Source organism: Streptomyces sp. NPDC014870 (genome assembly GCF_043081505.1).
Classification (GTDB): domain Bacteria; phylum Actinomycetota; class Actinomycetes; order Streptomycetales; family Streptomycetaceae; genus Streptomyces.
This window is the reverse complement of record NZ_JBIBWQ010000009.1, coordinates 113457-168182: the sequence shown is the minus strand read 5'-3', so window position 1 is coordinate 168182 and position 54726 is coordinate 113457. Positions and strand designations below refer to the sequence as shown.

General features: G+C 73.3%; 50 protein-coding genes and 1 pseudogene (1 of these 51 cut by a window edge). 31 read left to right on the top strand and 20 right to left on the bottom strand.

Annotation, left to right across the window (positions count from 1 at the left end):
• Positions 1–30: 30 nt before the first annotated feature.
• Both ACF09C_RS25490 and ACF09C_RS25485 read right to left on the bottom strand, forming a co-directional pair.
• Positions 31–621, bottom strand: coding sequence for a hypothetical protein (locus tag ACF09C_RS25490; RefSeq protein ID WP_392094610.1), 591 nt, complete (start codon positions 619–621; stop codon positions 31–33).
• Between the two features lie 58 nt (positions 622–679).
• The gene (locus ACF09C_RS25485) at positions 680–1375 is read right to left on the bottom strand and encodes a GDSL-type esterase/lipase family protein (RefSeq protein ID WP_392094608.1); all 696 of its coding nucleotides are present in this window, start codon (positions 1373–1375) and stop codon (positions 680–682) included.
• Positions 1376–1464: 89 nt separating this feature from the next.
• On the opposite strand from ACF09C_RS25485, the gene ACF09C_RS25480 reads away from it, so the two are divergent.
• Positions 1465–2451 carry a WD40 repeat domain-containing protein gene (locus tag ACF09C_RS25480; protein WP_392094606.1) on the top strand — a complete coding sequence of 329 codons (987 nt, stop codon included), beginning with the start codon at positions 1465–1467 and terminating at the stop codon, positions 2449–2451.
• Here the strand turns inward: ACF09C_RS25480 and ACF09C_RS25475 are convergent.
• Positions 2417–3241 carry a TetR/AcrR family transcriptional regulator gene (locus tag ACF09C_RS25475; RefSeq protein ID WP_392094604.1) on the bottom strand — a complete coding sequence of 275 codons (825 nt, stop codon included), beginning with the start codon at positions 3239–3241 and terminating at the stop codon, positions 2417–2419. The two genes, ACF09C_RS25480 and ACF09C_RS25475, sit on opposite strands and share 35 nt — an antisense overlap.
• Before the next feature lie 77 nt (positions 3242–3318).
• Here ACF09C_RS25475 and ACF09C_RS25470 point away from each other — a divergent pair, with 77 nt between their 5' ends.
• The 4 genes from ACF09C_RS25470 to ACF09C_RS25455 all read left to right on the top strand — a co-directional run bounded on the left by ACF09C_RS25470 (position 3319) and on the right by ACF09C_RS25455 (position 7491).
• Positions 3319–4323, top strand: a complete 1005-nt coding sequence (locus ACF09C_RS25470) for an ATP-binding cassette domain-containing protein (RefSeq protein WP_392094603.1) — start codon at positions 3319–3321, stop codon at positions 4321–4323.
• Positions 4320–5150 (top strand): ABC transporter permease, encoded by an 831-nt coding sequence (locus ACF09C_RS25465; RefSeq protein ID WP_392094601.1) that lies wholly within the window; start codon positions 4320–4322, stop codon positions 5148–5150. Before ACF09C_RS25470 ends, ACF09C_RS25465 begins: the two co-directional genes overlap by 4 nt.
• 144 nt (positions 5151–5294) lie before the next feature.
• Entirely contained in the window at positions 5295–5870 is a 576-nt protein-coding gene (locus ACF09C_RS25460; protein ID WP_392094600.1) for an IS607 family transposase, read from the top strand.
• Positions 5863–7491, top strand: a complete 1629-nt coding sequence (locus ACF09C_RS25455; protein WP_392094598.1) for an IS200/IS605 family accessory protein TnpB-related protein — start codon at positions 5863–5865, stop codon at positions 7489–7491. Before ACF09C_RS25460 ends, ACF09C_RS25455 begins: the two co-directional genes overlap by 8 nt.
• A gap of 6 nt (positions 7492–7497) precedes the next feature.
• Here the strand turns inward: ACF09C_RS25455 and serC are convergent, their stop codons facing one another.
• Positions 7498–8616 (bottom strand): phosphoserine transaminase, encoded by a 1119-nt coding sequence (gene serC, locus ACF09C_RS25450; protein ID WP_392094597.1) that lies wholly within the window; start codon positions 8614–8616, stop codon positions 7498–7500.
• A 50-nt stretch (positions 8617–8666) separates the two neighbouring features.
• Here serC and ACF09C_RS25445 point away from each other — a divergent pair, with 50 nt between their 5' ends.
• The 3 genes from ACF09C_RS25445 to ACF09C_RS25435 are packed head-to-tail and all read left to right on the top strand — an operon-like array spanning position 8667 to position 12687.
• Complete coding sequence (locus tag ACF09C_RS25445; protein WP_392094595.1) at positions 8667–11414, top strand: FAD-binding and (Fe-S)-binding domain-containing protein; 2748 nt, start codon at positions 8667–8669, stop codon at positions 11412–11414.
• Positions 11415–11423: 9 nt separating this feature from the next.
• Complete coding sequence (locus ACF09C_RS25440) at positions 11424–12167, top strand: TetR/AcrR family transcriptional regulator (RefSeq protein ID WP_392094593.1); 744 nt, start codon at positions 11424–11426, stop codon at positions 12165–12167.
• The gene (locus ACF09C_RS25435; RefSeq protein WP_392094591.1) at positions 12106–12687 is read left to right on the top strand and encodes a DUF2867 domain-containing protein; all 582 of its coding nucleotides are present in this window, start codon (positions 12106–12108) and stop codon (positions 12685–12687) included. Before ACF09C_RS25440 ends, ACF09C_RS25435 begins: the two co-directional genes overlap by 62 nt.
• Here ACF09C_RS25435 and ACF09C_RS25430 read toward each other — a convergent pair.
• Positions 12684–13685, bottom strand: a complete 1002-nt coding sequence (locus ACF09C_RS25430; RefSeq protein WP_392094589.1) for a GlxA family transcriptional regulator — start codon at positions 13683–13685, stop codon at positions 12684–12686. The genes ACF09C_RS25435 and ACF09C_RS25430 overlap by 4 nt on opposite strands.
• 115 nt (positions 13686–13800) lie before the next feature.
• On the opposite strand from ACF09C_RS25430, the gene ACF09C_RS25425 reads away from it, so the two are divergent.
• A complete protein-coding gene (locus tag ACF09C_RS25425) occupies positions 13801–14394 on the top strand; it encodes an MBL fold metallo-hydrolase (protein ID WP_392094587.1) in 594 nt (197 codons plus the stop codon).
• Positions 14395–14471: 77 nt separating this feature from the next.
• Here the strand turns inward: ACF09C_RS25425 and ACF09C_RS25420 are convergent, their stop codons facing one another.
• The gene (locus ACF09C_RS25420; RefSeq protein ID WP_392094585.1) at positions 14472–15347 is read right to left on the bottom strand and encodes a LysR family transcriptional regulator; all 876 of its coding nucleotides are present in this window, start codon (positions 15345–15347) and stop codon (positions 14472–14474) included.
• A 124-nt stretch (positions 15348–15471) separates the two neighbouring features.
• On the opposite strand from ACF09C_RS25420, the gene ACF09C_RS25415 reads away from it, so the two are divergent.
• From ACF09C_RS25415 to ACF09C_RS25375, 9 genes and pseudogenes are all read left to right on the top strand, one after another.
• Positions 15472–16503 carry a DMT family transporter gene (locus ACF09C_RS25415; RefSeq protein WP_392094583.1) on the top strand — a complete coding sequence of 344 codons (1032 nt, stop codon included), beginning with the start codon at positions 15472–15474 and terminating at the stop codon, positions 16501–16503.
• Between the two features lie 147 nt (positions 16504–16650).
• Positions 16651–17442, top strand: coding sequence for a TIGR03084 family metal-binding protein (locus tag ACF09C_RS25410; protein WP_392094581.1), 792 nt, complete (start codon positions 16651–16653; stop codon positions 17440–17442).
• Complete coding sequence (locus tag ACF09C_RS25405; protein ID WP_392094579.1) at positions 17439–19160, top strand: acyclic terpene utilization AtuA family protein; 1722 nt, start codon at positions 17439–17441, stop codon at positions 19158–19160. The genes ACF09C_RS25410 and ACF09C_RS25405 overlap by 4 nt, the downstream gene beginning before the upstream one ends.
• A 31-nt stretch (positions 19161–19191) precedes the next feature.
• Positions 19192–20790 (top strand): acyl-CoA carboxylase subunit beta, encoded by a 1599-nt coding sequence (locus tag ACF09C_RS25400; protein WP_392094577.1) that lies wholly within the window; start codon positions 19192–19194, stop codon positions 20788–20790.
• A gap of 7 nt (positions 20791–20797) precedes the next feature.
• Positions 20798–22726 (top strand): acetyl/propionyl/methylcrotonyl-CoA carboxylase subunit alpha, encoded by a 1929-nt coding sequence (locus ACF09C_RS25395; RefSeq protein ID WP_392094576.1) that lies wholly within the window; start codon positions 20798–20800, stop codon positions 22724–22726.
• Positions 22723–23859, top strand: coding sequence for an acyl-CoA dehydrogenase family protein (locus ACF09C_RS25390; protein ID WP_392094574.1), 1137 nt, complete (start codon positions 22723–22725; stop codon positions 23857–23859). Before ACF09C_RS25395 ends, ACF09C_RS25390 begins: the two co-directional genes overlap by 4 nt.
• A gap of 44 nt (positions 23860–23903) precedes the next feature.
• Entirely contained in the window at positions 23904–25481 is a 1578-nt protein-coding gene (locus ACF09C_RS25385; RefSeq protein WP_392094572.1) for a 4-coumarate--CoA ligase family protein, read from the top strand.
• A 26-nt stretch (positions 25482–25507) separates the two neighbouring features.
• Positions 25508–26215, top strand: coding sequence for an enoyl-CoA hydratase family protein (locus tag ACF09C_RS25380; RefSeq protein WP_392094570.1), 708 nt, complete (start codon positions 25508–25510; stop codon positions 26213–26215).
• Positions 26216–26373: 158 nt separating this feature from the next.
• Positions 26374–26976, top strand: a pseudogene (locus ACF09C_RS25375) (TetR/AcrR family transcriptional regulator); the annotation flags it as partial.
• Here ACF09C_RS25375 and ACF09C_RS25370 read toward each other — a convergent pair.
• Positions 26937–28628, bottom strand: coding sequence for an FAD-dependent monooxygenase (locus ACF09C_RS25370; RefSeq protein WP_392094569.1), 1692 nt, complete (start codon positions 28626–28628; stop codon positions 26937–26939). The pseudogene ACF09C_RS25375 and the gene ACF09C_RS25370 sit on opposite strands and share 40 nt — an antisense overlap.
• Before the next feature lie 277 nt (positions 28629–28905).
• On the opposite strand from ACF09C_RS25370, the gene ACF09C_RS25365 reads away from it, so the two are divergent.
• A complete protein-coding gene (locus ACF09C_RS25365; RefSeq protein ID WP_392094567.1) occupies positions 28906–29946 on the top strand; it encodes an isopenicillin N synthase family dioxygenase in 1041 nt (346 codons plus the stop codon).
• 107 nt (positions 29947–30053) lie between these two features.
• Here ACF09C_RS25365 and ACF09C_RS25360 read toward each other — a convergent pair whose 3' ends face one another.
• Positions 30054–31163, bottom strand: coding sequence for a citrate synthase 2 (locus ACF09C_RS25360; protein WP_384506863.1), 1110 nt, complete (start codon positions 31161–31163; stop codon positions 30054–30056).
• Between the two features lie 266 nt (positions 31164–31429).
• On the opposite strand from ACF09C_RS25360, the gene pdxH reads away from it, so the two are divergent.
• Positions 31430–32077: a pyridoxamine 5'-phosphate oxidase gene (gene pdxH / locus ACF09C_RS25355; protein WP_392094967.1), complete on the top strand. Its 648-nt coding sequence runs from the start codon at positions 31430–31432 to the stop codon at positions 32075–32077.
• Here the strand turns inward: pdxH and ACF09C_RS25350 are convergent.
• Positions 32069–32947: a winged helix-turn-helix transcriptional regulator gene (locus tag ACF09C_RS25350; protein ID WP_392094566.1), complete on the bottom strand. Its 879-nt coding sequence runs from the start codon at positions 32945–32947 to the stop codon at positions 32069–32071. The two genes, pdxH and ACF09C_RS25350, sit on opposite strands and share 9 nt — an antisense overlap.
• A 145-nt stretch (positions 32948–33092) precedes the next feature.
• Between ACF09C_RS25350 and ACF09C_RS25345 the strand changes: the two genes are divergently transcribed.
• The 3 genes from ACF09C_RS25345 to ACF09C_RS25335 are packed head-to-tail and all read left to right on the top strand — an operon-like array spanning position 33093 to position 35804.
• Positions 33093–33896: an ABC transporter permease gene (locus ACF09C_RS25345; RefSeq protein WP_392094564.1), complete on the top strand. Its 804-nt coding sequence runs from the start codon at positions 33093–33095 to the stop codon at positions 33894–33896.
• Position 33897: 1 nt separating this feature from the next.
• Positions 33898–34881: an ABC transporter ATP-binding protein gene (locus tag ACF09C_RS25340; protein ID WP_392094562.1), complete on the top strand. Its 984-nt coding sequence runs from the start codon at positions 33898–33900 to the stop codon at positions 34879–34881.
• Positions 34878–35804: an ABC transporter permease gene (locus tag ACF09C_RS25335; RefSeq protein ID WP_392094561.1), complete on the top strand. Its 927-nt coding sequence runs from the start codon at positions 34878–34880 to the stop codon at positions 35802–35804. Before ACF09C_RS25340 ends, ACF09C_RS25335 begins: the two co-directional genes overlap by 4 nt.
• 16 nt (positions 35805–35820) lie before the next feature.
• Here ACF09C_RS25335 and ACF09C_RS25330 read toward each other — a convergent pair whose 3' ends face one another.
• Positions 35821–36795 (bottom strand): esterase/lipase family protein, encoded by a 975-nt coding sequence (locus tag ACF09C_RS25330; RefSeq protein ID WP_392094559.1) that lies wholly within the window; start codon positions 36793–36795, stop codon positions 35821–35823.
• 459 nt (positions 36796–37254) lie between these two features.
• Between ACF09C_RS25330 and ACF09C_RS25325 the strand changes: the two genes are divergently transcribed.
• Positions 37255–38469 carry a helix-turn-helix domain-containing protein gene (locus ACF09C_RS25325; protein ID WP_392094558.1) on the top strand — a complete coding sequence of 405 codons (1215 nt, stop codon included), beginning with the start codon at positions 37255–37257 and terminating at the stop codon, positions 38467–38469.
• Between the two features lie 394 nt (positions 38470–38863).
• Positions 38864–40222, top strand: coding sequence for a PAS domain-containing protein (locus ACF09C_RS25320; protein WP_392094557.1), 1359 nt, complete (start codon positions 38864–38866; stop codon positions 40220–40222).
• 20 nt (positions 40223–40242) lie between these two features.
• On the opposite strand, the gene ACF09C_RS25315 is transcribed toward ACF09C_RS25320, so the two are convergent.
• Genes ACF09C_RS25315 through ACF09C_RS25300 form a run of 4 tightly spaced genes read right to left on the bottom strand, consistent with a single transcriptional unit; the run spans position 40243 to position 43800 of the window.
• Complete coding sequence (locus ACF09C_RS25315) at positions 40243–41445, bottom strand: ABC transporter permease (RefSeq protein WP_392094555.1); 1203 nt, start codon at positions 41443–41445, stop codon at positions 40243–40245.
• Positions 41442–42221, bottom strand: a complete 780-nt coding sequence (locus tag ACF09C_RS25310) for an ABC transporter ATP-binding protein (RefSeq protein WP_392094965.1) — start codon at positions 42219–42221, stop codon at positions 41442–41444. The genes ACF09C_RS25315 and ACF09C_RS25310 overlap by 4 nt, the downstream gene beginning before the upstream one ends.
• A 2-nt stretch (positions 42222–42223) precedes the next feature.
• Entirely contained in the window at positions 42224–43285 is a 1062-nt protein-coding gene (locus ACF09C_RS25305) for an efflux RND transporter periplasmic adaptor subunit (protein ID WP_392094553.1), read from the bottom strand.
• Positions 43282–43800, bottom strand: a complete 519-nt coding sequence (locus ACF09C_RS25300; RefSeq protein WP_392094551.1) for a hypothetical protein — start codon at positions 43798–43800, stop codon at positions 43282–43284. The genes ACF09C_RS25305 and ACF09C_RS25300 overlap by 4 nt, the downstream gene beginning before the upstream one ends.
• Before the next feature lie 88 nt (positions 43801–43888).
• Here ACF09C_RS25300 and ACF09C_RS25295 point away from each other — a divergent pair, with 88 nt between their 5' ends.
• A complete protein-coding gene (locus tag ACF09C_RS25295; RefSeq protein ID WP_392094550.1) occupies positions 43889–44548 on the top strand; it encodes a response regulator transcription factor in 660 nt (219 codons plus the stop codon).
• Positions 44545–45747, top strand: a complete 1203-nt coding sequence (locus tag ACF09C_RS25290; RefSeq protein WP_392094548.1) for a sensor histidine kinase — start codon at positions 44545–44547, stop codon at positions 45745–45747. Before ACF09C_RS25295 ends, ACF09C_RS25290 begins: the two co-directional genes overlap by 4 nt.
• Positions 45748–45792: 45 nt before the next feature.
• Here ACF09C_RS25290 and ACF09C_RS25285 read toward each other — a convergent pair whose 3' ends face one another.
• On the bottom strand, positions 45793–46560 hold the full coding sequence (locus tag ACF09C_RS25285; protein WP_362411667.1) for an SIS domain-containing protein: 768 nt from the start codon (positions 46558–46560) through the stop codon (positions 45793–45795).
• Positions 46561–46720: 160 nt separating this feature from the next.
• Between ACF09C_RS25285 and ACF09C_RS25280 the strand changes: the two genes are divergently transcribed.
• Together ACF09C_RS25280 and ACF09C_RS25275 are read left to right on the top strand one after the other, a co-directional pair.
• Positions 46721–47413: a metal-dependent transcriptional regulator gene (locus ACF09C_RS25280; protein WP_362411670.1), complete on the top strand. Its 693-nt coding sequence runs from the start codon at positions 46721–46723 to the stop codon at positions 47411–47413.
• Between the two features lie 526 nt (positions 47414–47939).
• Positions 47940–48800 (top strand): alpha/beta fold hydrolase, encoded by an 861-nt coding sequence (locus ACF09C_RS25275; RefSeq protein ID WP_392094546.1) that lies wholly within the window; start codon positions 47940–47942, stop codon positions 48798–48800.
• 22 nt (positions 48801–48822) lie between these two features.
• Here the strand turns inward: ACF09C_RS25275 and ACF09C_RS25270 are convergent, their stop codons facing one another.
• Positions 48823–50061, bottom strand: coding sequence for a serine hydrolase domain-containing protein (locus tag ACF09C_RS25270; protein ID WP_392094544.1), 1239 nt, complete (start codon positions 50059–50061; stop codon positions 48823–48825).
• Between the two features lie 333 nt (positions 50062–50394).
• On the opposite strand from ACF09C_RS25270, the gene ACF09C_RS25265 reads away from it, so the two are divergent.
• Positions 50395–50571, top strand: coding sequence for a hypothetical protein (locus tag ACF09C_RS25265; protein WP_362411679.1), 177 nt, complete (start codon positions 50395–50397; stop codon positions 50569–50571).
• 33 nt (positions 50572–50604) lie between these two features.
• Here the strand turns inward: ACF09C_RS25265 and ACF09C_RS25260 are convergent, their stop codons facing one another.
• The 4 genes from ACF09C_RS25260 to ACF09C_RS25245 all read right to left on the bottom strand — a co-directional run bounded on the left by ACF09C_RS25260 (position 50605) and on the right by ACF09C_RS25245 (position 54260).
• Positions 50605–51702: a sensor histidine kinase gene (locus tag ACF09C_RS25260; RefSeq protein WP_392094542.1), complete on the bottom strand. Its 1098-nt coding sequence runs from the start codon at positions 51700–51702 to the stop codon at positions 50605–50607.
• Entirely contained in the window at positions 51695–52447 is a 753-nt protein-coding gene (locus ACF09C_RS25255; protein WP_392094540.1) for a response regulator transcription factor, read from the bottom strand. Before ACF09C_RS25255 ends, ACF09C_RS25260 begins: the two co-directional genes overlap by 8 nt.
• A 58-nt stretch (positions 52448–52505) precedes the next feature.
• Positions 52506–53258 (bottom strand): VanZ family protein, encoded by a 753-nt coding sequence (locus tag ACF09C_RS25250; RefSeq protein WP_392094538.1) that lies wholly within the window; start codon positions 53256–53258, stop codon positions 52506–52508.
• A 117-nt stretch (positions 53259–53375) separates the two neighbouring features.
• Complete coding sequence (locus tag ACF09C_RS25245; RefSeq protein WP_392094536.1) at positions 53376–54260, bottom strand: arginase family protein; 885 nt, start codon at positions 54258–54260, stop codon at positions 53376–53378.
• An 87-nt stretch (positions 54261–54347) separates the two neighbouring features.
• On the opposite strand from ACF09C_RS25245, the gene ACF09C_RS25240 reads away from it, so the two are divergent.
• Positions 54348–54726: the 5' end (the start) of a hypothetical protein gene (locus ACF09C_RS25240; RefSeq protein ID WP_392094534.1), read on the top strand. The gene runs 845 nt beyond the window's last position; only the first 379 of its 1224 coding nucleotides appear in the window; it begins with the start codon at positions 54348–54350; its stop codon lies off the right edge, out of view.

Genomic DNA, 54726 nt, shown 5'->3' with positions numbered 1-54726 from the left:
GGAAGGGGGGCTGCCTGCGGGGGATGGGGGTCAGACCAGGGCGATCGCGACGAGGGCGAGCGCCGAGCCGCCGAAGACGATCGCGTGGCGGATGTTCTGCTGGATCCGGACCCAGCCGGGGAAGGCGTTCTCGGCGGCCTTGAGGAAGGCGGGGACGTCGATGCGGGCCAGCTCGGGGTCGCCCTTGCGCTCGAAGGCGGCGCGGACGGAGGAGACGGCGGTCAGGTTGCTGTAGAGGATCAGGCCGTTCATCACGATGACGAGCGACTGGAAGATCCAGGTGAGCGTCTGCCCCCACTCGTTGCCCGCGAAGTTGAGGACGGCGAGCGTGGTCATGACGGTCGCGACGGCGACCGGGGCCCAGGTCTCGTGGCCGCCGGCGTCGAACCTGAGGCCGTTCTCGGCGAGGACGCCGGGCCGCACGTCCTGGCGGGTGAGTTCGGCCTCCGCGGCGGTCGTGGCCGCCGGGCCGAAGCGGGCCCGGACGATCGGGATGCTGACGAAGGCGAGGGCGATGAGGATCTGCATGACAGCGGCGAGGTTGGCGTTCATCGGGGGTGTCTCCTGGGATTCGGTGTCGTCGTTCCTGACGAGGAAGACGATGCCGAACCGCGCTGACACCCCGCGGACCGTCGGCTGACAGCCTCGCGCGCGGCCTGTCAGCTCACCTGGCGCCCTGTCAGCGGGCCGCCGTACGGCCTCCGTACGGCGCTCCGAGCCCCCACGCCTGGTGCATCGCCGCGGCGAACGCGCCCGCGAGCCTGTGCTCGCCGGAGGGGCCGGGGTGGGTGCCGTCGTACGTGTCGGTGGCGAGGTCGTACGGCTCCGGTGGCGTCGCGAGCAGCAGCGGGGAGGCGGCCGTGTCCAGGTCGGCGACGGCCTTCGCGAGCAGCTCGTTGAAGCGCCCGCACTCGGCGGCGAAGGGCGCGTCGTAGCCGGCCCGCACGTTCGGGATGACCGGCATGATGACGGCCCTGACACGCGGGTTCGCGGCGCGGGCGGCGGCGACGAAGGCGCGTACGTTGTCGGCGGTCTGGGAGCTGTTGGTGTAGAAGCCGAGGTCGATCAGGCCGAGGGAGACCAGGAGCACGTCCGCCCCGGTCGCGGTGACCGTCTCGCCGATCAGCGGCGCCATGTGCAGCCACCCCTCGCCCCAGCCGGCCAGGTGGCGGCGGGCGGGCGCGGGGAAGGCGGGGTCGGCGTAGTCGTGCGAGACGGCGGCGTCGGCGCCGGAGTCGTACAGCTCGGTGCGCGGGCCGACGATCTCGTACCGCCCGGGCAGGGTGGCTTCGAGGTGCTGCCACATCCGGTAGCGCCAGGTGTGGTCGCCGGCCCGTCCGATGGTGCAGCTGTCGCCGACGAACATGAAACGCATGGTCACATCATCGCGGAGGCCGTCCGGCCGCTGCGACGTGATCCCGGCCACCTCCGCGTGCGGGGCGGGGGCGTGGCAGGCTGGTGGGCATGCGATCTTTCCCGGGTGTTGTCGGCGGCGCCGTGCTGGTCCTCGCCCTGGCGGTCGCCCCCGCCGGGGCGGCCGAGGGGGCGGCGGACCAGGACTTCACGATCAAGGACCCCCGGATCAAGGAGTCCAGCGGCATCGCCGCGAGCCGCGTCCACCCGGGCGTCTACTGGACGCACAACGACCAGGACGCCCCGCTGATCTACGGCGTCGACTCCCGGACCGGCGAGACCGTCGCGACGCTCACCATGAAGGGCGTCGGCACGCCCCGCGACATGGAGGCGATCTCCATCGGTCCGGACGGCGACATCTACGTCGGCGACATCGGGGACAACAAGGACGGCACCTGGGACCACGTCTGGATCTACCGCTTCCCCGAGCCCGAGCAGCTCAGGGACCAGACGGTCACGGCGAAGCAGTACGTCGTGAAGTACGCCGACGGCCCGCGCAACGCCGAGGCGCTGATGGTCCACCCGAAGACCGGCCGGGTCTACATCACCAGCAAGAACGAGAACACGGGCGGCCTCTACGCGGGCCCGGAGCGGCTCTCGGCCTCCGGTACGAACGTCTTCCGGCGCGTCGACGACGTGCCGTGGGTGACCGACGGCGCGTTCTCGCCGGAGGGCGACCGGCTGCTGCTGCGCGGCTACTTCAGCGCCAAGGAGTACGCCTGGAAGGACGGCCGCCTCGGCGACGACGGTACGAGCGTGGGGGCGCCGTTCCAGGGCCAGGCGGAGTCGGCGACGTACACGGTCGACGGCTCGGCGCTGATGTTCGGCTCGGAGGGCGAGAACAGCGGTGTCGTCCGGGTGGACCGGCCCGAGGCCCCGGCCCCCACCGGGAAGACGCCCGGCGCGGCGCCGCCGAAGGAATCGGGTGGCGTACCGGACACCCCCGAGGAGCGCGGCAACTTCACCGTCGGCGTGATCGTCCTCGGGGTCGCGACCGCCCTGGTCATCGGCGGGAAGCGGCTCCTGCGCCGCCGCTGACATCCTTGCCCCTGCTGCTCACGAGCGTCTCGAAGCCGTCCATCAGCCGGGCGAGGCCGAAGGCGAACTGGTCGACCTCGCGCGAGAAGGTGTCCTCCGCGAGCCCCGCCACCGCCGGGAACCGGCCCGTGGCCATGGCCCGTTCGAGGAACGGCGCCTGCGCCGCCCAGAAGTCCTCGTCGCTGACCCCGGTCTCCCTCGCCGCCTCGACGGCCTGCAGCTCCATGCGCGCGATCCCGGCGGCGAAGCCCTGGACGGTGACGATCACGGAGACGGTCTCCTGGTCGCTCAGCCCCATCCCGCTCGGCCCGGTCAGCCCGGCCAGGCACAGCTCGAAGCCGCGCAGGGTGTTCGGGCCGAGCAGTGAGCGGGCCTCGTTGACCTTGAGCAGCCAGGGGTGCGCCCGGTAGAGGGCCAGATGGCCGCGGGCCAGCCGCTCGACCGTGTCCCGCCAGTTCGCGGGCGGCTCCGGCTCGCCGGCCTCCAGGGATTCGCTGCCCCGGGACTCAGCGTCCCGGGACTCGCTCTCCAGGGACTCGCCCTGCACCCGGTCGAGCATCAGGTCGAGCAGCTCGGTCTTGCCGGGCACGTACCGGTACAGCGACATCGTTCCGACGCCGAGCTCCGCCGAGACCCGGCGCATCGACACGGCGTCCAGACCCTCCGCGTCCGCGAGGGCGACCGCCGCCCGGACGATCCGGTCGAGGGTGAGGCCCGGCTTGGGGCCGCGGCTGGGGCGTTCGCCCGTGCCCCACAGGAGATCGAGGCTGCTGGTCGTCGTGTCCTTCATGGCCCTCACCCTAAAACTGAGTACGGTGTACTCGATATGGGGTACGGTGTACTCAGTTTCGCTGAGTGGAGGCTCCCATGCATGAACACGCCGTCCTCGCCGAGGGCCTGCGCAAGAAGTACGGCGGCCGTGGCACCACCGCGTACGCCCTCGACGGCTTCGACCTCGCGGTCCGCCCCGGCACCGTGCACGGCCTGCTCGGCCCCAACGGCGCGGGCAAGACCACGGCCGTACGCGTCCTGGCCACGCTGCTCAAGGCGGACGGCGGCCGGGCCCGGGTCGCCGGGATCGACGTGGCCCGCTCCCCGCGCGCCGTCCGCGCCCGGATCGGCCTCGCCGGCCAGTACGCGGCCGTCGACGAGGGCCTCACCGGCCGTCAGAACCTCGAACTCTTCGGCCGGCTCTTCCACCTGGACGGCCGCCGCGCCCGCGCCCGCGCGGCCGAACTCCTCGACCGCTTCGACCTGGCCGACGCCGCCGACAAGGGCGCGGGCGACTACAGCGGCGGCATGCGCCGCCGGCTCGACCTCGCCGCCTCGATGATCCTCGCGCCCGACGTCCTCTTCCTCGACGAGCCCACCACCGGACTCGACCCGCGCGGCCGCGGCGAGGTCTGGGAGACGGTCCGCTCCCTGGTGGCCGGCGGCACCACGGTGCTGCTCACCACCCAGTACCTCGACGAGGCCGACCGGCTCGCCTCCCGGATCACCGTCATGGAGCGGGGCCGCGCCATCGCGGACGACACCCCCGAGGGGCTCAAGAACCGCATCGGGGGCGACCGTGTCGAGGTCGTGGTCACCGAACCCACCGACCTCGCCGCCGCCCGCGGGATCGTCGCCCGGGTCGCCGCCGGGGAGCCGGGCGTGGACGAGACCGAGCGCCGCGTCCACGCGCCGGTCGCGGACCGCGTCGCCGCGCTGACCGAGGTCGCCCGCGCCCTGCAGGACGAACGGATCCCCGTCCAGGACATCGGCCTGCGCCGCCCCAGCCTGGACGACGTCTTCCTGAGCCTGACGGGCAGCACCACCCCCACGGCAGCCGTGGGTACCCCCGCCACCCGCGAAGGAGCGATCGCCGTATGACCGCCGTCGACCTCACCCCGGCCGCCTCGCGCGGGCGCGGACCGGCGTACTGGGCCGTGGCCGACGGCCTCACCCTGGTCCGCCGCACCCTGCTCAACTACCGGCGCCAGCCGGTCGCCATCGTCTGGCAGCTCGGCTTCCCGATCGTCTCCGTCCTGCTCTACGGCTTCGTCTTCGGCAGCGCGATGCGGGTGCCCGGCGGCGGGGACTACAAGGACTTCCTGATGCCCGGCATGTTCGTCATGACGATGACGTTCGGCCTGATGAACACGGCGACCTCCGTCGTCTCCGACTCCGGCAAGGGGGTCATGGACCGCTTCCGTTCCATGCCGATGGCCCCGTCCGCCGTCGTCACCGGGCGCGGTCTGTCCGACCTCCTGGTCGCCGCCGCCGAACTGGCCATCCTCGCCGCCACCGCCCTCGCCATCGGCTGGTCCTCCGACGGCGGTCTCGCCGGCACGGCCCTCGCCTTCGGTCTGCTGCTGCTCCTGCGCTTCAGCCTGATCTGGGTCGGCGTGTGGTGCGGTCTGATCGTGCCGAACACGGAGACGGCCGGCGCGCTCTACGCGGTGATCTTCCCGGTCACGATGATCTCCAGCGTGTTCGTGGCGCCCTCGCTGATGCCGGGCTGGCTCGCGCCCGTCGCCGCCTGGAACCCGATCTCGTCCACGGTCGCCGCCACCCGCGAGCTGTTCGGCAACCCCGGCGCGGGCGGCGGCAGCTGGGTCGAACAGCACGCCGTCCTGATGGCCGTCCTCTGGCCGCTGGCGATCACGGCGGTCTTCCTGCCGCTGGCGGTACGGAGGTTCCAGCGGCTCAGCAGGTGAGCCTCACGGGGAACGCACGAGGGCCCGGCATCGACCATGTCCGATGCCGGGCCCTCGTGCGTACGGGGTGGGGCCTCCACCTGGTGCTCCTTGAAGTCGGGCAAGTGAGCGTAACCGTGTGTGAGTGAGTGTCGTTGTCAGAGTGTGAATCTGACCGATTGGGCGAAGGCGCAGGGTGTGCATCCGCAGACCGCGTATCGCTGGTTCCGTGAGGGAACGTTGCCGGTGCCGGCTCAGAGGGTCGGGCCACGCACGATCCTGGTGAACATCGACGCGAACGCCACACCTGAGGCCATCGGGGGTCTGGGCCTGTATGCCCGTGTGTCCTCGCACGATCAGAAGGCTGATCTGGAACGCCAGGTCGCTCGGTTGTCGGCGTGGGCAGCCAAGGCCGGTCACCGGATTGTTCGGCTGGAGGCGGAGGTCGCTTCGGGGATGGACGGCTGCCGGTCCAAGGCCCGGCGTCTGTTGGCCGATCCGGACGTGACCTGCGTAGTGGTTGAGCATAAGGATCGGCTGGGCCGGATGAACGTCGAGCTTGTCGAGGCCGCTTTGTCCGCGACGGGCCGTCGCCTGCTGGTCTTGGATGACGGCGAGGTCGAAGACGACTTGGTGCGGGACATGGTGGAGGTGCTGACCTCGTTCTGTGCCCGCCTGTACGGGCGCAGGTCGGCGAAAGACCGCGCCCGTAAGGCGCTGGAGGCCGCCGAGCATGGCTGAACTGCGCCCGATCGCCGCGCCGTTCGTGGCTCTCGGCCCGTCCGGTGTGGCGGTACGTGCCCGGCTGAAGGACCTCACCCCCGAGGATGAGACGGTGCTGCGCCTGGTGGGGGCGCATCTGGGTTCGCTCGCCTCGAAGGACCTCAAAGCGCGTTGCGCGGACGGTCTGGAGCACTCCACCGACACATGGGCGGCCCGCAAGCGGGACCTGACGGCGAGGTCGTCGTCCAGGTGGGCCGGGGCGATCACGAAGGGCACGCAAGACCAGTGGGCGCTGGCCCGGCGCGGCCAGGCCGCACATGTGCAATCCCTCGAAGCCGGTATCCGGGCGATCCGGCACCGGCTGTCGTTGCCGGTCGGCCACAAGGGCACCAAGCGGGCTCCGGGCGGCTACCGCTCCGCACACGAGTGGTTCCACAAGACGCGACGGCTGCAGGTGCTGGAAGACCGGCTCGAGACGGTCCGTGCCGAGTGGGAAGCGGGCCGGGTACAGGTCGTGCGTGGCGGCAAGCGTCTGCTGGGCACCCGCCACCACCTTGACCAGGCGCAGCTCACCGAGGCCGAGTGGCGCCAAAGGTGGCAGGCCGGGCGCTGGTTTTTGAAGGCGGACGGCGAGTCGGGGAAGAGGTTCGGCAACGAGACGATCCGCATCACACCCGAGGGCGAGGTGTCGATCAAGCTCCCGACTCCGCTCGCCGACTGGGCGAACGCCCCACATGGCCGGTACGTACTCGCCGCACGCGTGCGGATTTCTCACCGGGGGCAGGAATGGGCCGACCGTGTGGAAGCCAACCGGGCCGTGGCCTACCGCATCCACTACGACACCGGGCGCCAGCGCTGGTACGTGGATGCCTCCTGGCAGATCCCACCCACCCAGACCATCCCACTCGAAGCCGCCCTCACCCAGGGCGTGATCGGCGTCGATATGAACGCCGACCACCTCGCCGCATGGCGCCTCGACATCCACAGCAACCCGATCGGCCGTCCGCGCCGGTTCTTCTACGACCTGTCCGGCACCGCCCAGCACCGCGACGCCCAGCTGAGGCACGCCCTCACCCGGCTGCTGAACTGGGCCAGGACATGCGGCGTCAAGGCCATCGCGGTCGAAGACCTCGACTTCCAGGCCGAGAAAACCAGAGAGAAGCACGGGTACAAGCGCCGGTTCAGGCAGCTCATCTCCGGCATGCCGACCGGCAGGCTCCGCGCCCGGCTGGCCTCCATGACCGACGCCACAGGTATCGCGATCATCGCCGTGGACCCGGCCTACACCAGCAAATGGGGTGCCCAGCACTGGCAACAGCCGATGACCGGCCCCTCCCGTAAGACCACCCGGCACGATGCGGCGAGCATCGCGATCGGACGACGCGCCCAGGGACACCCGATCCGGCGTCGGACGGCACCGCCCCGTGCACACCAGAGCGATGTGCACGGGCATCGGACCGTCCAGGCCGACCGGCGTGCCCCCGGGCGTGAGGGACCCCGCCCCCGCATCCCCGGACCACGGACACGATCCGTGTCGCCGGACGCGGCGAGTACGCGGGCGACCAGGACACCCAACACCGTTCGGGATGTCCGCAGTGACCAGGAATGGGTCCAAGACTCACTCCTGCTCACTGATTAGGAACGGTTACAGCTTCTCGATCACGTAGTCGACGCAGGCCGTCAGGGCCCGCACGTCCGCCGGGTCGATCGCCGGGAACATCGCGATCCGCAGCTGGTTGCGGCCCAGCTTGCGGTACGGCTCGGTGTCCACGATGCCGTTGGCGCGCAGTACCTTGGCCACGGCCGCCGCGTCGATGTCGTCGGAGAAGTCGATCGTGCCGATGACCTGCGAGCGCTTGGCCGGGTCGGTGACGAACGGCGTCGCGTACTTGGACTCCTCGGCCCAGGTGTACAGCGCCTGGGAGGACTCCTTCGTCCGGGCCACGGCCCAGTCGAGACCGCCCTGGCCGTTGATCCACTTCAGCTGCTCGTTGAGCAGGAAGAGGGTCGAGAGCGCCGGGGTGTTGTACGTCTGGTTCTTCAGCGAGTTGTCGATCGCCGTCGGCAGGGAGAAGAACTCCGGGATGTGCCGGCCCGACGCGTGGATCCGCCGGGCGCGCTCCAGGGCGGCCGGGGAGAACGCCGCCAGCCACAGGCCGCCTTCGGCGGCGAAGGACTTCTGCGGGGCGAAGTAGTAGACGTCCGACTCGGCGATGTCGACCGGCAGGCCGCCCGCGCCGGAGGTCGCGTCGACCAGGACGAGCGCGCCCTCGTCGGCGCCCGCGACCCGCTTGACCGGGGCCGCGACACCCGTCGAGGTCTCGTTGTGGGTGTACGCGTACACGTCGACGCCCGCCTCGGCCACCGGCTCCGGGTGGGTACCCGGGTCGGCGGAGATCACGGTCGGCTCGGCCAGCCACGGGGCCAGCTTCGCGGCCTTCGCGAACTTGGAGGAGAACTCGCCGAAGGTGAGGTGCTGCGACTTCGACTCGATGAGCCCGTGGGTCGCGATGTCCCAGAAGGCGGTGGAGCCGCCGTTGCCCAGGATCACCTCGTAGCCCTCGGGCAGCGAGAAGAGGTCGCGCACGCCGGCCCGTACCTCGCCGACCAGGTTCTTGACCGGAGCCTGGCGGTGGGACGTGCCGAGCAGGGAAGTGCCGGTGGCGGCCAGGGCGTCCAGCGCCTCCGTACGCACCTTGGAGGGGCCCGCGCCGAAACGGCCGTCGGCGGGCTTGATGTCAGCGGGAATCTGGATCTCAGCCACGAGGCGGAGCGTATCGGGTCGCACCGCGCACGGCAGACGATGTCCGCCGGATGAGACGCCAGGTGAGACATCCTGACCTTGTGCGAAAACACCACGGGCACCAGGAGCGGTCGGAACTCGAGGCGGCGCTGCGCGCGGCCGTGGCGGGAGACGTGGACTTCGGCGCCACGGCGCGGGCCCTGACGACGATGGACGCGTCCAACTACCGCCGGGTGCCGCTCGGCGTCGTCGCGCCCCGGGACGCCGACGACGTGGCGGCCGCGCTCGCGGTCTGCCGGGAGCGGGCGGTGCCGGTGGTGGCGCGGGGCGGCGGCACGTCGATCGCGGGCCAGGCGACCGGGACGGGCGTGGTCCTCGACTTCACCCGGCACATGCGCGCCGTCGTCTCCGTGGACCACGAGGCGCGGACGGCGGTCGTCCAGCCGGGGCTCGTCCTGGACCGGCTGCGGGACGCGGTGCGCCCGTACGGGTTGACCTTCGGCCCCGACCCGTCCACGCACAGCCGCTGCACGCTCGGCGGCATGATCGGCAACAACGCGTGCGGCGCGCACTCGGTGGCCTGGGGGACGACGGCCGACAACGTCCTCGGGCTTGACGTGCGTACGTACGACGGGTCGTCCCTGAGCCTCGGCCGTGACTGGCGGGGCGCGCCGGCGGGGCTGCGGGAGCTGGTGGACGGAAACCTGGCGCTGCTGCGGACCGGGTACCCGGCGGGGCTGCCGCGCCGGATCTCCGGTTACGCGCTCGACGCGCTGCTGCCGGAGCGGGGCGGGGACGTGGCGCGGCTGCTCTGCGGCAGCGAGGGGACGCTGGGGGTGGTGACGGAGGCGACGGTTCGGCTGGTGGAGCCGCCGGCCGCGCCGGTCCTGGTGGTCCTCGGGTACGCGGACGAGAGCGCGGCGGCCGACGCGGCGGCGGGGCTGCTGCCGCTGGGCCCGCTGACGGTGGAGGGGATGGCGGCCGACCTGGTGCGGGGAGCGTCGGGGCTGCCGCGCGGGGGCGCGTGGCTGTTCGTCGAGGTGGACGGGGCGTCGGCGGCGCGGGCCCTGGTGGGGGCGGCGGACGCGCTGGACGCGGCCGTCGTGGCGGACCCGGCCGGGCAGCGGGCGCTGTGGCGGATCAGGGAGGACGCGGCGGGGACGGCGACGCGGACGCCCGACGGCGGCGACGCGTGGCCGGGGTGGGAGGACTGCGCGGTGCCCCCGGCCCGGCTCGGCGCGTACCTGCGCGCGTTCCGCGCGCTGTTGACGGAGTACGGCCTGCGGGGGACGCCGTACGGGCACTTCGGGGACGGCTGCGTCCATGTCCGGATCGACTTCGACCTGTACTCGGCGGCGGGGGTGGACCGGTTCCGGGAGTTCTCGGAGGCGGTGGCGGACCTGGTGGTGGCGCACGGGGGCTCTCTGTCGGGGGAGCACGGGGACGGGCGGGCGCGGGCGGAGCTGCTGCCGCGGATGTACGGCCCGGAGCTGGTCGGGCTCTTCGGCGCGGTGAAGGACGTCTGGGACCCGGACGGCGGACTGAACCCGGGGATGCTGGTGCGGCCGGGGCGGCTCGACGAGGGGCTGCGGTTCAAGGGCCTGCCGGTGGAGGCGCGGGAGGTCGCGCGGTGCGTGGGGGTGGCCAAGTGCCGGGTGGAGGGGCCGACGTCGGGCCCCGGGGTGATGTGTCCTTCGTACCGGGCGACGGGGGAGGAGATGCACTCGACGCGGGGCCGGGCGCGGCTGCTGCACGAGATGGCGCTGGGCGAGGTGATCACGGACGGCTGGCGCTCGGAGGAGGTGCGGGAGGCGCTCGACCTGTGCCTGTCGTGCAAGGGGTGCCGGAGCGACTGTCCGGTGGGCGTGGACATGGCCGCGTACAAGGCGCGTTTCCTGGACCGGCACTACGCGGGGCGGCGGCGGCCGTGGTCGCACGTGACGATGGGCCGGCTGCCGGAGTGGCTGCGGATGTTCGGTCCGGCGCTGAACCTGGCGCGGATGCTGCCGCCCCGGCTCGCGGCCCGGCTCGCGGGGGTCGCTCCGGAGCGGGAGCTGCCGAAGGTGGCGTCGCGGACGTTCCTGTCGTGGTTCGGCACGCGCCTGGAGACGGCGTCGGACGTGTGGCTGTGGCCGGACACCTTCACCAACCACCTCTCGCCGCAGGTCGGCCGCTCGGCGGTACGGGTCCTGGAGGCGGCGGGCGTACGGGTGGGGCTGCCGCCGGGCCGGGTGTGCTGCGGGCTGACGTACGTGTCGACGGGGCAGCTGGACCGGGCCCGGGAGGTGATGCGCGGGACGCTCGACGTGATGGAGCCGCAGCTCGGGCATCCCGTGGTCGTCCTCGAACCCTCCTGCGCGGCGGCCCTGCGGACGGACCTGCCGGAACTCCTCCCGGACGATCCGCGGGCGCGCGAACTGGCCTCCTCGGTACGGACCTTCGCCCAGGCCCTTGAGGAGTTCGCGCCGACGTGGGAGCCACCGCGCCTGGACCACCCGGTCATCGGCCAGACCCACTGCCACCAGCACGCCGTCCTGGGCGACGGGCCTGACCGGCGTCTGCGGGAACGGATGGGCCTGACGGGTGAGTTGAGCGGGGGCTGCTGCGGTCTCGCGGGCAACTTCGGCTTCGAGCCCGGTCATTACGAGGTGTCGGTGGCCTGCGCGGAGGACCAGCTGCTGCCTGCGGTGCGGGCGGCGGACGAGAACGCGGTGCTGCTGGCCGACGGTTTCTCCTGCCGCACCCAGCTCGACGACCTGGCGGGCCGCAGGGCGCGTCATATCGCGGAGGTCCTGGCGGAGGCGATCGAGCCGCAGTAACATACATACATGAATGTACGTGAGGGTGGAGCCGTCCCCGGCTCCCCGGCGCCCCGCCGGTCCACCCAGGCCGAGCGGCGGGAGCGCACACGGGTCGCGCTCGTGGAGTCCGCCGCCCGCGGGCTGTCCCGGCACGGCTACGGCAACCTCGTCCTGGAGCAGGTGGCCAGGGACGCCGGCTACACGCGCGGGGCGCTCTACCACCAGTTCAAGGACAAGCAGGAGCTGGCCCTCGCGGTGACCGAGTGGGTCTTCGAGGCCTGGGACCGGGAGGTCGGGCACCACGTCGAGCGGGAGACGGAACCGCTCGCGGCGCTGCTCACGCTCGCCCGCGCCCACACCGCCTTCTGCCGGCGGGACATCGCCCGCGTGGCGGTGGCGCTGCGCCTGGAGTTCTCCGGGCGTGACCATCCGATCGGCCGGCAGGTGGAGGCGGGCTACCGCGCCCTTCTCGCCCTCTGCACCGGCTACGTCGAGGCCGGGCGCGCGGCGGGCACGATCCCCGCGGGACCGCCGGCCGAGGACGTCGCCCTCGCCTACGTGGGCGCGCTCGAAGGCACCTCGATCGCCCTCGCGGGCCGCGTGCCCGACGACGCGTCGCTCGCCGTCGCCGCCGTCTCGGGGGCCCTCGGTCTCGACCCCCGCACCACCGCGCACTCCTCTGTACGGCACGAACCGCAGGAGGTACACGATGGAACTTCCCAAGTCCGCGCACACGTCCCGCCCGTGGCGGATACACGAACTGACGCCTGACTTCCGGCTCTACGACGTCTGGGCGCTGCCGACGCCCGGCGGCCCCGACGACTTCCCGCGCCTGGTGCGGAACTTCGCGGGCGGCGACACGGACGACAACTCCTCCTGGATCGCGCGGCAGCTCTTCGCGATCCGCTGGAAGCTCGGCGAGCTGCTCGGCTGGGACGACAAGGACAAGGGCCTCGGCTCCCGGGTGCCGACCCTGCGCGACCGGCTGCCGCAGGACCTCCGCGACGGCCCGGCCGGACCGGAGTTCGAGCGGCTGCCCTTCACGTCCGTCTACCTCAGGGACGACGAGTGGGCGGCGGAGATGGCGAACCGGACCATGCACGGGGTGATGCACCTGAGCTGGGTCCCGGACGGCTCGGGCGGCCACCGCGGCCAGCTGGCGGTCCTGGTGAAGCCCAACGGCCTGTTCGGCAAGGCCTACATGGCCGCGATCGCCCCGTTCCGGCATCTGATCGTGTACCCGCCGCTGATGCGGGACATCGGCCGGGAGTGGCGCGCGGCGACGCGTTAGGGCCGGGAGGTCGTCAGGGGTGGTTCCCCCTGCGGAGCGGTCGGGGCCGCCCTCGTGAACGTACGGCGGTAGGTGCGCGGCGGGACCCCGCGGCGGCGGACGAACTGTTCGCGCAGGACCGCCGCGCTGCCGTAGCCGACGAGGCGGGCGATCTCCTCGACCGGGAGGTCGGTCGTCTCCAGGAGCTCCTCCGCCCGGCCGAGCCGCTGGCCGAGGACCCAGGCGTGCGGAGTGGTCCCGGTCGCGGCGGCGAAGCGGCGGGCGAAGGAGCGGTGGCTCATCAGGGCGCGGCGGGCCAGTTCGGCCACGGGCAGCGGCTCGTGGAGGTGCTCGCGGGCCCAGGCCAGCACACCGGCGAGCCGCTCGTCCTCGCAGTCCTCAGGTACGGGCGCGGTGACGAACTGCGCCTGCCCGCCGTCGCGGTGCGGCGGCAGGACGAGGTCCCGGGCGACGGCGTTCGCGGCGGCCGCTCCGTACTCGCGGCGCAGCAGGTGCAGACAGAGGTCGAATCCGGCGGCGGCGCCCGCGCCCGTCAGGATCCGGCCCTCGTCGACGTACAGGGCGTCCGGCTCGACGGTGACGGCCGGGTGCTGGCGCGCGAGCAGGTCGGCGAACCGCCAGTGGGTGGTGGCCCGCAGCCCGTCGAGCAGCCCCGCCGCGGCGAGCGCGAACGCGCCGACGCAGTGCGACCCGACGAGCGCGCCGCGCGCGTGGGCGGCGCGGAGCGCGTCGAGCACGGGGGGCGGCGGCGGGGTGCGGAAGTCGGCCCAGGGCAGGGCGAGTACGAGATCGGCCGAGGCGAGCCGGTCGAGCCCGTGGGTGACGGTGAGCGGCACGCCGAGGTCGGTGGGGACCTGGCCCGGCCGGTCCGAACAGACCGCGAAGTCGAACCGCGGAAGCCCCGCGGGCGGCGCCGCGAACACCTCGGAGACGAGCCCGACGGCGAGCATGCCGACGCGCGGCGGGGCGTAGACGGCGACGCTCAGGAACGGCGGCATGCGGGGGAGTGTGGCACGGGCGGTGACGCCCGCGCCGAGGGGGTTGGCAGGAAACCCGCGATGGGTGGCAGGACGGCCACTCGTCGGTGATCGTCCGCCCGGCGAAGCTGGGCGCATGAGCGACAAGCCGCGCGGAAACACCGCCACCTACACCGTCCTGACGACCGGTTACACCCTCTCCACGGGTCCGGGCGTCGCCGCCACCGTCTCGTACGTGACCGACGGCGACCGCCATGTGATCGTCGACCCCGGCATGGTGGCGAGCCGCGAGCGGATCCTCGGCCCGCTGGCCGAACTGGGCCTCGGTCCCGACGACATCACCGACGTCGTGCTCAGCCACCACCACCCCGACAACACCATGAACGTCGGCCTGTTCGGCCGGGCCCGCGTCCACGACCACAAGGCCGAGTACCTGGACGACCAGTGGACCGACCGGGACGCCGAGGGTCATGAACTGACCCCGTCCCTGCGCCTGATCCGCACCCCGGGGCACAGCCCCGAGGACATCACGCTCCTCGCCGGCACGGCGGACGGCGTCGTCGCCTTCGTCGGCGACCTCTGGTGGCGCCCGGACGGCCCGGCCGAGGACCCGGTGGCCCCCGACCGCGACCGGCTCCGCACCTCCCGCCTGCGGGTCCTGGAGACCTCCGACGTGATCGTCCCGGGCCACGGGGGCCCGTTCCCCGCGGGCGAGGAGGCACCGCTGTAGCGGGCGAGCGGGCGAGCGGGCGAGCAGGCGAGCGGGCGGGCGGGCGAGCGAGCGGACGGACGGACGGACGGACGGACTCACGCGCCCCCGGCGATCTCCTTCGCCAGGGTCACCAGGAGCTCCGTCGCCGGGTGGGGGGAGGTGTCGCGCCAGGCCAGCAGGACCGGGATCCGAGGGGCGTCGGGGAGGGGGCGGTAGGTGACGCCCGGGTGGGGGTGCATGGCCGCCGTCGAGGCCGAGGAGACGCCGACGCCCCGGCCGGCCGCGATCGCGGTGAGCCAGTCGTCGGTGTTGCCGACCGTCAGGGTCGTGGCAGGGCGCAGGTGCGCGGGCCAGAGGGACGGGGTCGTGGTGCCCGAGACGGTGTTGAGGACGATCGTCTCGTCCGCGAGGTCCGCAAGGGTGAGGGACGTACGGGACGCCAGCGCGCTGTCCGTGGCCACGGCGGCCACCCGGTCCTCGCTGGCCAGCTCCTCGGTGGCCAGGCCGGGCGCGTCCACGGGGCCCCTGAGGAGCGCCGCGTCCACCTCGCCGCGGACCAGGCCGGCCGTGCGGTCGTCGATGCGGAGGAGTTCCAGCGGGGTCTCGGGGTGCTCGTGCTGCCAGCGGCGCAGCAGCGGGGTGGTGTAGGGGCCGAACGCCGACCACGCGTGCCCGAGCCGCAGCGGCCGGTGGCGCAGCCGCGCGGGGTCGAGGGCCGCGTCGAAGGCGGCGACGGCCGCCGCCGCGCGGTCGTGGAAGGCGCGGCCCTCGGCGGTGAGCGCGAGGTGGTGCGTGGAGCGGTCCACGAGCCGGACGCCGAGGTGTTTCTCCAGGGCGGCGAGGGTGCGGGACATCGCGGGCTGGGTGAGGTGGAGCCGGGCGGCGGCGCGGGTCACGTTGCCCTCCTCCGCGATGGCGAGAAAGCAGCGAAGGTGGCGGAGCTCGATGCCCGAGCGACTCCCTTGACTCATGCGCCTGGAGCATAACCGCAGTCCAATCGGCATTTCACGCGCCGCGCGGGACGGCCTAGCGTGAGTCTCGGAGCCCTCTTGACGGGTCCACTATCCTGGACTTGCAAGTCCAGTCTGATGAACCATGGTGCAGGGGAGTGAGCCGGTGGACAGCCCGGTGAAGGACACCGCGGCCGGTACGCGGTCGACGGCGAAGGCGACCGCCGCGGCGACGGCGGGCGCGGCGTCGGCGTCGGCGGGCGCGGCGTCGGCGGGCGCCGCGACGGCTCGCGCCGCGCGCGGCGGTGGCGCCCGCCTGGGCCCGGTCGCGCTCGTCGTCGCGGGCGGGCTCTCGGTCCAGTTCGGTTCCGCCGTCGCCGTCCTGCTGATGCCGCGCGCAGGGGCGCTCGGCGTGGTCACGCTGCGGCTCGTCCTCGCCGCCGCCGTGCTGCTGACCGTCTGCCGCCCCAAGGTCCGCGGCTACAGCCGGGCCGACTGGGGCACGGTCGTCGCCTTCGGTACCGCGATGGCCGGGATGAACATCTTCATCTACCAGGCCGTCGACCGGATCCCGCTCGGCGCCGCCGTGACCCTGGAGGTCCTCGGCCCGCTGCTGCTCTCGGTCATCGCCTCCCGCCGCCTCTCGAACCTCCTGTGGGCCGGGCTCGCGCTCGGCGGTGTCCTCCTGCTGAGCGGCATGCTCACCGGCGGCGGCTTCACCCGCCTCGACCCGGTCGGCGCCGGCTTCGCCCTCGCGGCGGGCGCGATGTGGGCGACGTACATCGTCTTCAGCGCCCGCACCGGTCGGCGCTTCCCGCAGGCGGACGGCCTCGCGCTCGCGATGGCCTTCGGTGCGGTCCTCAGCCTGCCCTTCGGCATCGTCGAGGCGGGCGACAAGCTCCTGGTCCCCTCCACGATCGCCCTCGGCCTCGCCGTCGCCCTGATGTCCTCGGTCCTCCCGTACACCCTCGAACTCCTGGCCCTGCGCCGCCTCCCCGCCCCCACCTTCGCCATCCTGATGAGCCTCGAACCTGCCATCGCCGCGACCGCGGGCTTCCTCGTCCTGAGCCAGGGCCTCTCCCTCCTCGACGCCCTCGCCATCGCCCTCGTCATCGCGGCGAGCATGGGCGCCGTCCGCACCCAGTCCAAGCGCGTCCGGGCGGTCCCGGAGGCGTAGCCCCGGGTCGTGCCCGAAGGTCCGTCGCCGCGGAGGGTTCGCCCCCGCGGCGAACTTTTCGCGCCAGTACAAGCAAGCACGCTTGATTGTTTCTGTCGCCGCTGCCATGCTCCTCCGCACACGCCCGTGTCCCGAGGGGAGCGCACCGTGTCCGACCCCGCCGTCGTCCTCGACGATCTGCGCCGTGAGAGCGAGGAAGTCGACCGGCTCGTCGCCGAGTTGAGCGAGGCGAGATGGGCCGCGCCCACCCCCGCGGCCGGCTGGACCGTCGCCCATCAGGTCGCCCACCTCGCCTGGACCGACCGCGCCGCCCTGCTGGCCGTCACCGACGCCGAAGGGTTCCGCGCCGAGGCCGAGAAGGCGCTCGCCGCGCCCGAGTCGTTCGTCGACGACGGCGCCGCCGAGGGCGCCGCGCTCACCCCCGACGAGCTCCTCGGGCGCTGGCGCGTCGGCCGTGAGCGGCTCTGGACCGCCCTGGCCACCGCCCCGCCCGGCGCCCGCTTCCCCTGGTACGGGCCGCCCATGAGCGCCGCCTCGATGGCGACCGCCCGCCTCATGGAGACCTGGGCGCACGGCCAGGACATCGCCGACGCCCTCGGGGCCGTCCGGGCGCCCACCGCCCGCCTGCGCCATGTCGCCTGGATCGGCGTCCGTGCCCGCGACTACGCCTACCTCGTCCGGGGCATCGAGCCGCCCGCCGAGCCGTTCCGGGTGGAGATCGTCGGACCGGGCGGCGATGTGTGGGCGTACGGGCCCGAGGACGCGGACCAGCGGATCACCGGACCCGCGCTCGACTTCTGCCTCCTCGTCACCCAGCGCGTCCACCGCGACGACACCGCCCTCGTGGCGGAGGGCGAGGACGCCGCGCACTGGCTCACCATCGCCCAGGCCTTCGCCGGTCCGCCCGGCGGCGGGCGGGCAGCGGGGGAGCGGTCGTGACCCTCCGCACCCTCCGTATCGGCAACGCCTCCGGTTTCTACGGCGACCGCTTCGACGCCGTCCGCGAGATGCTCACCGGAGGTGACGCGGGCGGGTCGGGCGAAGGCGGCGGACCCGGGGCCCTCGACGTCCTCACCGGCGACTACCTCGCCGAGCTGACCATGCTCATCCTCGGCCGCGACCTCCTCAAGGACCCCAAGGGCGGGTACGCCAAGACCTTCCTGCGTCAGATGGAGGAGGGCCTCGGCCTCGCCCACGAGCGCGGCGTCCGCATCGTCACCAACGCCGGCGGCCTCAACCCCGCCGGACTCGCCGACGCCCTCACCGCGCTCGCCGACCGGCTCGGCCTTCCCACCCGGATCGCGTACGTCGAGGGCGACCGGCTCCCGCCCCGCGAGGGAGTGCTGACCGCCAACGCCTACCTCGGCGGCGGCGGCATCGCCGCCTGTCTGACCGCCGGCGCCGACGTCGTCGTCACCGGCCGCGTCACCGACGCCGCCCTCGTCACCGGGCCCGCGCAGTGGTGGTTCGGCTGGGGGCCCGAGGAGTACGACGCGCTGGCCGGCGCGGTCGTCGCCGGGCACGTCCTGGAGTGCGGCACCCAGGCCACCGGCGGCAACTACGCCTTCTTCGCCGGACACGACGTCCGCCGCCCCGGCTTCCCGCTCGCCGAGATCCACTCCGACGGCACCGCCGTCATCACCAAGCACCCCGGCACCGGCGGCGTCGTCGACGTCGGGACGGTGACCGCCCAGCTCCTGTACGAGACGGGCGGCGCCCGCTACGCCGGACCCGACGTGACCGCCAGGATCGACACCGTACGGCTCACCCAGGAGGGGCCCGACCGGGTACGGATCGACGGCGTGCGGGGCGAGGCGCCGCCGCCCACGCTCAAGGCCGGACTCACCCGGATCGGCGGCCACCGCAACGAGGTCGTCTTCGTCCTCACCGGGCTCGACATCGAGGCCAAGGCCCAGCTCGTGCGGGACCAGGTCGAGGACGCCTTCGAGCGCGGAAAGTCCCGCCCCGCCGAGGTCCGCTGGGAGCTGGCCCGGACCGACCGGAGCGACGCCGACACCGAGGAGACCGCCAGCGCGCTCCTCCGGCTCGTCGTCCGCGACCCCGCCCCCGAACCCGTCGGCCGGGCTCTCAGCGGCGCCGCCGTCGAACTGGCCCTCGCCAGCTACCCCGGCTTCCACGTCACCGCCCCACCCGGCAGGGGCGCCCCCTACGGCGTCTTCGAGGCCGCGTACGTCCCCGCCGCCGACGTCCCGCACACCGCCGTCCTGCCCGACGGCAGCAGGGTCGCCGTCCCCGTACCCGTACGCACGAGGGAACTGGAGCCGGTCGCCGAGCCGCCACTGCCCGAGCCCCTGCCGGACGGGCCGACGCGGCGCGTCCCGCTCGGGCGCGTCGCCGGGGCCCGCAGCGGCGACAAGGGCGGCGACGCCAACATCGGGGTGTGGGTCCGCGACGACACCGCCTGGCGGTGGCTCGTGCACGGCCTCACGGTGGAGAGACTCCGACAACTCCTGCCCGAGACGCGCGACTTCGACGTCGTACGGCACGTCCTGCCCCGGCTGCGCGCCGTGAACTTCGTCGTCACCGGGATCCTCGGCGAGGGCGTCGCCTCCCAGGCCCGCTTCGACCCCCAGGCCAAAGCCCTCGGCGAGTGGCTCCGCGCCCGCGCACTCGACGTACCGGAGGAACTCCTGTGACGACCCGGCCACCCGCCCCGGAGGAACTGCTGTGACCGTCCTCGCCTCCGCCCTCGACACGGGCGGCCCCGACTACGCGGCCCACCGCGCCGCCATGCTCGACAAGCTCGCCGCGCTCGACACCGAGCACGCCAAGGCGCTCGCGGGCGGCGGCGAGAAGTACGTCCAGCGGCACCGGGGGCGCGGCAAGCTGCTCGCGCGCGAGCGCATCGAGCTGCTCCTCGACCCCGACACGCCCTTCCTCGAACTGTCCCCGCTCGCCGCCTGGGGCAGCGACTATCCGGTCGGCGCGTCGATCGTCACCGGCATCGGGGTGGTCGAGGGCGTCGAGTGCCTGATCACCGCCAACGACCCGACCGTACGCGGCGGCGCCTCCAACCCGTGGACGCTGAAGAAGGCGCTGCGGGCGAACGAGATCGCGTACGCCAACCGGCTCCCGGTCATCTCGCTCGTCGAGTCCGGGGGCGCCGATCTCCCGTCCCAGAAGGAGATCTTCATCCCCGGCGGCGCGCTCTTCCGCGACCTCACCCGGCTCTCCGCCGCCGGCATCCCCACGATCGCGGTGGTCTTCGGCAACTCCACGGCCGGCGGGGCGTACGTCCCCGGCATGTCCGACCACACCGTGATGATCAAGGAGCGGTCGAAGGTCTTCCTCGGCGGTCCGCCGCTGGTGAAGATGGCGACGGGCGAGGAGAGCGACGACGAGTCGCTCGGCGGCGCCGAGATGCACGCCCGTACGTCCGGTCTCGCCGACCACTACGCCGTCGACGAGGTCGACGCGCTGCGCCAGGCCCGGCGCATCGTCGCCCGGCTCAACCACCGCAAGGCGCACCCCGAGCCGGCCCTCGCGGAGCCGCCGAAGTACGACGAGGACGAGCTGCTCGGGATCGTGCCGGGGGACCTGAAGACCCCCTTCGACCCGCGCGAGGTGATCGCCCGGACCGTCGACGGCTCGGACTTCGACGAGTTCAAGCCGCTGTACGGGCCGAGTCTGGTGACCGGCTGGGCCGAGCTGCACGGCTATCCGGTCGGCATCCTCGCCAACGCCCAGGGCGTCCTGTTCAGCGCCGAGTCGCAGAAGGCGGCCCAGTTCATCCAGTTGGCCAACCAGCGCGACATCCCGCTGGTCTTCCTGCACAACACCACCGGCTACATGGTCGGCAAGGAGTACGAGCAGGGCGGCATCATCAAGCACGGCGCCATGATGATCAACGCGGTGTCGAACAGCCGGGTGCCGCATCTGAGCGTGCTCATGGGCGCGTCGTACGGCGCCGGGCACTACGGCATGTGCGGCCGGGCCTACGACCCGCGCTTCCTCTTCGCCTGGCCGAGCGCCAAGTCCGCCGTCATGGGCCCGCAGCAGCTGGCCGGGGTGCTGTCGATCGTGGCGCGGGCAAGCGCCGCCGCGAAGGGGCAGCCGTACGACGACGAGGCGGACGCCGGTCTGCGCGCGATGGTCGAGGCGCAGATCGAGTCGGAGTCGCTGCCGATGTTCCTGTCCGGGCGGCTGTACGACGACGGCGTCATCGACCCCCGCGACACCCGCACGGTCCTCGGGCTGTGCCTGTCCGCGATCCACACGGCACCGGTCGAGGGCGCGCGCGGCGGCTTCGGCGTCTTCCGGATGTGAGGCACCCATGATCGGAACCCTGCTCGTCGCCAACCGGGGCGAGATCGCCTGCCGGGTCTTCCGCACCTGCCGCGAGCTGGGCATCGCGACGGTCGCGGTGTACTCGGACGCGGACGCGGGCGCGCTGCACGTACGGGAGGCGGACGCGGCGGTACGGCTGCCGGGGGCGGCGCCCGCGGAGACGTACCTCCGCGGTGACCTCGTCGTGAAGGCGGCGCTCGCGGCGGGCGCGGACGCCGTCCACCCCGGGTACGGATTCCTCTCCGAGAACGCGGAGTTCGCGCGGGCCGTGCTCGACGCGGGCCTGGTGTGGATCGGGCCGCCGCCGGAGGCGATCGAGGCGATGGCCTCGAAGACCCGGGCGAAGGAGCTCCTCGGCGTCGAAGCCCTGGTGGACGTCACCGAGGCGGACCTGCCGGTCCTGGTGAAGGCGGCGGCGGGCGGCGGTGGGCGCGGTATGCGGATCGTCCGCGAACTCGACTCTCTCGAAGAGGAGTTGAAGGCGGCTTCGGCGGAGGCGGCGAGCGCGTTCGGGGACGGTGAGGTCTTCGTCGAGCCGTACGTGGAGAACGGGCGCCATGTCGAGGTCCAGATCCTGGCGGACGGCGCGGGCACGGTCTGGGCGCTCGGCACCCGCGACTGCTCGCTCCAGCGCCGCCACCAGAAGGTCATCGAGGAGTCCCCGGCGCCGGGGCTCGCGCCCGAGCTGGTCGACTCCCTGTACGAGCGGTCCGTCGCCGCCGCGAAGGCGGTCGGGTACGTGGGCGCGGGGACGGTGGAGTTCCTCGTCGCGGGCGGGCGGGCGCACTTCCTGGAGATGAACACCCGGCTGCAGGTGGAGCATCCGGTGACGGAGGCGGTGTACGGGGTCGACCTGGTCGCGCTCCAGATCGCCGTCGCGGAGGGCGCCCCGCTCCCGCCGGAGCCCCCGGAGGCGTCCGGCCACGCCATCGAGGCCCGCCTCTACGCCGAGGACCCGGCGTCGGCGTGGACGCCCCAGGCGGGCACGCTGCACGCCCTCGCCTTCCCCTCGCACGTCCGCGTCGACACCGGATACGTCTCGGGCGACACCATCGGCGTCCACTACGACGCCATGCTCGCCAAGGTCGTCGTCCACGCGGCCACCCGGCCCGAGGCCGTCCGCACGCTCGCGCGCGCCCTGGAGACGGCCCGGGTGCACGGCCCCGTGACCAACCGGGAGCTGCTCGTCGGCTCTCTCCGGCACCCCGAGTTCGGTGACCCGGAACGGCTCGACACCGGCTTCTACGACCGCAACCTCGACGCGCTCACCCAGGCGCCGCCCGGCGCGGCGCACGCCGCCGTCGCCGCCGCCCTCGCGGACGCGGAGGAGCGGCGGGGGGCGTACGGGCCGCGGGGCCGGTTCGGGGGCGGCTGGCGGAACCTCGCCTCCCAGGACCAGGCCAAGGCGTACGGCGAGCACGAGGTCCGCTACCGGCCCACACGGGACGGCGGCTACACGGTCACCGCGCCGGAGGGCATCCGGGTGGTGGCCGCCGCGCCGGACGCAGTCCGCCTCGAAGTGGACGGTGTCGTACGGCGCTTCGAGGTCACCCGCTACGGCGGCGACGACGTCGTGCACGTGGGCGCGCACCGGCTGGACCCCGTGCCCCGCTTCCCGGACCCGGCCGACCAGCGGGAGCCCGGCTCCCTCCTTGCGCCGATGCCCGGCACGGTCGTCCGGGTCGCGGACGGGCTCGCGGTCGGGGACCCGGTCACCGCAGGGCAGCCGCTCCTCTGGCTGGAGGCCATGAAGATGGAGCACCGCGTCATCGCCCCCGCCTCCGGCACGCTCACCGCGCTCCACGCCGCCCCAGGCCGCCAGGTCGAGGTCGGCGCCCTGCTCGCCGTCGTACAGCAGTCCGTGCAGCCCGCTCAGTCCGTGCAGTCCGAAGCGCAGGAGGACAAGTCCGTATGAGCAGCACCATGATCGAAAGCGAAGAGCTGACCGCGCTCCGCGCCGCCGTCTCGGCGCTCGGTCACCGCCACGGCCCCGGCTTCGACCGCGCCGCGCTCTGGGCGGAGGCGGGCAAGCTCGGCTACCTGGGCGTGAACCTGCCCGAGGAGTACGGCGGCGGGGGCGGCGGCATGGCCGAGTTGTCCATCGTCCTGGAGGAGGCGGGGGCCGCCGGCGCACCGCTCCTGATGATGGTCGTCTCGCCCGCGATCTGCGGCACGGTCATCGCCCGCTTCGGTACGGAGGAGCAGAAGCGGGCCTGGCTGCCGGGCCTGGCGGACGGCTCGCGCACGATGGCCTTCGGCATCACCGAGCCCGACGCCGGCTCCAACTCCCACCGGATCACGACGACGGCCACGAGGACCGAGGACGGCTGGGTCCTGAGCGGCCGCAAGGTCTTCGTCTCGGGCGTCGACATCGCCGACGCGACCCTGATCGTCGGCCGGACCTCGGACGCCCGCACGGGCAGCCTCAAGCCCTGCCTGTTCGTCGTCCCCCGCGACGCCCCCGGCTTCGAGCGCCGCCAGATCGACATGGAACTCGACGCGAACGAGAAGCAGTTCGAGCTGACCCTGGACGACGTCCACCTCCCCGCCGACGCGCTCGTCGGCGACGAGGACGCGGGGCTCCTCCAGCTCTTCGCCGGGCTCAACCCGGAGCGCATCATGACGGCCGCGTTCGCGATCGGCATGGGCCGCTACGCCCTCGCCCAGGCCGTGAAGTACGCGAAGGAGCGCACGGTCTGGAAGACCCCCATCGGCGCCCACCAGGCCATCGCCCACCCACTCGCCCAGGCCCACATCGAACTGGAGCTGGCCCGCCTGATGATGCAGAAGGCCGCCCAGCTCTACGACGCCGGCGACGACATCGGCGCGGGCGAGGCCGCCAACATGGCGAAGTACGCGGCGGGCGAGGCCTGTGTGAAGGCCGTCGACCAGTCCGTCCACACCCTCGGCGGCAACGGCCTGACCCGCGAGTTCGGCCTGGCCCGCCTGATCGCCGCCTCCCGCGTCGCCCGTATCGCCCCGGTCAGCCGGGAGATGATCCTGAACTACGTGTCCCACCAGTCCCTGGGTCTCCCCAAGTCGTACTGATCCGGTCCATCCTGGCGCCACCGTCCGACACCGAAGGGGCACACATGGTGTTTCACAGCGAGTACGCGGATGTTCCGGCCCTCTCCCTCCCCATCCACGACGCCGTCCTCGGCCGGGCCGCCGAGTTCGGGGACACCCCGGCGCTGGTCGACGGGGCCGGGGAGCTGAGTCTCACGTACGCCCAGGTCGACGCGTTCCACCGGCGGGTCGCCGCCGGGCTCGCGGAGGCGGGGGTCCGGAAGGGGGACGTCGTCGCCCTGCACAGCCCCAACACCGTGCTGTACCCCGTCGCGTTCTACGCGGCCACCCGCGCCGGCGCGTCCGTCACCACCGTCCACCCGCTGGCGACGCCGGAGGAGTTCGCCAAGCAGCTCGCCGACTCCTCCGCGCGCTGGATCGTCACCGTCTCCCCGCTCCTCCCGGCGGCCCGCCGGGCGGCCGAACTCGCGGGCGGCATCGCGGAGATCTTCGTCTGCGACCAGGCGCCCGAGGACGAGGGGATCCGGTCCCTGCAGTCGATGCTCGGCGGCTCCGCGCCCGAGCCGGACATCGCCATCGACCCGGACGAGGACGTCGCCGCGCTCCCGTACTCCTCCGGCACCACCGGCGTCCCCAAGGGCGTGATGCTCACCCACACGTCCATCGCGACCAACCTCGCGCAGCTCGGCCCGCTGATCCCGATGAAGCCGGGCGACCGCATCCTCGCGGTGCTGCCGTTCTTCCACATCTACGGGCTCACCGCGCTGATGAACGCACCCCTGCGGCACGGCGCCACCGTCGTCGTACTGCCCCGCTTCGACCTCGACACCTTCCTGGCCGCCATCCAGAACCACCGCATCAACGGCCTGTACGTCGCCCCGCCCATCGTCCTCGCGCTCGCCAAGCACCCGGCGGTCGCGCAGTACGACCTGTCCTCCCTGGAGTACATCGTCAGCGCCGCCGCCCCGCTCGACGCCTCGCTCGCCGAGGCGTGTTCGGCGCGGTTGAAGCTGCCGCCGGTCCGGCAGGCGTACGGGATGACCGAGCTGTCCCCGGGTACCCACGTCGTCCCCCTGGACGCGCAGAGTCCGCCGCCCGGCGCCGTCGGGAAGCTCCTGCCCTCGACCGAGATGCGGATCCTGTCCCTCGACGACCCGTCGAAGGACGCCGAACCGGGCGCCGAGGGCGAGGTCGCCATCCGCGGGCCGCAGGTCATGAAGGGGTACCTCGGCCGTCCCGACGCGACCGCCGCGATGATCGACGGGGACGGCTGGGTGCACACCGGCGACATCGGCCGGGTCGACGAGGACGGCTGGCTGTTCGTCGTCGACCGGGTCAAGGAACTCATCAAGTACAAGGGTTTCCAGGTCGCCCCCGCCGAGCTCGAAGCCCTGCTGCTCACCCACGAGTCGGTCGCCGACGCGGCCGTCATCGGTGTGACCGACGCGGACGGCGTCGAGATCCCCAAGGCGTACGTCGTCCGGCAGCCGGGCGCGGAAGGGCTCACCGCCGAGGACGTGATGGCGTACGTGGCGGGGAAGGTCTCCCCGTACAAGAAGGTCAGGAGCGTGGAGTTCATCGACGGGGTGCCGCGCGCCGCGTCGGGGAAGATCCTCCGCCGTGAGCTGCGCGACCGGCCCTGAAGTGGACCGTTGAGGAAGGTGGACTCTTGAAGCTGGACCGAGGCATCGCCACGCTGACGCTCGACAACCCGGAGAACCGCAACGCCCTCTCGGCCGCCCTGGTCGCCGAGTTGGCCGCGGCGCTCACCGAGTGCGGGCAGGACCCGGCGGTGCGGGCCGTGGTGCTCACCCACACCGGCTCGACGTTCAGCGCCGGCGCGGACCTGAAGGCGCCGCCGAGCCCGTACGCCTTCGTGGACCTCCTCCGGCAGATCGTGGAGCTGCCGAAGCCGGTGGTCGCCTCCGTCGACGGGCACGTCCGGGCCGGCGGGCTCGGACTGCTCGGGGCCTGCGACATCGTGGTCGCCTCGGACTCCTCCGACTTCGCGCTGACCGAGGCGCGGATCGGCGTCGCGCCCGCCGTCGTCTCGCTGACGCTGCTGCCCAAGCTGGAGCCCAGGGCGGCGGCGCGGTACTACGTGACGGGGGAGCGGTTCGGCACGGCGGAGGCGCTCGCGATGGGGCTCGTGACCGCCTCAGCCGAGGAGCTCGACGCGATCCTGGAAGGGTTGCGGCAGGGCTCCCCGCAGGGGCTGGCCGAGTCGAAGCGGCTGGTCACGGCTAGAGTCCTGGAGACCTTCGAGCGGGACGCGGAGGACCTCGTGCAGAGGTCGGCCTCGCTCTTCGCCTCGGCCGAGGCACGCGAAGGGATGACGGCCTTCCTCGAACGACGGGACCCCGAATGGCGGTTGTGACCGGCCCAAGGCAGGGCCCCGAGCAAGGTCCTGAGCAGGTCCCCGAGCAAGGTCCCAGGCCCGGCCCCGAGCAAGGTCCCGGGCCGGGCTCCAGGCAAGGCCCCGAGCAAGGTCCCGGGCCGGGCTCCAGGCAAGGCCCCAAGCAAGGCTCCAAGCAGGGGCCGCAGCAGGACAGGAGCCGTGCCACCCGGCAGCGGCTCCTGGAGGCGGCGGTGTCCTGCCTGGCCGAACACGGCTGGGCGGGCTCCACCGTCGCCGTGGTCGCCGAGCGCGCCGGCGTCTCGCGCGGCGCGGCCCAGCACCACTTCCCGACCCGCGAGGACCTCTTCACGGCGGCCGTCGAGTACGTCGCAGAGGAGCGCTCCCAGGCGCTGCGCGGGCTCCCGGCCCGCGACCGCCGCGAGGCCGTCGGCGCGCTCGTCGACCTGTTCACCGGGCCGCTGTTCCGCGCCGCCCTCCACCTCTGGGTCGCGGCCGCCCACGAGCCCCCGCTGCACGCCCGCGTCACCGAGCTGGAGGCCCGGGTCGGCCGCGAGTCCCACCGCATGGCGGTGACCCTGCTCGCGGCGGACGAGTCCGTCCCCGGGGTACGGGAGACCGTGCAGGGCTTCCTGGACATGGCCCGGGGTCTGGGCCTCGCGACGCTCCTGACGGACGACGCGGCCCGCCGCGCGCGGGTGGTGGCGCAGTGGTCGGTCCTCCTGGACGAGGCACTGGGGCCTCAGAGCGGCGCCGTCGGCACGGAGAGCGCCGCCAGGTAGCCGGTGAGCGCGGCCGCCGTGCCCGCGAGCGGGAAGCGGGCGCCGAGCTGCCCGTCGGGACGGACGAGGAAGCCGGTCGGTCCTTCGGGACGGTAGAGCCGGGCGAACTCGCCGTCGGCGTCCCGGTACTCGGGCACCACCCCGTGCCCTCCCGGCTCCTCGGCCTCGCGCGCGAGCAGCGCCACGATCGAAGGCCGGTCCCCGCCCACCGCCGCGGCGACGACCGCGCCCGCCTCCGCCGCCCGGGCCAGCTCGGCGGCCTTGTCCGCGTACAGCAGCAGGACGTGCCCGGTGCGGCCGCGCAGGACGTCGAGCAGCCGCAGCGGGTAGGTGGCCAGGGCGGTGGTCAGACCGGCGCAGTCCGGGGCCCGGTCGCCCGCCTGGGGCGCGTCCTCGGGGCCGTACGGATGGCCGGCGAGCGGCCCGTCCCGGTAGGAGACGAGGAGCTGGGCCTCCCGCGCCATCAGGGTCGCCGGGTCGTCGGGGTCGGCCGCCATGCCCTGGGTGGCGTGCCGGACGGTCCGGCCCACGACCTCCTCGCCCACCGGGCGGCGCTCGGCGTCGTAGCTGCCGAGCAGCTCGGGACCGGCCTCCCCGCGCACGACGAGGGCGATCTTCCAGGCCAGGTTGCAGGCGTCCTGGATGCCGGTGTTCATGCCCTGGGCGCCGGTCGGCGGGTGGATGTGCGCGGCGTCGCCCGCGACGAACACCCGGCCCTCGCCGTACCGGTCGACGATCCGGTGGCTGATCCGGAACACGGACGACCAGCGCAGCTCGGAGACGCGGGCGGGCACGGGGGCGAGCCGGTCGACCACGGCCTGGATGTGCGACAGCTCGGGCACCCGGCCGCCCTCCAGGCCGTGAGCCACCCCGTCGCCGCCCCCGTTCGCCGCGTTCGCCCCGTTCCCCGCGTTCGCCGTGGACAGTTCCGGCGGGACCGTCATCGACATGCGGTAGCGGTTGTTCCCGGGGAGCGGGATGCAGACCAGGACGTCGTCGGTCGAGCCGTCCTCCGTGACGTGCAGGGACCGCACGCCGTACCCGTACGGCAGGTCCCAGTCGGTCTCGACGTCGCCGAGCATGTACTCCTCGGGGAACGCCCCGCCCTCGAAGGTCAGCCCGAGGCCCTTGCGGACGGTGCTGTGCGCGCCGTCGCAGCCGATCAGATACCGGACCCGCAGCTCCTCCTCCGCGCCGGACGCGGTCCGCAGCCGCGCGGTCACGCTGTCCGCGTCCTGCGCGAACGACGACAGTTCCGTACCGCGCTCGATGACCGTGCCCAGGCCGGCGACGTACTCCTCCAGGAGGCGTTCGGTCTCGTACTGCGGCAGCGCGGCGAAGCAGTACGGCACTTCGGGCGGCAGTTCGAGGTCGATCCGCCCCCGCTCCCGGCCGTTGACGTACATCAGCTGCCCGCGCAGCGGGACCGCGGCCTCCAGCACGGCCCGGGCCAGGCCCATCCGGTCCCAGATCTCCAGGGTTCGTGGCTGGACGCCGACCGCCTTCGCGTACGGCAGCCGGGCCGGCAACCGGTCGATCAGCCGGCAGCCCACGCCCCGCCCGCGCAGTTCGGCGGCCGCACTCAGGCCCACGGGCCCGGCGCCCACGATCAGCACATCGGTCGGTACGTCGGTCGTACGGGTGTCAGCCACGGGTGCCTCCTCGTGGACGCGAACGGCCCCCGGACCGGTCCCGAGTCCCATGGTCGCCCGGCGCCGTGACGCGCGCCACATACGTCCGGCGCGTCCCGCAGTACGCTGGTCGCATGCTTTCGCTCGTACGCCGCCGCCACGTGGACTTCGTCCGCGTCACGAGCATGGGCTGTCGGCGCTCCGCCTGACCTCGAAGCCCTCTCTCACTTCAGGCACCCGCGCCCCCGCCCCACCCCTGGCGGCGCGCCCGGGCCCGTACACCCCGCGGACGCACACCATGACCCACAGCACGTACTCCTCGCAGCTCCCGATCGTCGACCTCGCCGCCGCCGACCGCGGCCCCCAGGCCCGGCGGCTCCTCCACGCCCAGCTGCACTCCGCCGCCCACGACGTGGGCTTCTTCCAGCTCGTCGGGCACGGCGTCACCGAGGCCGAGACCCAGGCGCTGACCTCCGCGATGAAGGCGTTCTTCGCCCTCCCGGAGGCCGACCGGCTCGCGCTGGACACCACCAACTCGCCGCACTTCCGCGGCTACACCCGCATCGGCGACGAACGCACCGGCGGCTCCCGCGACTGGCGGGACCAGCTCGACATCGGCGCCGAGCGCCCCGCGCGCGTGCCCGGCCCGGGCGAGGCCCCCTACTGGTGGCTGCAGGGCCCCAACCAGTGGCCCGCGGCCCTCCCGGAGCTGCGCCTGGCCGCGCTGAACTGGGTCGAGCGGCTCAGCGGGGTCGCCGAGCGGCTGCTGCACGAGCTGCTCGCCTCCATCGGGGCGCCCGCCGGCTTCTACGACGACGTGTTCGGCGACCGGGCCCACCCGCACCTGAAGCTGGTGCGCTACCCCGGCAGCGCGGGCGACGGGGCCGACCAGGGCGTCGGCGCGCACAAGGACTACGGCTTCCTGACGCTGCTCCTCCAGGACCACGTCGGCGGCCTGCAGGTGGAGCGCGAGGACGGTCTGTTCCACGACGTCCCGCCGCTGCCGGGCGCGTTCGTCGTGAACCTCGGGGAGCTGCTCGAAGTGGCCACGAACGGCTATCTGCTCGCCACCAACCACCGGGTGGTCTCGCCGCCCGCGGCGACGGAGCGCTTCTCCGTGCCGTTCTTCTACAACCCGCGGCTCGACGCCCGGATCGCCCCGCTGACGTTCCCGTACGCCTCGACGGCGCCCGGCGTGACGACCGACCCGGCGAACCCGCTGTTCGCCGAGTACGGCCGCAACGAGCTGAAGGGCAAGCTGCGCGCCCACCCGCTGGCCGCGGCCCGCCACCACGCGGACCTGCTGCTCACGGACGCGCGCCCGCTCACGGCCGCGTAAGGCCTTCGGGACGGCGGAGGACCCGTTCGGGGCGCCGGAGGACCCGGGGCCGCTGTGCGGGCCGCCCCGGGTCCTCCGTGCTTCTTCTGGTGTCCGGACCTGCCGCGTCAGCCCGCGAACGACGCCAGGTCGGCGTAGCCCGCGATCTCGCGCGGGTCGCGCTGGCCCGGGCCGGTGTACCGGGCGCTCGGGCGGACCAGGCGGCCCGTGCGCTTCTGCTCCAGGATGTGCGCCGACCAGCCGGCCGTACGGGCGCAGCTGAACATCGACGTGAACATGTGCGCCGGGACCTCGGCGAAGTCGAGCACGATCGCCGCCCAGAACTCGACGTTCGTCGCGAGGACGCGGTCGGGACGGCGGTTGTGCAGCTCCTCCAGAGCCGCCTTCTCCAGCGCCTCGGCGACCTCGAACCGGGGCGCGGCCAGCTCCTTCGCCGTACGGCGGAGCACGCGGGCGCGCGGGTCCTCGGCGCGGTAGACGCGGTGGCCGAAGCCCATCAGCCGCTCGCCCTGGTCCAGGGCCTTCTTCACGTACGCGGTGGCGTCGCCGGTCCGCTCGATCTCCTCGATCATGCCGAGGACGCGGGACGGGGCGCCGCCGTGCAGCGGCCCGGACATGGCGCCCACGGCCCCGGAGAGCGCGGCGGCCACGTCGGCGCCGGTGGAGGCGATGACGCGGGCGGTGAACGTGGAGGCGTTCATGCCGTGCTCGGCGGCCGAGGTCCAGTACGCGTCGACGGCCTTGACGTGCTTCGGGTCGGGCTCGCCGCGCCAGCGGATCATGAACCGCTCGACGACCGACTGCGCCTTGTCGATCTCGCTCTGCGGCACCATCGGCAGGCCCTGGCCGCGCGCCGACTGGGCGACGTACGACAGCGCCATGACGGCGGCGCGCGCGAGGTCGTCGCGGGCCTGCTCGGCGTCGATGTCGAGGAGCGGCTTGAGGCCCCAGACCGGGGCGAGCATGGCGAGCGCGGACTGCACGTCGACGCGGATGTCGCCGGAGTGGACCGGGATCGGGAAGGGCTCGGCCGGCGGCAGACCGGGGTCGAACGCGCCGTCGACGAGCAGGCCCCAGACGTTGCCGAACGAGACGTGACCGACGAGATCCTCGATGTCGACGCCGCGGTACCGAAGAGCGCCGCCCTCCTTGTCGGGTTCGGCGATCTCCGTCTCGAACGCGACGACTCCCTCGAGCCCGGGTACGAAGTCGGACATCAGGCGGCTCCTCTATCGATGATCAATCATCCAGCGGTGGGCGGGGACCTGTCGGTCGGGACCTTCGGGGACCGTCGGGGGACCTTTGGTCGGGAAGCAACAGTCATCCAGCCGAAGAGTCTGTACGGTTCCGATGATGCGGGGAAGCGTGACATCCGGCACACTGCGCCGATCCGGCGACGCAGGGTTAACGGCCCGCGATGCCGGGCAGACTGCGCCTCTGCGGCAGGATGAACCCTGTGACCGACGCTCTCGATCCCGCCGACATGCGCGAGCAGTACCGCACCACGGAGCTGACTGTGGCCGACCTCGCCCCCGAACCGATCGAACAGTTCACGCGCTGGTTCAAGGCCGTCGCGACGAGCCCGGCGATCCACGAGCCGAACGCCATGATCGTCTCGACCGCGACGCCCGACGGCCGGCCGTCCTCCCGCACGGTGCTCCTGAAGCACTACGACGAGGCGGGCTTCGTCTTCTACACGAACTACAACTCCCGCAAGGGCGGCGAGTTGGCGGCCAATCCGTACGTCTCGCTGCTCTTCCCCTGGCACCCGCTGGCCCGCCAGGTCATCGTCACGGGCCGGGCGGTCCGCACCGGTCGCGACGAGACCGTCGCGTACTTCCGCACCCGCCCGCACGGCTCCCAGCTGGGCGCCTGGGCGAGCCACCAGTCCTCGGTGATCGCCTCCCGCGAGGAGCTGCTGGCCCGCTACGAGGAGCTGGCCGCCCGCTACCCGGCGGACGAGCAGGTGCCGGTGCCGCCGGAGTGGGGCGGCTTCCGGGTCGTCCCCGACACGGTGGAGTTCTGGCAGGGGCACGAGAACCGGCTGCACGACCGGCTGCGGTACGTGCGGGAAGAGGACGACGGCTCCGGCGACGAGGGCGTGTGGCGGGTGGAGCGCCTCTCACCCTGACAGCTTCGTCGCCTCGCCCAGGGCCGTCTCGACGGCGTGCGCGATGTCCGTGACGGGGAACTGGACGTGCCGCACGGTCCGCTCCCGGTCCAGGACGAGCACCGCGCGCTTGAGCCGGAGCGCCTGGCCCGCGCGGAAGGTCGGCAGCCGGAGCGCCGCCGCGAGCCGGGCGTCCATGTCGGAGAGCAGCGGGAACGGGATCTCCTCGGCGGCGGCGAAGGCCCGCTGTTCGTCGGGGCGCTGGGTCGAGACGCCGTGGACGGCGATCCCGGCGGCCGTGAACGCGTCGTACGCGTCTCTGAACAGCCGGTTCTCCAGGGTGCAGCCGACCGTGCCGGGGATGTCGTTCCAGCCCTCGGGCAGCGGGCTCGGCCGCCCGGTCGCGGGGTAGCAGAAGAGCACGGTGGCGGTGGCGTCCGGGTCCACCGGATCGCGTTCGGTGCCGGTGTGCGCCGGCAGGGTCAGCCGCGGCAGCCGGGTGCCGGGCAGCTCGTGGACGCGCAGGGCCTCGGCGCTGTGGCCGTCGGCGGAGGCGGTGAGGCTCCCGTCGCCGAGCAGCCAGCGGTCGGACCAGTCCTGGAGGGCGACCAGGACGGGGAGCAGGGCGCGCCCCGAGGCGCTGAGCCGGTACTCGTACCGCACCGGCCCCTCCTGGTACGGGACGCGGTCGAGCACGCCGCTGTCGACGAGCTGGCCGAGGCGCTCGGTGAGGACCTTGCGGGAGATGCCCAGCTCGGCCTGGAGCTCGTCGAAGCGGTGCCGGCCGCGCGCGGTCTCCCGGACGAGCAGCAGGCTCCACCAGTCGCCGACGACGGCGGCGGCCTGGGCGATCGCGCAGGCGGCATCCCGCTCGGGCACGGCTCGGACCATGCGCTCCTCCTTGGGATCTTTCGGACGGGGACCCGGTCCATCTTGCGGCACCGGGTGAGTTCCCGATAGAAACTCATTGTAAGTTTCCAAAAGAGACCCACTCCGTACCAGGGTGTGCGGGGGTCTCGGGGAGGGGGGAACCCGCATGTCCACAGCCTGGGCGACCGCATGGCGCACCTGGCAGACGACCCGTCGCGCCTATCCGTGGACGTACGCCGTCGGTACGGTCCTGCCGGCCGCGCTCGCCATCGGGGTCGCGTACCTCGGCTACCACGCCATCGGCGGCGGAGCCGTCGCCGCCGACTTCACCGAGGGCAGCGGGACCACCGCCTATCTCGCCTACATCGTCGTCGGCGCGACCGCCTTCCAGTTCACCGTCCGGCTCATCCTCTGGTCCGCGAAGGCGCTCATCACCGAGCAGCGCCAGGGCACCCTCGGAGCCCTCCTCGTCGCCCCCGCGCGCCGCTTCCCGTACCTCGCCGGCTTCACCGCCTTCGCGGTCCTCAGCAGCCTGGTGGAGTTCCTCGCGCTGGGCGTCGTCGTCGCCCTGCTCGGCATCTCCGTGCCGGTGGCCTCGGCGGCCGGAGTGCTGGCCGGCGCCCTCGCACTGATCGGCGCGGTCTTCGCCCTCTCGGTCGGGCTCGGCGGACTGATGATCGCCGCCGGGGAGGCGCACATCTCGCAGAACACCGTCTTCATCGTGCTCGGCCTGGTCGGCGGCTTCACCTTCCCGCGCGCCTACCTGCCGGAACCGGTCCAGTGGTTCGCCGAACTGCTGCCGACGACCGCGGCGACGGACGTTCTGCACGCGGCGACCACCGGGGCGGGCGCGCTGCCCGAGCTGCTGCCGCGGCTCGCGGTGTGCGCGCTGCTGAGCGGTGCCTACCTGCTCCTGGGCCTGATGTACCTGCCGCGGGCCGAGGCCCGCGCGATCGAGAGGAACTACTGACATGACGGGTACGACGGGCATCCAGGTCCGCTCCCTGCACAAGGACTTCCCCGTGCGCACCAAGGGCGTCTTCGGCGCCCGGGACGTCAAGCGGGCGGTCGCCGGCCTCGACCTCGACATCCCGCCCGGCCGGATCACCGGCCTCCTCGGCCTCAACGGCGCGGGCAAGACCACCACCATCAAGATCCTCGCCACCCTGCTGCGCCCGACCTCCGGCACGGTCACGGTCGACGGCCTCGACACGGTCGCCGACGCCCGGGCCGTACGCCGCCGGATCAACCTCATCGCGGGCGGCGAGCGCATGGTCTACACCCGGATGACCGGCCGGGAGAACCTCTGGTACTTCGGCCAGCTCTACGACGTCCCCAAGCGCGAACTGTCCTCCCGCATCGACGAGTTGCTGAGTACGGTCGGACTGACGGACGCGGCCGACACCGTCGTCGAGCGGTACTCGCGCGGCATGACCCAGCGCCTCGCCATCGCCCGCGGCCTGATCAACCGGCCCGCGTACCTGCTCCTCGACGAGCCCACCCTCGGCCTGGACGCCCCGATCGCCCGCGACCTGCGCCGAGTCGTGGCCCGGCTGGCGGCGGAGGGCACGGGCGTCCTCCTCACCTCGCACTACCTCGCCGAGGTCGAGGAGCTGTGCGGCCATGTGTACGTGATCTCGGCAGGCCGCCACCTCGCGGCCGGCAGCCCGGCGGAGCTGAAGGCGGCGACCGGCAGCCACCGCACGATCCGCCTGACGGTGACGAACCCGGGGGAGGCGACGGCGGCGGTGGCGACGCGGTTCGGCGCGACCCGGGAACCCCTGCCCGGGGGCGGCGAGCTGCTGACGCTCCGCCACCCGGACGACATGGCGGGCCCGTTGGCGGCCGCGATCGTCGGGGCGGGCGGCTCGATCGGCGGTCTGGAGATCGCGGAGGCGAGCCTGGAGGACGCGATCCTGGCGCTGGCGGAGGCGGGGGAGGGGGCGCTCGTATGACCACGCGACACCACACGCCGACCACCGCAGGGACCGATGCGCCGCCGAACGCCCGGACCGGCGATCCGGCCGATGCGCGGACCGGCACGCCGTCCCGCGCGGTGGCCCACGCCGTCCGCGTCCTCGCCGCGGAGACCCTGAAGCAGCACCGCCGGCTCTTCGGTCAGCCGCTCGTCGTCTTCTCGATGCTGGTCTGGCCGGTCCTGCAACTGGCCACCACCTACTACACCCTGCGCCCGCTCGCCACGGCCTCTCCGGCCGCCGCGAACTGGCCGGTGGCGGCCGACCCGGAGCGGCTCCTCGCGTTCCTGGCCACCGGGACGCTCGCGTACGCCTTCTTCTTCTCACTCGTCCAGAGCGCCTGGCACTTCTCCTTCGAGCGCTCCACCGGCACCCTGGAGCTCCTCTTCCTCTCCCCGGCGGGCCGCCTGACCCTCATGGTCGCCAACGGCGCCGGGGCCCTGCTCCAGAACGCCTGGCTGCTCACCTGCTTCACCGTCGCCGCGCTCACCGGCTTCGGGGCGCTGTCGGTGTCGGCGTGGTGGATGTACGGGATCGTCTTCCTGGCGCTGCTGGTCCCGGCGGTCGCGTGGGGCACGTTCCTCAACAGCCTGCTGGTCTTCTCGCGGGACTCGGCCTTCCTGTACACGATCCTCGACGAGCCGCTCTGGTTCGTGTCGGGCGTCCGCCTGCCGAACTTCGCCCTGCCGGTGGCGATCCAGGTGGTGGGAGCGGTCTTCCCGCTCACCGGCAGCCTGATCGCGGTGCGCGGCGCGCTCCTGGAGCACCGCACCCTGACGGAGCTGACCCCGCCGCTCCTGGGCCTGGGCGCGCTGAGCGCGTTCCTGCTCGCCGTGTCGGCGGTGATCCTCCGCGTGGGCGAGGCCAGGTCCCAGCGCACCGGCAAGCTGTCGCTGGCGTAGGACCTGGCCTCCGTGCTCAGCAGGCGGGGCGCTGGGCGTGGGCCGGGTCGAGGGCGTTGAGGACCAGCCGGCCGGAGACGTCGTGGTAGTTGATGTCGAGGTGCTCGGTGAAGGCCAACGGACAGAAGTCCTGGACCCGCTGGTTGACGACGTTGGGCCCGGGGGCGAGGAAGGACGAGGTGTACGGCGTGACGACCTCGTCGTACCAGGTGGCGATCACCGTGTAGGAGACGCCGGGGTGGGTCTCGCCGCCGGCGTTGAGCTCCCTGAGGAAGTCGGAGCCGGTGACTTGTTGGGCGCACGCGGTGCAGGCGAGGCCGAGGAGCGACTCGCCGCCGGGGAAGGCGCGGGCGAGCAGGCCCAGACCCCACAGCGAGGTGCCGTGGTTGGTGGGGGACAGGGCCACCAGGCGCCCGACCTTCCCCGCTCCGTCAAGGTGCTTGATGTAGTACCGCGGCATCACTCCCCCCTGGGAGTGGCCCACGAGGTCGACCTCGGCGGCCCCGGTCGCGGCCCGCACCTCGTCGACGAACTCCGCCAGCCGCGCGGCCGACGTGGGGATGTCCCCGGTACCCATCAGGGGACCCGGGCCTCCGCCGTAGTTGAGGGCGAAGACGCAGTACCCCTGGCCCTTCAGCTTCGGGGCCAGGCCCGCCCAGTTGGCGTACCGGTTCTCGAAGGTGCCGTGCACCAGGACGACCGGACGCGGATGAGCGGCGCTCGGGCGGCAGCTCCAGTCGTTCGCGCCGGTGGGGACGGCGTCCGGGTGGAGCAGCGAGTATCCGAGGGCGGCGAGGAAGCCGTCCTGGGGCGGCCCGACCGGGTCGGTGGCCGCCTGCGCGGGCACCGTTTCCGCGGCGGCCTTCGCGGGGGTCGCGTGCGCGGCCCCGGCCCCGGTCAGGCCGAGGCAGGCCGCGGTGGCGAGACCGGTGAGGGCGGCGGTCAGAACACGCGGGCGGCGCGGCGGGCGTCCCGTCCGGAAGATGCGCATGGTGAATCTCCTCTGTCGTGCTCGGTGGGGGAGCGCCGGAGAGGCCCGTAACACTTCGTCACAAGGACGGGACACGGAAGCTACCGGCGCGTAACGTCTGGTCCACAGTGGCGCCGGGCGAGCGAGCCGTACCAGCGGGAGCCGGAGCCGGTTCCGGAAGATGTCACGGCCGTGACAGCTTTCCGGTGCTCGGTCTCACAGCCGTCAGCGCCCACGCTTCACAGCGCGCCGGTCTGCCACCCAGCCCCCGGCCCCGACGAGGCAGGCCCGGCCGCCCGAGACCCGCGCCGTCGCGACCGACCGCTCAGCCCTCCGCGCCACCAGCCACCGCAGACCATGCCCGAGTGCCCCGCCCGCCCCTGCCGCCCAGCGCCCGAGTGCCCTGCCCGCCCCCGCCGCCCAGCGCCCGAGTGCCCTGCCCAGACCCCCACCGCCCCCCCCCGAGACGGAGAACCCGCGATGGCGTCACCCGCCGACACCTTCTCCCGCCGGCCCTGGCACGAACTCCCCGCCGTGCTCGCCGAACTGATCCGCCCCCGGATCGATGCGATCGTCGCGGAGATGGGCCAGGCGATCCGCTCCGAGGTGCCCGCATACCGCCGCCCCCTCGACTCCGCCGTCGGCCGCGACCTCACCGAGGCGATCCGCCGGGCCCTGTGGCACTTCGCCGAGCTGATCGAGAACCCCGACAGCCGCCAGGACCACCACAGCGGCCACTTCCGCCACCTTGGCAGGATCGAGTACCTCAACGGTCGCACCACCGACTCCATCCAGGCCGCCTTCCGGGTCGGCGCGCGCGTCGGCAGCCGTCGCTACGCCGAGATCCTTCAGGAGGCGGCACTGCCCCCACAGCTCGTCGTGCCGCTCCACGAGGCGGTCCTCGTCCACATCAACGCCCTCTCCAACGAGGCCGTCAAGGGCTTCATCGCCGCCCAGCTCCGCTCCGAGGGCGAGACGCGGCGCGCCCGCCGCGTCCTCGCCGAGCGCCTCCTGGACCAACCCCGGGGCGAGACGCCGGCCGGCCACGACCGCGCCGCGCTCGGCCCGCTCGCCGAACGGGCCCACTGGCCGCTGCCGGCCACGGTCGCCTGCGTCGTCGTCCGCTCGGCGGGCCGGCTCACGGTGCCCGGTGCGGAGGACCGGCTGCTCACCGTCGTTCGAGGCAACGACGCCGTACTGCTCGTGCCCGAACCGGAGACCAGCGGGCTGCTCGACCGGATCGGGGACGCGGCCCGGGGCCGGGCCGCCGTCGCGGGCCCCACCATCGACCTGCCGGAGGCGTGGCTCTCGCTGCTGGGCGCACGCCTCGTCCTGGACGATCGCGCGCCGGCTCCGGGTGATCCCCTGGTACGCGCCGACGACGACCTCGCGCGGCTCCACCTGCTGCGCGGCGCGCCGATCGGCCGTCTCCTGAGGCGCCGCGTCCTCGACGCCTTCGAGGGACTGCCGGTCGGCCGGGCGGCCCGGCTGGCCGAGACCCTCGACGCCCTGCCCACGTCGTGGGGGCGCACCGCGCCGGAGGTGGCGCAGTCCCTCGGTATCCATCCCCAGACGGCACGCCAGCGGCTGCGCCGGCTCGACGCCCTCTTCGGCGACCGGCTGAACGACCCCCGCTTCCGCTTCGAGGCGCTGCTCGCGCTGCGCACCCGGGCCCTGGAGCCGGGCGAGGGCTGACGCGCGGGGAGAACGCAGGCGACCCGTGGGCCTTGGTCCCGTCCGCTCGAGTTCGGACGAGAGCCGGCCGGACTTACCGGCGGCCCACGGGTCGGGTGACTGCTTGGAAATCGGCAGAAGACCTGCCGGTGCGCACAGAGTGCGACGGCAGGCCTTAGCCCGCAGTCACCTCACGAGTCCGAAAAGAAACCATTTTTTCGGATCACCTCCTTTCGCGTGTGCCTCCACACTAGGAACCCCGCCGCGGAGGCTCAAGCGATTTATCTCGCCCCGCCCGTTCGTTTCCGGGACGCAACGTTTTCATGGAACCGGGTGTGTTCTGCGTCACGTTCCAGTTGAATGATCGGAGGCGTGCGGGTGCACGCGCGTACACCGTCCTGCAGGGGGTGCCGGGATGAGTGCAGCCAGGGGTGGGACCACGTCCGTGCCGGGGGAGGATCTGCTCGCCGCGCTCCTCGACGGGATGGACGCGGCGCTCTGTGCCTTCGACGCGCTGGGGACCGTCACGCACTGGAACAAGGAGGCCGAGCGGATCCTCGGCTGGTCGGCCGGAGAGGCCGTCGGGCGGCGCGGGTTCGACGGGTGGGCGGCGCGGCCCGCCGACGCGGCCGAGGCGCTCGGGCGGCTGATGGCCGCGATGGACGCGCCGGGCCGTCTTGTCCACGAGATCGCGCTGGTGCGCAAGGACGGCGGGCGGGTCCTCGTGCGGACGCAGTCGGCCGGGGTGCGCGGCGCGGACGGCAAGCCCGCCGGGGTGTACTGCGCGTTCAGCGAGGTGCACACGCAGATCGACCTGGAGCGCTCGATCGCGCTGAGCGAGGCGCTCTTCGAGGAGGCGTCCTGGGGCGTCGTCCTCGTCGACGTGGACCTGCGCCCGGCCGTCGTCAACGGGTACGCGGCCCGGGCGATGCGCGCGGGGCGGACGAGTCTGCTCGGCCGGCCGCTCGGGGAGGTCGTCGAGCAGGGCCTGGAGGAGCTGGAGTCGGCCCTGGAGCACGTGCTCGCGGAGGGCGCGCCGAAGGCGCCCGCCGAGGTGTGGGTGACCCTGCGGACGGCCGACGGCACGCGCCGCCGGTGCTGGCGCAGCGGGTTCGTACGCCTCGCGTCGCCGCTCGCGGAGGAGCCGGTGCCGCTGGGCGTGGGCTGGCTGTTCCAGGACGTCACCGAGGAAAGGCTCGCCGAGCAGGAGGCGGACCGGCTGCGGTTCCGGTACAGCCAGCTGCACCGCGCGGGCGTGGTCGCCGCCGAGTGCGAGGACCCGAGGGAGGCGGCGACGGTCCTCCTCGACTTCGCCCTCGCGGGCTTCGCCGACCACGCCCTGGTCGACGTCGCGGCCGGGGAGCGGCGGCTCGTGCGGATGGCGACGACCCCGGCGGGCGAGCCGGGGCCGGTGGTGCCGGTCGCGGGCGGGGGCATCCCGCTGCGCTACCCGTCGGGCCACCCGGTCTTCCAGGCCCTCTCCCGTACGGGACCGGTGCGGGCGTCCGCGACCGCGGCCGCCGGGTCCCAGGCCGCCGAGGACTGGGCGACCGAGCGGCTCTGGCCGTGCGACGCCCGCCACGCCCTGTGCCTGCCCCTGCGCAGCCGGGGCAGGACGGTGGGCGCCGTGACGTTCCTGCGCTCCGCGTCCCGTACCCCCTTCGAGCGCCCGGACGCGATCTTCGCGGAGGCCGTGGCCGTACGGGTCGCGGCCTCGCTCGACCTCGCGGCGGCGCTGGCGGGGGGCAAGGGGGGCGGCGCCCCTTCCCGCTGAGGGCCGCCGCCCTTGCCTCCCTAGGCGGCGTGCAGCGCCAGCGTCGGGGAGAGCCTGGACGCCCGTACCGCCGGGTAGAGGCCCGCCACCGTGCCGATCACCAGCGTCGCGCCGAACCCGCCGCCCACCGCCCACGGCGGCACCACCCACGGCAGGCCGCCCGTGTACGCGTACACGCCCGTCGCCGCGCCGCCGAGCGCCACGCCCGCCACGCCGCCGAGGCCCGACAGCATCAGGGACTCCGTGACGAACTGGATCCTGATCTGGCCCCTGGTCGCGCCCAACGAGCGGCGCAGGCCGATCTCGTGGCGGCGCTCAAGAACCGAGATGATCATGGTGTTCGCCACGCCCACCCCGCCCACGAGCAGCGCGATCCCGCCGAGGCCGAGCAGCAGCGTGGAGAAGGCCCCCTCGGTCGCCGCCTTCGCCTGGAGCGCCGCCGACGGGTCGCCGACCGACACGTTCTGCGGGTTCTCCGGGTCGATCGTCGGGGCGAGCAGCCGCTGCACGTCCCGTACGGACGCGTCGGTGGACCGCTCGTACACCGCCGTCGGGTGCCCGTCGAAGCCCAGCAGCTTCTGCGCGCCCTCCCAGCCGACCAGCGCGGCGCGCTCGATCTCGGGCGCGAGCGGCAGCGGGTCGAGGATGCCGACGACCGTGAAGTACCGGTCGTCGATCCAGACCTGCCGGCCGGGCTCGGTGATGCCGAGTCGTTCGGCCGCGACATGGCCCAACACCACGGACGGATAACGGCCGTTGGCGGCGTTCAGCCAGGTGCCGGACGCGATGCCGCCGCGCAGGGCGGCGAGCAGCCGTTCCGTGGCGGCCTTGACGGCGATCCCGCCCGTCTCGCCCTCGGGGATCTTCTCGGAGCGCCGTACCGTGCGGTCGAGGTCGGCGGTGGCGCCGACCTCCTCGACGCCCTCGATGCGGCCGACCATCCCGACCGCGTCCTTGGGCAGTTTGACCTCCTGCCCGCTGAACATCCCCTCGCCCGGCTTGGCCACCAGCATGTTCGTCCCGAGCGCGTCGAGCTGCCGCATCAACTGGGCCTGGCTGGAGGCCGAGATACCCACCACCGCGATCATGGTGGCGATCCCGATGGCGATGCCGAGCGCCGAGAGCACCACCCGCACGGGCCGGCTGCGCAGCCCGGCGGAACCGACGTGCAGCACGTCCCGCGGCCCGAGCCGCGCGGCCTTCAGGCCCCGCCGCGCCCTCACGCCGCGACCTTTCCGTGTGCCGTGTCGGCGACGACCCGTCCGTCGCGGATCCGGACCTGGCGTGGCAGCCGGCCGGCGATCTCCGTGTCGTGGGTGATGACGGCGATCGTCGAGCCCTGCCCGTTGAGTTCGTGCAGCAGCTCCATCACCGCCTGCCCCGACGCCGAGTCGAGCGCGCCCGTCGGCTCGTCGGCCAGCAGCAGGTCGGGTTCGCCGACCACCGCGCGGGCGATGGCCACGCGCTGCTTCTGGCCGCCCGACAGCTCGTGCGGGCGGTGTTTCGTCCGGTCGGCGAGCCCGACGCGGGCGAGCGCCTCCGCGGCCATCGCGCGCCGCCGCGCCCGGGGGAGCCCCGAGTACAGCAGCCCCTCGGCGACGTTCTCCAGGGCTCCGACCCCGGGCACCAGGTGGAAGGCCTGGAACACGAAGCCGATGTGGCGCGCGCGCAGGGCGGACAGCCGGCGGTCCGTCAGCGCGGCCACGTCGTGGCCGGCGATCTCCACGGTCCCGGCGCTGGGCCGGTCCAGGGTGCCGACGATGTGCAGCAGCGTGGACTTGCCGGACCCGGAAGGGCCGACGATGCCGAGCAGTTCGCCGGCGTGGACGGTGAGATCCACGCCGTCGAGCGCCCGGACGCCGCCCGCGTACTCCTTGGTGACCCCGGAGAGCCTGACGACGGCAGCCGCCACCGCCCCGGCACCCGTGCCTGCACCGGCCCCGGCGCCCGTACCGGCCCCGGCGCCCGTGCCCGTGCCCGTACTCCTGCCCGTACTCATGCTCATACGGACGGCACCCCGACCTTCATGCCCTCGCGCAGCCCGTCCCCGCTGATCTCCACCCGGCCCTGGCCGAACATCCCGAGCTCGACCCGGACGTCCCGGGTCCGCCCGCCGCTCTCGACGAGCTGGACGCCGAAGCCGCCGCCGGGCAGCGCGAGCAGCGCGTTGACGGGCACGGACAGCACGCTCCTCCGGGTCTCCCCGGTGAGGTCGACGGTGACCGGGGACTGGTCCACGCCCGTGACCTTGCCCGGCGCGTCGAAGGAGACGGTGATGTCGATCTTCGGGGTGCGGTCCTGCGGGTCGTCGCCCGACGAGGCGGTCTTCCCCACCGAGGACACCTTGCCGGGCGCGCTCGTCCCGTCCGGGAGCTGCACCGTCACCCGCGTCCCGGTCTTCGCCGAACCGGCCTCCGAGACCGGGATCTTGAACCGTACGACCCGCTCGGAGCCGGTCACGGTGAGCACCGGACGGCCGGGCCCCACCTGGTCGCCGGTCGCGGCGCCCGCCTCCTTGACGCGTACGGCGCTCCCGGCGAAGGCGATCGCGTCGGGGCCGATGGTCCCGGTCTGCTTCTGGTCGTGCGACTTCTGCCAGCGTTTCACGGCGGCGGCGGTCTTCTCCGTGTACTCCTCGTCGACGGTGAACCCGGCGTACCCGAGGGCGGCCAGGTTCTCCTCCAGCTGCCGGACGTCCTTGCCCTTGTCGCCGGTCTTCAGGGTCCGGTACATGGGCTCGGCGCCGTACATCAGCCGGACGGGCCTGCCGTCGACCTCGTACAGCCGCCCGTCGCGGGCGACGGTCGAGCCGGTCGGGGCGATCCGGGTGAGGATCCCGGAGGGCCCGGCGTTGATCTTCCGCTCGCCGAGGTAGCCGAGCGTGCCGTCCTGCTGGGAGCTGTCGCTCAGGTCGCCCCGGGTGATCGGGGCCGTCGCGGGCGGCTTCCTCGACTCGGTCGCGGGCCCGCGCTCCTCGGGGGCGGCGAGCGCGGTCACCGCGACCCCGGCGCCCGCGACGACGACGATCGTCGCCAGGGCGGCGACGAGCTTGCGCCGGCTCATCGCGACACGCTCTCGCAGGCCTTGTTGGCCTTCTCGAACTTCTTCGCCTGCTCGCCCTGCGGTATCGGCCGCGCCGCCGTCATCCCGCCCTCGCCGAACGTCGGGTCCGGCATGTCGAAGCCGTTCTTCCGCATGCACTGGGCGTACTTGATCATCTTGTCCTTGTCGGCCTGGGTCAGCTCCTTGCCCATGCCGGCGCCGCCCTTGCCCTGACAGGCCTTGAACGCCTTCTCCATCTTCTCCTTCGACATGCCGTCGCCGCCGATGGTCAGCCCGACACCCTCCTCGCCAGGCTTGGGCTCGGGCACGTCGAGGCCCTGCTCGCGCAGGCACTTGCGGTGCTCCAGGGCCTGGTCGGCCTTCTTCCCCTCGTCGCTCACGCTCTCCGCGCCGCCGCCGGCCTTCGCACCGTCCCCGCCGCCGGTGCAGGCGGCGGTGGTCAGCAGGCAGAGCGCGGCGAGGGAGGCGACGGCGGCCAGCTGGAAGGTCTCTCGAGTACGTCCGGTGATCGTCATGGGCGGCAGCCTGCGCGCGGGAGGGGTTTCGTTTCTCTTAGCGGATCGGTTTACGGAGACGAAAGCCCCGGTCGGATAGACAGGGGCCATGCGTGTACTGGTGGTGGAGGACGAGGCGTTTCTCGCCGAGATGATCGCCGAGGGGCTGCGCCGCGACGCGCTCGCCGTGGACGTCGCGGGCGACGGCCTCGAAGCCCTGCGGAAGCTTCAGTTCGGGGAGTACGACGTGATGGTCCTCGACCGTGACCTGCCCGGCATGCACGGCGACGACGTCTGCCGCCGCGTGGTCGACCAGCGCCTGATGACCCGGGTCCTGATGCTCACGGCCGCCGGAACGGTACGGGACCGGGTCGAGGGGCTCGGCCTCGGCGCCGACGACTACCTCACCAAGCCCTTCGCTTACGACGAACTGCTCGCCCGCGTCCTGGCCCTCGGCCGGCGCGCCCGGCCCGCGCTGCCGCCCGTCCTGGAACGGGCCGGGATCGTCCTCGACACCGCCCGCCGCCAGGCGAGCCGCGACGGGCGGCACCTGCACCTGTCGCGCAAGGAGTTCGCGGTCCTGGAGGCGCTGCTGCGCGCCGAGGGGGCCGTGGTGAGCGGTGAGGACCTGATCGAGCAGGTCTGGGAGGAGCACACGAGCTACCGCACCAACGCGGTACGGGTGACCCTGAGCAAGCTCCGCGCGAAGCTCGGCGAGCCGCCCGTGGTGGAGACGGTGCCCGGCGCGGGCTACCGGATCGCGTCATGAGGGCGGGTCTCAGGGCAGCGGCCACGAAGGTCATGGGCGGCGAACGGGCCCGCCTCACGGCCCTCTACGGCGGGCTGCTCCTGCTCGCGGGCGCGCTGCTCACGGGGGTCGTGTACTTCCTGGTGAAGGAGGGCCTGTACTCCTCGATCAGCACGGCCATGACGACCGCGGTGCCCGCGCAGCGCCTCCAGGACCTGCCGGCCGCCGCCTCGCCGAGCCCCGCCTGGGGGGAGGCCACGCCCACGGTGCCGACCCGGGGCCTGGCCATCACGAGGACGCTGAGCGACGCGGCCGAGAGCGCCGCGCTCGAACGCCTCCTGACGATCTCCCTGCTCGTCCTCGCCGCGTACGCGATCCTCTCCGTGGCGCTCGCCTGGTGGATGGCGGGCCGGGTGCTGCGCCCGGTCGCCGTGATCACGGACACGGCCCGCCGCCTCTCCGGGGAGAACCTGCACGAGAGGATCGCCCTCGACGGGCCGCCGGGCGAGCTGAAGTGCCTCGCGGACACCTTCGACGAGATGCTCGGGCGCATGGAGCGGCTCGTCTCGGCCCAGCAGCGGTTCGCGGCGAACGCGGCGCACGAGCTGCGGACCCCGGTCGCCGTGCAGCGGGCGGCCGCCGAGATCGGCCTCGCGGGCGACCCGGGACCGGAGCGGGTGGCCCGGATCCGGGAGAAGCTGATCGAGGTCGCCGGCACCAGCGAGCGGACCATCGAGGGACTGCTGCTGCTCGCCTCCTGCGACCAGGGGCTGAAGGAGCGGCGCCCGGTCGCGGTGAACGAGGTGGCGGAGCGGGCGACGCAGGAGCTGGCCGCGGAGGCGGCGGAGCGCGGGATCGACGTCGTGGTCGACGCCCGGCCCCTGACGGTGTGGGGCGACGCGGCGCTCCTGGAGCGTCTCGCGCACAACCTGGTGGCGAACGCCGTCCGGCACAACGTCCAGGGCGGGCGCGTCGAGGTCCGTACGGGCCCCGACGGCATCCGGGTCACGAACACCGGCCCGGTCGTCCCGCCCGAGACCGTCCCCCTCCTCTTCGAGCCCTTCCGCCGCCTCTCCGCCCGCACCCAGGCCCCGGGCGAGGGCGTGGGCCTCGGCCTGTCGATCGTCGACTCCATCGCCCGCGCCCACGGCGCCACCCCGACCGCGACCGCCAACCCGGAGGGCGGCGGCCTGACGGTCGGGGTGCGGTTCGACCACTGAGGGTCGGTACGGCCAGGACGCGTCGGTCAGGCCCGGACGTGTCGGTCAGTGCCGGAAGAAGATCCGGTCGCGGTACTCCGTCATCACGCGGCCGTTCCACTCGTGGCCGCCGTCGACGTTGCCCGAGCGGAGCAGGGGCGGTTCGATGCCCAGGCGGACCAGTTCCTCCGCCGCCGCGGCCATGGTGGCCTGCATCAGGGCGCTGGTGACGACCGTCGAGGCCGGGGCGAAGGGTGCCTCGATGCCCTCGTGGGTCAGCTCGGCGTCGCCGACCGCGATCCGCGAGTCGAGGACGATGTCGCAGTGGTCCTTCAGGTACGTCCCCGAGACGTGCCGGGACTTCGTCTCCGTCGCGTACGCCACCGAGGTGACCCCGATCACCGTCAGGCCCAGGGCGCGGGCGTTCATCGCCATCTCGACGGGCAGTGCGTTGCGGCCGGAGAGGGAGATGATGATCAGGACGTCGCCGGCCTTGGCGGGCGAGGAGTCGAGCACCGCGCCCGCGAGGCCGTCCACGCGCTCCAGGGCGGAGCCGAGAGTGGCGGGCATGACGTCGACGCCGACGACCCCGGGGACGGCCAGCAGGTTCATGAGGGCGAGGCCGCCGGCCCGGTAGACGACGTCCTGGGCGGCCAGGGAGGAGTGGCCGGCGCCGAAGGCGAAGAGCCGGCCGCCGGCCGCCACGGTCTCTGCGATCGCGGTCCCCGCGGCGGCGATCTCCTCGGAGTCCTGGTCGCGGACCTGCTGCAGCAGGCCGATCGCGGCATCGAAGAACTGCCCTGCCAGCTTGGACTCGCGCGCGCTGTCGCCCATTGCGGAAGCTCCTTGTCGTCGTGTCGCGGATCACCGTGCGGTCTGGACCATTGCTCTGTCAATACCGTCTTTGCCCGGCGTTTCCCCCGCGCGGCACGGTTGTCGGTGGGATGCGTCAGAATTGGTGCAGGGCCAGCGCACGACTCATCGAGGGGCACGTATGTCCGGACTGATCGACACCACGGAGATGTATCTCCGCACCATCCTCGAGCTCGAAGAGGAAGGCGTGGTCCCCATGCGCGCCCGGATCGCGGAGCGGCTCGACCAGAGCGGCCCCACGGTCAGCCAGACGGTGGCCCGGATGGAGCGGGACGGTCTGGTGGCCGTCGCCACCGACCGGCACCTGGAGCTGACCGACGAGGGCCGCCGCCTGGCGACGCGCGTGATGCGCAAGCACCGCCTGGCCGAGTGTCTCCTCGTCGACGTGATCGGCCTGGAGTGGGAGCAGGTCCACGCGGAGGCCTGCCGCTGGGAGCACGTCATGAGCGAGGCCGTCGAGCGGCGCGTTCTGGAGCTGCTCCGGCACCCGACGGAGTCGCCGTACGGCAACCCGATCCCGGGCCTCGAGGAGCTGGGCGAGAAGGCCGAGGCGGAGTCCTTCCTGGACGACTCCATGGTGTCGCTCGCCGACCTGGACGCGGGCGCGGACGGCAAGACGGTGATCGTGCGCCGGATCGGCGAGCCGATCCAGACGGACGCCCAGCTGATGTACACGCTGCGGCGGGCGGGCGTGCAGCCCGGCTCGGTCGTGAGCGTGACGGAGTCGGCGGGCGGTGTCCTGGTCGGCAGCAGCGGTGAGGCGGCCGAGCTGGACGCGGAGGTCGCGGCGCACGTCTTCGTGGCGAAGCGCTAGCGGGGTCCGGCGGGCCCCGCAGGCCCCCGGAAGGCCCCGAAGGCGCCTGCGGCAGGCCTCCGTAGGCTCCGCGGGCAGGCCCCCGAAGGCGCCCGTGGAGGGGGCTCGCGCGCCCTCGGCGGGCCCCCGTCACATGCCCCGGCCCGTTTTACGGCGGAATCGCCACGCCCACGCCCCTCGGCGTGCCACGCTGGGTTCGGTTCACACAGGACCGGGAGGGGTGGGTGCGATGGAGTCGTCGGGGGCGGTGCCTCAGCAGACAAGGAGCCCCGGCGCCCATGGGCGCCGGGGCCTGTCCTCCCCTGTGCTGACCCGGAGCCCCGAGCTCCCAGGGTCATTCCCCTCGGACCGTTTTCCCCGAGCGGTCCGCCTCCCGCTGAAGATCTCCCCTCGGCGACGCGCGTCAATCCTTGAGCGTGGTCACTCGAACGAGGGGTGTTACGTGGCAGATCCTCATTTTCGAATACGGGTTCGATAGTCTGGCGGGGCTCGACACGCTCGATGGAAAGAGGGGGTGCCAGGGAACATGGTGCGACGTCTCGACGTCACCGGGGCCGACGGCGTACGCCTGGCTGCCTGGGAGTTCACGGAAGAGCATTCACCGCCCGCCGGGACGGCCGGCTCCGGGGTGTTACTGCTGCACGGCCTGATGGGGAGCGCCTCGCACTGGGCCCCCACCGCCCGCTGGCTGGCCGGGCGCCATCGGGTCGTCGCCCTCGACCAGCGCGGTCACGGCCGGAGCGAGAAGCCCGCCACCGGACCCTTCACGCGCGAGGCGTACGTCGCGGACGCGGCGGCCGCCGTCGAGCAGCTGGGCCTCGGCCCCGTCACCCTCGTCGGGCACTCCATGGGAGCGCTGACCGCCTGGCAGCTCGCCGCCGAGCATCCCGACCTGGTCCGCGCGCTGGTCATCTGCGACATGCGCGCCTCGGCCCTCGGGGCCGCCTCCCAGCGCGAGTGGACGGACTGGTTCCGTCGCTGGCCGGTGCCCTTCGCCTCGCTCGACGCCGTACGGCAGTGGTTCGGCGAGGCCGACCCGTGGGTCGAGCGGCCGAACCCGGCACGCGGCGAGTTCTTCGCCGAGGTGATGACCGAGCGCCCCGACGGCTGGTACCCGGTCTTCGACCCGGCCCAGATGCTGACCTCCCGCGAGACCTGGGTCCACGACGCCCACTGGGACTCGCTCGCCCAGGTCCGCTGCCCCACGCTCGTGGTCCGCGGCCTGGACGGCGAGCTGGGCCGGGCCGAGGCCCAGGAGATGGTCCGGGTCCTCCCGCGCGGGGCGTACGCCGAGATCCCGGACGCCGGCCACCTCCTGCACTACGACCACCCGGACGCCTGGCGCACGGCGATCGAGCCGTTCCTCGAAGGCGTCCTCACCTCCTAGTCTCCGGATTCACGCCTCCGGTTCAGCGCGTGGGGAGCAGGGCGGGTGCCGCCACGCGCGGGGGTACGGGCCGGTCGTAGACGTTGTCCGGCGTCACGACCTCGGTGATCGCGCGGGCGACCAGCGAACTGGGCTCCTGGCCCTGGCTGGTGATGTCGGTGTTGAGCATCAGCACCAGGGTGGCCTTCAGTTTCGGCAGGTAGACGGTCACGGTCTCGTACCCCGGGATGGAGCCGTTGTGCCCGATCCAGCCGCCGCTGTTCATGATGCCGAGGCCGTAGGCGGTGCCGGGGAAGCCGGTGGGCAGGAACTTCAGCCGCTGCGCCTGGGTCTGCGGGCTGAGCAGCTCGCCGGTGGCGAGGATCCTCGCCCAGCGGCGCAGATCCTCCAGGTTGGAGATCATCGCCCCGGCCGCCCAGGCCCAGCTGGGGTTCCAGTCGGTGGAGTCGGTGACCTGGCCGCTCAGCGTCTGGTTGGTGTAGCCGCGCGGGTGCGGCTCGGGGAACTCGGGGCCCTCCGGCAGCAGCGTGTGCCGCAGCTTGGCCGGGCGGAGCACGCGCTTCTCCAGGAAGTCGACGAGCCGGTGCCCGCTGACCTTCTCCACCACCAGGCCGAGCAGGATCAGGTTGCTGTTGGAGTACTGGAACTGGGCGCCCGGCGCGAAGGTGTTCTTGTGCGTGTAGCCGTACGAGAGCACCTCGTACGGGGTGAAGGTGCGGCTCGGGTCGGACAGCAGGTCGTGCTGGAAGTCCGCGTCGTCGGTGTAAGGGAAGAGTCCGCTGCGCATCTCGGCGAGGTGGCGCAGCGTGATCTTCCAGCCGTTGGGGACTCCCGCGATGTACTTGGCGATCGGGTCGTCGAGCTTGATCCTGCCGTCGTCGACGAGCTTGAGGAGCGCGGTGACCGTGAAGGTCTTGGTCTCGCTGCCGATCCGTACGAAGACGTCGGTGGACATCGGCTCGCCGGTGACCTTGTCGGCGACGCCGGTCGCCCGGACATAGCGCCCCTTGCCGGGCATCCACAGCCCGACGACGAGGCCGGGGATCCCGGCCTGTACGCGGACGTCCTCGATGGTCCTGTCCAGTCGGGCGGTCAGCTCGGGCCCGAAGCCACCGGAGGGGCCAGGGCCCGCGTCGGAAGCGGGGGCCGCGTGGTCGGCCGGTACGGCCGTGGCCGGGGCGGTGGCCACCGGGGCGAGGACGGACGCCACGAGCAGCGCTGCGGCGAACAGTCGGCGTCGACGGGCGGGGGTACGGCGCATGGCGGGCGTCTCTTCCAGTTCGGGATCCGAGAGTCGGCATCCGAGGCTCGGGATCCGAGAGTCGGCATCCGAGGCTCGGGATTCAGGGGTCCGGATTCCGGGGGGTCGGGATCCGGAACGCCAACGTGACCCGCGCGCCCCCACCCACACGCCTTCCTCGCCCCGCCGCCCCGGTGAGTCCACTCGTTCGGTCCCGGCCGGGGAAGGGGGAGCCCGCGTGCTCCGGCCGCCCGGCAAGGACGGATGCGCCCCAACACCCCATTCCCTGAACGGGTGTTCGCGCGATACGTTCACGGCACCTTCACACCGCACCACCCACGGGAGGACACCCCCATGAAGAAGACCCTCGCCACGACCGCCGCCCTCGCGCTCGCCGCACTGGCCGCCGCGGCCGTCGTCGGCCTCGCCGGCCAGGGATCCGACGGCGCCGACCGGGCGAGCAACCGGGAGACCGGCACGGTCAAGCTCGGAAAGGCGGCGGGCGACAAGAAGGTCGAGGTCATCAAGTAGCGGCGGCCGTCCGCCGTACTCCGGTCGGCCCGCCTACGCCGTTCCGGGGAGCCGGACGGTGACGACGAGGCCGCCGGTGGGGCGCGGGGCGAGGTCGAGGGTGCCGTCGTGGGCGCGGACGACGCTCTGCACGATGGCCAGACCGAGGCCGACACCGGCGTGCTCCTCGGCCGCCCGCGGGTCGCGGGCGCGTTCCGCCCCGCGCTGGAACGGCTCGACGAGGGTCGGTACCAATTCCGCCGGGAGCACGGGACCCGTGTTCTCCACGCGCAGCACGCTCGCGTCGCCGTCCGGTTCGGTATGGACCGTGACGGTACCGGCCCTGCCGGCGGGCAGGTTGTGGACGACGGCGTTCTGGACGAGGTTCGTGACCATCCGCAGCAGGAGCTCCGCGGAGCCACTGGTCAAGGTCGCTCCGCCCGTGACGTCGAGCGTGATCCCGCGCCGTTCGGCGAGCGGAAGCAGGGTCTCGGCGGCTTCCTCGGCGACGAGGGAGAGATCGACGTCCTCGCGGGTGAAGGTCCTGCGGTCGCTGCGGCTGAGCAGCAGGAGCGCCTCGGTGAGGTCGATCGCCCGCGAGTTGACGGTCTGCAGGCGCCGCAGGAGTTCGTCCCGGTCCCGCGTCGGGTCCTCGCGGGCGACGTCGAGCAGGGTCCGCGAGATCGCCAGCGGGGTGCGCAGCTCGTGGGAGGCGTTCGCGGCGAACCGGCGCTGCTCGGCCACGTGCGACTCCAGTTGGCCGAGCATCGAGTCGAACGCGTCGGAGAGTTCACGGAACTCGTCCCGGCGGCCCTCCATGTGGATCCGGTGGGACAGCGACCCGCTCCCGGCCAGGCGCGCCGCGGCCGTGATCCGCGTGAGCGGCGCGAGCATCCGGCCGGCGAGGAGCCAGCCCCCGACGAGGCCGAACACGAGCAGGAACGCCATCGCCGCGGCGGCGGCGGGCGCGAAGGTGCGCACGAGGAGGTAGCGGTTGGGCGAGATCCCCAGGAGGCCCTGGTCCTTGTCGGGTACGTAGCGCAGGATGAACACCCACACCACGGCCAGGAGCAGGGCGCCCGCGACGGCGAGGAACCCGGCGTAGGAGAGGGTGAGCTTCAGCCGGACGCTGAGCCCGGGCCGCCTAACCATGCGCACGATCACCCCGGGACCCGGACCCGCCCCCGGACCGGAAGCCGCCCCCGCCGCCGGACCGCGAGCCGCCCCCGCTCCCGCCGCCGGTGTCGATGCGGTAGCCGACCCCCGCCACGGTGGCGATGATCCACGGCTCTCCGAGTCGTTTGCGCAGCGCGGAGACGGTGATGCGTACGGCGTTGGTGAGCGGGTCGGCGTTCTCGTCCCAGGCCCGTTCCAGCAGCTCCTCCGCGCTGACGACCCCGCCCTCGGCGGCGACGAGGACTTCGAGCACGGCGAACTGCTTACGGGTGAGGGCCACGTACCGGCCGTCGCGGAAGACCTCCCGGCGGAACGGGTCGAGCCGCAGCCCCGCGATCTCGCGGACCGGGGGCCGGGCGTGTGCGCGCCTGCGGTCGAGCGCCCTGAGCCGCAGGACGAGCTCCCGCAGGTCGAACGGTTTGGTCAGGTAGTCGTCGGCGCCCAGCTCGAACCCGGAGGCCTTGTCGTCGATCCGGTCGGCGGCGGTCAGCATGAGGATGGGGATGCCGCTGCCGGAGGCGACGATGTGCCGGGCGACCTCGTCGCCCGAGGGGCCGGGGATGTCGCGGTCGAGGACGGCGAGGTCGTAGGAGTGGACGCCGAGCAGCGCCAGGGCGGTCTCGCCGTCACCGGCGATGTCGGCGGCGATCGCCTCGAGGCGCAGACCGTCACGGACGGCTTCCGCCAGGTAGGGCTCGTCCTCGACGATCAGTACGCGCATGCCCGCAGCCTAAGCAGCGGTACATATCGCCGCCGTATGCGCCGCGACCCGCCCCTACTCACCCCGCCGCCGCCGGTACGGGCCGTCGCGGCGGCTCCGGCGGCACCGGCGGCTCCGGCGGCTCCGGCGGCTCCGGCGGCTCCGACGGCGCCCGGGTGCGCCACCAGCGCCGCGACGCGAGCCCGGCCAGGACGGCCCCGGTGGCGTTGACCAGGACGTCGTCGACGGAGGACACACGGTCGAGCTGGAAGACGTACTGCGCGGTCTCGACCAGGACCGAGCAGCCCGCCCCGAGCGCCAGGATCCGCGGTACGGACGCCAGGGCGGCGAACCGCATCGGGGCGAAGAACGCCAGCGACGCGAAGACCAGCAGGTTGCCGACGATCCCGAGCGACCCCATCGTGACGAGGTCCCGCAGCGGCACCAGGCTCACCCGGGCGGGAACGACACCGGCCCCGCCGCCCGGCATCAGGGTCATCCCCAGGAACGGCAGCGTCCCGTGCGCCATGCCCACCTCGGCCAGCGACCACCGCCACGCCGAGCGCCGGTCGACGCCGCGGGCCCGCCGCAGGCGAGCCAGCGCCCACACCAGGGCCAGGGACAAGGGCACGGCGACCAGGGTCATGAGCACCAGGCCGTTGAACGTGTCGTAGCAGCCGTGCCACCGCCCGGCCCGGCACGCCGGGGCGGCCATCATGAGCGGCCCGCGCACGACGAACAGCCCACTCGCGAGACCGAGGACGCCGAGGCCGACGAGCACGGTCCTGAGCGTGCGGCGGCCTGGACGGGACGGGGAGGAGCCATGATTCATGCCCCCATGAGAAACGGAGGCCGGTTGCGACGCCGTCTGCGCTTTTCGATACGCCCGCGATACGCCCGCATACACCCCGCGATACGCGATGTACGGGACCCACACCGCATACGGGACTCACTCCGCCAGGACCCGCCGCAGGCACTCGGCGAGGCGGGCGGCGAGGGCGCCGGTCGGGTCGAGCCGGGGGTTGAAGATCGTGACGTCGAGTCCGACGGCGTGTCCGTCGGAGAGCGCGGCGGTGAGCACGTCCTCCAGCTCCGACCAGGTCAGACCGCCGGGCTGGCGGTAGTCCACGGCCGGCATGATCGAGTCGTCGAGCACGTCCACGTCGAGGTGGACCCAGAACCCGTCCACCTCGGCCCCGGTGAGTCGCCGGAGCGCGCCCCGCGCCGCGTCGGCGGCGCTCGCCGCGCGGACGTCGTCCAGGTCCAGGGCGTACAGCTCCGCCGGCAGCGGCTGCATCCCGTCGGCGGCGGACTCGGCGGCGTCCCGGTAGCCGAACACGACGACGTCCTCGTCCCGCACCAACGGCACCCGGCCCTCCAGGTCGGTCAGCAGCCGGGGACCACGCCCGGTGGCGATGGCCAGCTCCATCGAGGCCACCTCGCCGCTCGGCTCGGCCTCGGGCTGGTAGAAGTCGGTGTGCCCGTCCAGGAAGAGCAGCCCGTACCGCCCCTGGCGCCGGAGGGCCAGCAGATTGCCCAGCAGGATGCTGCAGTCCCCGCCGAGCACCAGCGGAAACCGCCCCCGGTCGAGGACCCCGCCCACGGCATCGGCCAGCAGCACGGAGTACCGCGCGATCCCGTCCGGGTTCAGCACCCCGGTCGCCGCGTCCCGCCGGGGGTCGTACACGGGCGCCCTCACCCGCTCCGCCCGCAGGCTCCCGGCGATCCGGCGAAGACCGGCGTCCATCAGCGCCTGCGGCAGTTCCTGCACCCCGGACGGCCACAGCCCGAGCGGGGAGGGTGCCTCGACGATCGCCACCTCGACGGCTGCCATACGTCCATGGTGGCGCAGACGGCCGACCCACGGGCAGCGGGACGGAATCGCCTGCTCAGGACGGTGCGGGGACAGTAGCCTCCCCGCATGGGAAGCATCGAGACGCTGATACCGCAGGCCGGACACGTCGACACGGCAGGTCTCCTGGAGGTCGATGCCCCGACGCTCGCCCGGTACGTGGCCGACCCCGGCCACCCGTGGTGGCGCAGGAGGCCGTGCGTGAACGCGCTGACGGGCAGGGTCCCGGAGGAGTCCGTACCCGGGCTGATCGCCCGCGTCAGCGACCCGGACGACGCGCCCGAGGTGCGCCGCGACCTGCTCGACCTGCTCGCCGACCGGGAGGAGCTACTGCCCTGGCTGCGGCACGAGGACCGCGGCAGCGACACCTCGTACGGCATGCGGGAGGCGTTCCTGAGGGTGCGTGGCCTGCTCGGCGACCGCACGGCGCTGCACGACCTGACGACCC

What these genes read in the sequence shown, in the direction of transcription:
- ACF09C_RS25485 (WP_392094608.1), bottom strand. Translation starts at nt 1,375, where the DNA reads ATGCGTTTCATGTTCGTCGGCGACAGCTGCACCATCGGACGGGCCGGC.
- ACF09C_RS25480 (WP_392094606.1), top strand. Translation starts at nt 1,465, where the DNA reads ATGCGATCTTTCCCGGGTGTTGTCGGCGGCGCCGTGCTGGTCCTCGCC.
- ACF09C_RS25475 (WP_392094604.1), bottom strand. Translation starts at nt 3,241, where the DNA reads ATGAAGGACACGACGACCAGCAGCCTCGATCTCCTGTGGGGCACGGGC.
- ACF09C_RS25470 (WP_392094603.1), top strand. Translation starts at nt 3,319, where the DNA reads ATGCATGAACACGCCGTCCTCGCCGAGGGCCTGCGCAAGAAGTACGGC.
- ACF09C_RS25465 (WP_392094601.1), top strand. Translation starts at nt 4,320, where the DNA reads ATGACCGCCGTCGACCTCACCCCGGCCGCCTCGCGCGGGCGCGGACCG.
- ACF09C_RS25455 (WP_392094598.1), top strand. Translation starts at nt 5,863, where the DNA reads ATGGCTGAACTGCGCCCGATCGCCGCGCCGTTCGTGGCTCTCGGCCCG.
- ACF09C_RS25445 (WP_392094595.1), top strand. Translation starts at nt 8,667, where the DNA reads ATGAGACGCCAGGTGAGACATCCTGACCTTGTGCGAAAACACCACGGG.
- ACF09C_RS25440 (WP_392094593.1), top strand. Translation starts at nt 11,424, where the DNA reads ATGAATGTACGTGAGGGTGGAGCCGTCCCCGGCTCCCCGGCGCCCCGC.
- ACF09C_RS25435 (WP_392094591.1), top strand. Translation starts at nt 12,106, where the DNA reads ATGGAACTTCCCAAGTCCGCGCACACGTCCCGCCCGTGGCGGATACAC.
- ACF09C_RS25430 (WP_392094589.1), bottom strand. Translation starts at nt 13,685, where the DNA reads ATGCCGCCGTTCCTGAGCGTCGCCGTCTACGCCCCGCCGCGCGTCGGC.
- ACF09C_RS25425 (WP_392094587.1), top strand. Translation starts at nt 13,801, where the DNA reads ATGAGCGACAAGCCGCGCGGAAACACCGCCACCTACACCGTCCTGACG.
- ACF09C_RS25420 (WP_392094585.1), bottom strand. Translation starts at nt 15,347, where the DNA reads ATGAGTCAAGGGAGTCGCTCGGGCATCGAGCTCCGCCACCTTCGCTGC.
- ACF09C_RS25415 (WP_392094583.1), top strand. Translation starts at nt 15,472, where the DNA reads ATGGTGCAGGGGAGTGAGCCGGTGGACAGCCCGGTGAAGGACACCGCG.
- ACF09C_RS25395 (WP_392094576.1), top strand. Translation starts at nt 20,798, where the DNA reads ATGATCGGAACCCTGCTCGTCGCCAACCGGGGCGAGATCGCCTGCCGG.
- ACF09C_RS25390 (WP_392094574.1), top strand. Translation starts at nt 22,723, where the DNA reads ATGAGCAGCACCATGATCGAAAGCGAAGAGCTGACCGCGCTCCGCGCC.
- ACF09C_RS25385 (WP_392094572.1), top strand. Translation starts at nt 23,904, where the DNA reads ATGGTGTTTCACAGCGAGTACGCGGATGTTCCGGCCCTCTCCCTCCCC.
- ACF09C_RS25365 (WP_392094567.1), top strand. Translation starts at nt 28,906, where the DNA reads ATGACCCACAGCACGTACTCCTCGCAGCTCCCGATCGTCGACCTCGCC.
- ACF09C_RS25360 (WP_384506863.1), bottom strand. Translation starts at nt 31,163, where the DNA reads ATGTCCGACTTCGTACCCGGGCTCGAGGGAGTCGTCGCGTTCGAGACG.
- pdxH (WP_392094967.1), top strand. Translation starts at nt 31,430, where the DNA reads ATGCGCGAGCAGTACCGCACCACGGAGCTGACTGTGGCCGACCTCGCC.
- ACF09C_RS25350 (WP_392094566.1), bottom strand. Translation starts at nt 32,947, where the DNA reads ATGGTCCGAGCCGTGCCCGAGCGGGATGCCGCCTGCGCGATCGCCCAG.
- ACF09C_RS25345 (WP_392094564.1), top strand. Translation starts at nt 33,093, where the DNA reads ATGTCCACAGCCTGGGCGACCGCATGGCGCACCTGGCAGACGACCCGT.
- ACF09C_RS25340 (WP_392094562.1), top strand. Translation starts at nt 33,898, where the DNA reads ATGACGGGTACGACGGGCATCCAGGTCCGCTCCCTGCACAAGGACTTC.
- ACF09C_RS25335 (WP_392094561.1), top strand. Translation starts at nt 34,878, where the DNA reads ATGACCACGCGACACCACACGCCGACCACCGCAGGGACCGATGCGCCG.
- ACF09C_RS25330 (WP_392094559.1), bottom strand. Translation starts at nt 36,795, where the DNA reads ATGCGCATCTTCCGGACGGGACGCCCGCCGCGCCGCCCGCGTGTTCTG.
- ACF09C_RS25325 (WP_392094558.1), top strand. Translation starts at nt 37,255, where the DNA reads ATGGCGTCACCCGCCGACACCTTCTCCCGCCGGCCCTGGCACGAACTC.
- ACF09C_RS25320 (WP_392094557.1), top strand. Translation starts at nt 38,864, where the DNA reads ATGAGTGCAGCCAGGGGTGGGACCACGTCCGTGCCGGGGGAGGATCTG.
- ACF09C_RS25310 (WP_392094965.1), bottom strand. Translation starts at nt 42,221, where the DNA reads ATGAGTACGGGCAGGAGTACGGGCACGGGCACGGGCGCCGGGGCCGGT.
- ACF09C_RS25305 (WP_392094553.1), bottom strand. Translation starts at nt 43,285, where the DNA reads ATGAGCCGGCGCAAGCTCGTCGCCGCCCTGGCGACGATCGTCGTCGTC.
- ACF09C_RS25300 (WP_392094551.1), bottom strand. Translation starts at nt 43,800, where the DNA reads ATGACGATCACCGGACGTACTCGAGAGACCTTCCAGCTGGCCGCCGTC.
- ACF09C_RS25295 (WP_392094550.1), top strand. Translation starts at nt 43,889, where the DNA reads ATGCGTGTACTGGTGGTGGAGGACGAGGCGTTTCTCGCCGAGATGATC.
- ACF09C_RS25290 (WP_392094548.1), top strand. Translation starts at nt 44,545, where the DNA reads ATGAGGGCGGGTCTCAGGGCAGCGGCCACGAAGGTCATGGGCGGCGAA.
- ACF09C_RS25285 (WP_362411667.1), bottom strand. Translation starts at nt 46,560, where the DNA reads ATGGGCGACAGCGCGCGCGAGTCCAAGCTGGCAGGGCAGTTCTTCGAT.
- ACF09C_RS25280 (WP_362411670.1), top strand. Translation starts at nt 46,721, where the DNA reads ATGTCCGGACTGATCGACACCACGGAGATGTATCTCCGCACCATCCTC.
- ACF09C_RS25275 (WP_392094546.1), top strand. Translation starts at nt 47,940, where the DNA reads ATGGTGCGACGTCTCGACGTCACCGGGGCCGACGGCGTACGCCTGGCT.
- ACF09C_RS25270 (WP_392094544.1), bottom strand. Translation starts at nt 50,061, where the DNA reads ATGCGCCGTACCCCCGCCCGTCGACGCCGACTGTTCGCCGCAGCGCTG.
- ACF09C_RS25265 (WP_362411679.1), top strand. Translation starts at nt 50,395, where the DNA reads ATGAAGAAGACCCTCGCCACGACCGCCGCCCTCGCGCTCGCCGCACTG.
- ACF09C_RS25260 (WP_392094542.1), bottom strand. Translation starts at nt 51,702, where the DNA reads ATGGTTAGGCGGCCCGGGCTCAGCGTCCGGCTGAAGCTCACCCTCTCC.
- ACF09C_RS25255 (WP_392094540.1), bottom strand. Translation starts at nt 52,447, where the DNA reads ATGCGCGTACTGATCGTCGAGGACGAGCCCTACCTGGCGGAAGCCGTC.
- ACF09C_RS25250 (WP_392094538.1), bottom strand. Translation starts at nt 53,258, where the DNA reads ATGAATCATGGCTCCTCCCCGTCCCGTCCAGGCCGCCGCACGCTCAGG.
- ACF09C_RS25245 (WP_392094536.1), bottom strand. Translation starts at nt 54,260, where the DNA reads ATGGCAGCCGTCGAGGTGGCGATCGTCGAGGCACCCTCCCCGCTCGGG.